Source organism: Lentzea sp. NPDC005914 (assembly GCF_040629405.1).
GTDB lineage: Bacteria > Actinomycetota > Actinomycetes > Mycobacteriales > Pseudonocardiaceae > Lentzea.
Genome location: NZ_JBEXVQ010000009.1, coordinates 1 through 57671 on the forward strand (window position 1 = coordinate 1; position 57671 = coordinate 57671).

Genomic DNA, 57671 nt, shown 5'->3' on the forward strand with positions numbered 1-57671 from the left:
CGACGTCATCTGGGCGCTGCTGCGTGATGGCCGGGAGTTTCATCGCTCACCACAGCTCACGGCCCAGGCGGCTTGACACGATCATTGAGACTCCTCGATGGCGATGAGCCTGCGGCGCAGGAAGTCCTGTTCGGGTTCGGTGCCCGCCAGCGCGATGGCGTCGCGGTAGGCCTGGGCGGCCTCGTCGCAACGGCCCAGGCGACGCAGCAGGTCGGCGCGAGCGGCCCGGTACGGGTGGTAGTCGCGGAGTTTGGGCTCGTCGGCGAGTGCGTCGAGCAGCGCGAGACCTGCTGACGGACCGTCGCACATGGCGATGGCGGCGGCGCGGTTCAGGGCGACCACCGGTGACGGGGTCAGGTGCGACAGCACGTCGTAGAGGGCGACGATCTGCGGCCAGTCGGTGCTCGCGAAGTCCGGAGCCTCGTCGTGCAACGCGTTGATGGCCGCCTGCACGCCGTACGGGCCGTAACCGCCGGTCAGAGCCGCCTCGGCCAGTGCGGAGCCCTCGGTGATCATGTCGCTGTCCCAGAGCGCGCGGTCCTGGTCCTCCAGCAGCTCATGACGTGCGTCACGGCGGGCGTGGACCAGCAGCATCAACGCCAGCAGGCCCGTGACCTCGCGGTCCGGCAACAGGCCGCGCAGGATCCTGGCCAGGCGGATCGCTTCCTCGGCGAGGTCGGCGCGCTGGGCCGCGTAGCCCTCGGTGAAGATCGAGTAGACGGCCTGCAGGACGCCGGGCAGGCGTTCCGGGAGCTCGTGCGGGTCGGGGACGCGGAACGGGATGCGCGCTTCTTTGATCTTCTTCTTCGCGCGCACGATCCGTTGCTGCATCGTCGCGACCGGCACCAGATACGCCCGCGCCACCTCCGGCGTGGTGAATCCCGCCAGGCAGCGCAGGGTCAGAGCGCCGCGGTCCTCGGAGGGCAACGCCGGGTGCGCGCACGTGAAGAACAGCTCCAGCCGCTCGTCCGGCAACGCCCCCGTCGAAGGCGGATCAGCGCGATCCACCTCCACCTGCAGCAACGCCAGCCGCGCCGCGTACGCCTGGTCACGGCGCAGCCGGTCGACGGCCTTGCGGCGCGCGGTCGTGAGCAACCACGCGCCGGGCCGGTCCGGCACCCCGTCCACCGGCCAGTGCCGCAGCGCCGCTTCGACCGCGTCGGAGGTGACCTCCTCGGCCAGGTCGAGGTCGCCGAAGCGCTTGACCAGGGTGGCGAGCAGCCTGCCGCGCTCCTCCCGGAACACCTGCTCGACGTTCATCTGCGAGCTCAGAAGTCGAACTCGGCGATGGGCCTCACGACGACAGCGCCGCCGTCACGCGATCCGGGACACTTCGCGGCCCACTCCAGCGCCGCGTCGAGGTCCGGCACGTCGATGATGTCGTAGCCGCCCAGCACCTCACGCGTCTCCGCGAACGGCCCGTCGGTGACCGTGCGCCTGCCGTCGGGTCCTACCTGGACGGTGGTCGCCGTGACGAGATCGGCGAGCGAGTGCCCGGACACGAGCACACCCGCGTCCTTCATCTCCTTCTCGTAGGAGATCCAGTCCGCGACGGTGCAGCTCGGCTGCTGGTCAGAGGCCGCGTAGATCAACAGCATGTACTTCACGATTGCCCTCCTCGGTCCGTTCTCACGGGATCACGACGAGCGGGCAGGTGCCAGATCGACACGGCCTCCGAAGATTTTTCGCGGGACCCCGCTCGACCCCCGTTTTGGGTCGCGGAACACCCGTCCGGTAAGGTTCTCGACGGAGGATTCGCATAGCGGCCTAGTGCGCACGACTGGAAATCGTGTTGGGTTCACCCCCTCACGGGTTCAAATCCCGTATCCTCCGCCAACGCGGAAGGCGTCGACTTGCAACAGTCGGCGCCTTTCTGGCGTTATGAGGCCATGCTGCCCGAAGATCTGATGCTGCTCTTCCTCGACGAGGAGACCGGCCGCGTGCTGATGGACTCGACGGCGATCCACAACGCGCTCGCCGGCGCCGTGCTGCTGGAGCTGGTCAACTCGGGCCGCGTCGGCTTCGAGGCGGACGGCAAGAGGCTCGCGGTGGTGGACCCGACGCCGCTGCCCAACGAGTTCCTGCAGGAGTCGTTGACCCGGCTCGCCAAGCCGATGAAGCCGCGGCAGGCCGTGGAGCGGTTGCGGACCCACGTGCGGGACAACGTGATGGCGCAGCTCGAAGGTCGCGGCGTGTTGTCGGTCGAGAAGACCAAGATGCTCGGGATCTTCCCCACGAAGAGCTACGTGATCCAGGACCGCGAGGCGATCGCTGAGGTCAGGGACGCGGTCGGCAACGTCGCGCTGGGGAACCGGGCGCCCGACGAGCGGACTGGGGCGTTGATCTCGTTGCTGTACGCGGTGAAGGCTGTGCACAAGGTGTTCGACGGCGACAAGCGCGAGATGAACGCGCGGGCCGAGCAGATCGCCGCCGGGAACTGGGCGGGTGACGCCGTGAAGAAGGCGATGGAAGCGGTGCAGGGCGCGCTCGTGGCGATGATGGTCGCTTCCACGGTGGCGGCGACTTCGGTAGGGGGTTCGAGCTGAGATGGTGCACGAAGATCTGATGCTGCTGCTCATCAACCAGCGGACCGGCCGATTGCTGGCCGATTCGTCGTCGGTGGAGAACGCGCTCGCCGGTGCCGTGCTCATCGAACTGGTGAACTCGGGGCGCGTCGCGTTCGAGCCGAACGGCAAGAAGCTCCAGATCGCCGACCCGACGCCGTTGAAGGACCCGTTTCTGCAGGAGTCGCTCGGCAGGTTCGACAAGCCGATGAAGCCGCAACGGGCGGTGGAACGGCTGCGGAAGAAGGTGCGCGACAACGTGATCGCGCAGCTGGAAGGCCACGGCGTGGTGCGGGTGGAGCCGAGGAAGGTGCTCGGGATCTTCCCGGCCAAGAACTACGTGATCACCGGTGATGCCAAGGTCATGGAACTCCGGCACGCGGTCGGCGAGGTCGTCGCCGGGTATCGGGGACCGGACGCGCACACCGGGGCGTTGGTCACGCTGCTGCACGCGGTGAAGGCCGTGCACAAGGTGTTCGACGGCGACAAGCGCGAGATGACCAAGCGGGCCAAGGAGATCGCGGCCGGTGACTGGGCCGGGGAGGCCGTGCGCAAGGCGGTCGAGGCCGTTCAGGCCGGCGTGGTCGCGGCGGCCGCTGCTGCCGCCGCCGCGTCATCAGGAGGATGACGCGGCGGCGATAGCGAGTTACTTCTTCAGGCAGTCGAGGATGTCCTCGAGAGCGAACACGATCTTGTCGACGTTCGCGTCACCCGTGGACGGGCGGGCGCGGACGATCTGCGGGTCGTGGTCGCTCGCCTGGTCGGCGAACTCGGCGTTGATGTGCACCACGTCGTAGCCGAACCGCGTGATGTTCTTGCTCATCACGAGGTGGTCCAGCGTCTGCGAGTTGCCCTCGAAGACGTAGCTGTACCGCTCGTTGACGGGCAGCGTGTCGATCAGCGCCTTGAGGTTGCCGTCGCCGGTCAGCGTCTTCACCGCGGGCGAGAACTGGTAGTCGTTCAGGTCGCCCGCGAGCACCACGTTGGCGCCCTTGTCGATCGCGCGGATCTGCTCCGTGAACGCCTTCAGCGCCGTGGCCTGCTTGGCGCGCTGCACCTCGGACGAGCGACTCGGCGGCTGGTTGCGGCCGTGGATGGCCTCGTCGCCGCCCTTGGAGTTGAAGTGGTTCGCGACCACGAAGACCGTGCGGCCGCGGAACTTGAACTCGCCGGCGAGCGGCTTGCGGCTGTTCGCCCACGCGTCGTTCAGCGGGTCGATCCGGCCCGGTGAAATGGAAAGCGCGGCACGGCCGTTCTTCTTGACCACCGAGACCGGGGTCTTGAAGTCGCCACCGGGACGGTCCACGAAGGACACTCGCTGCGGGTTGAAGAAGAAGCCGACGCGGATGTTGCCGCCGGGCTCGCCGCCGTCCTTCAGGTTCTCCGGGTCGATCTCGCGCCACTGGTAGCGCGGGCCACCCTTGGCGACGATCGCGTCGGAGAACTTCTGCAGCGTCTGGTCAGCCGCGACGGTGCCGTCGTTCACAGCGCCGTTGTTGTCCTGGATCTCTTCCAGCACAACGACATCCGGGCTGCGCAGGTTCGTCGTGACACCGTCGGCGAGCCGGTCGAACTTCTCCTGCGGGTCGGACGGGTCGAGGTTCTCGACGTTGTAGGTCGCGACCGACAGCTCGCTCTCCTTCTGCTGCGCGGTGATCTCGCGCTGCAGGTTGCCCGAGACGTGCTGGCCGAGCGACAGGGCGGCCAGCGTGTAGCCGCCGAAGTTCGTGTACTCGATGGCGCCGACGGTCGCGCCGGAGAACACGTCACCGACGTTGGAGGCTGGCAGCGCACCAGCGGTCTTGATCTTCAGGCGGCCGCTGTTGGCCTGGTCGTAGCCGGTGTAGGTGGTGCCGCCGCGCTGGTTGGGGTTCTGGTCCGGGTTCGTGGTGACCCAGACCTCGCCGAACGCGTTGCTCGGGCCGACCACGCGGGCGTCGTTGACCTGGACCAGCGTGCCCTCGAGCGACTCGAAGTAGTCGAGGCCGTACTTCTCCGGCTCCAGCGGGAGCTGCTCGATGCTGCCGCCCGGCGCGGGCAGGTAGCCGGCCGGGATGTTCTTCACGACGACCGGCGCCGGGACGGGGTTGCCCTTCGACACGGTGATCGTGGTGGCCTGGGCGATCTCGGTGAGGGTCTGGTTGGAGCCCGTCTCACCGCCCGGCCGGTACTCGGCGACGGTGCCGCTGACCAGCACGTTGTCGCCGACGGCGACGGTCGGCGCGGTGCCTGCCGTGTAGACGAAGATGCCCTCGCTGGTGCGCGGGTCGGCGTCGGGGCTGACCGTGTCCTGGATCCAGAAGCCGCGGTCACCCGTGGCGCGCGTGCCGGTGACGACGCCGGGGACGTTGGTGACCTTCTGGCCGAACAACGGCGAGTAGCGCGTGACGCCCTGGATGTCGTGGATGCGCTTGTCGCCGGGGGTGGGGTCCGGGTCGGGATCCGGGTTGCCGCCGCCTGGGGTCTCGCCCTTGGAGTTGGTCGGGTTCGGGTCGCCGACCTTGAAGTCGGTCGCGTTGTCGTCGGTGTCGCCGAGCTCGATGTTGCGGAACGCCGAGGTGGTGTTGCTCAGGGCGTTGGTCGCGGAGCCTTCGCGGACGACCGCGGTGCCATAGCCGACGAGGTCCTTGACGCGCGCGTCGGCGGCGCAGTCGGCGGCGGTCTTGCAGGTGAGCGCCGCGGTGCCGTTGACCAGCGCGATGGTGCCGCCGGTGGCGCTCATGGCGAGCGTGCCGGTGGCGTCCGGGGTGGGCAGGTTGACCGTGCCGCCGGTGCCCTTGGCCTCGGCGACGAGGAACGTCTTGCCCGGCGCGATCGAACCGGTCAGCGGGGTCACGCCCCACTGCGTGGTCGCGCCGGGAGTGGCCGAGATGTACTGGACGCTGTAGCCGTCCAGGCTGATCGCGGCCGCGCCCTTGTTGGCGAGCTCGACGAAGTCCTGGTTGAGGGTGGCGCCGGAGTTGCCGCCGCCTCCGTAGACCTCGGAGATCAGCGCGTCGGGGCTGGGTGCGGCAACGGCGGGGACGGCGGCGAACACGAGCGCCGCCACCGCTGTCCCGACGCCGGGCAGGGTGGGTCTCAAAACTCCTCCAGGGGATGCGGCGGACCGACGCATCCTTCCTCGATCAGGTGATGTTTGGTAGCCGTTGTTACTAACGGTTAACCGGTTGGCCCATCAATGATCACTCGAACAAGTGTTCGATCATGGTGTATGCTCGATTTCGGAACGCTGACCGGTGGGCCCCTCCCAGGCGCCGGTCAGCGTCCCTACTTTGGGACCATGGGGAAGTTGAGCTACGAGCGCCACTGCGCCGAGATCACCAATCAAGCCGCACTGCTGGTTTCCGCCCTGGACGGCGCTGACCTGGGTGTTCAAGTGCCGTCGTGCCCGGACTGGACGGTGAACCAGCTGGTTCGCCACGTGGGCTTCGCGCTGCGCTGGGCCGACGAGATGATCCGCGAGAAGCTGCCAGAGGTCGACATGAGCCGCAACCTGGCGGTCGACGTGTCCACCTACGTGAACGAGCAGGCCTCCGTGCTCGGTCCCTGGATCGAGGAGAGCGCGGCGTCCCTGGCGTCCGCGCTCGAGGCCGTAGACCCGGACGAGATGATCGCCACGCTGGCCGGTCACCCCGGCCCGCGCCTGTGGTCACGCCGCATGGCGCAGGAGACCGTGATCCACCGCTGGGACGCCGTCACCGCGCTGGGCGTGCCGTTCGAGGTCGACCCGGAGGTCGCGGCCGACAACCTCACGGAGTGGGCGGCCTTCGCGCTGCCGTTGTCGTTCTTCCGCTGGCCGGCCGAGACCGCCGGCCTGGTGGGCCCTGGCAACACGGTCCACCTGCACGCGACCGACGTCGACTGCGAGGTCGTGCTCGATCTGACCGCCCCGAGGCCGGCAATGCGCGAGGGCCACGAGAAGGCGGCCGTGGCGGTGCGCGGCCCGGTGACGGACCTGATGCTCGCGGTCTACCGAAGGCGGCCGGTGGACGGGCTCGAGGTGTTCGGTGATCGCGACCTGCTCGACCGGCTCCTCGCGAGCGTACGTTTTTGACCATGGGGATGCTGACCTACTCGCAACGGCTCGACACGGGCGTTGCGCAGACGGAGTTGCTCGTTTCCGGTGTCGCCGACGCCGACCTGAGCGTGCCGGTGCCCGCGACGCCGGACTGGACGTTGAACCAACTGCTGCGCCATCTCGGGTATGCGCACCGGTGGATCGAGCACCTGGTCCGGGAGCGGATCCCGACCGCCGACCGATCGCTGAGCAAGGCGCACTCGGTCGAGGAGTACGCCGGCGAGACCGCCGCGTTCCTCGGCCCGTGGCTGACCGAGGGGGCCGGGCTGCTCGCGGCGGCGATGCGCGAGGTGTCGCCGGAGGAGCCGATCGCGGTGCTGTTCCCCGACCAGCCGGGTCCGCGGTTCTGGGCGAGGCGGATGGCGCACGAGACGTGGGTGCACCGCCACGACGCGTTCGAGGCGCTGGGACTGCCGTTCGAAGTCGATCCGGTGGTGGCCGCGGACGGACTGTACGAGTGGATGACGGTGGGGCTGCAGATCGTGTTTCTGCGGCGGCCCGAGTTCGCCGAACTGCTCGGAGCGGGCACCCTGGCCTTCGAGGCGACCGACGTCGACGCTTCGTGGCACGTGGATCTGACCGGATCCGCGCCGATGGCCCGTGAGGGCAGCGGCTCGGGCGCGGTGACCGTGCGCGGACCGGCAGCGGATCTGGTGCTGACGCTGTACCGGCGCAAGGGGCCGGACGGCCTCGACGTGTCGGGCGACAGCGCGCTGCTGAAGGAGTTCCTGAGCCGGGCGAGGTTCTGAAGATGCGAAAAGGGCCCCGGATCGCTCCGGGGCCCTTTGTCAGCGGTGGCGGTGGGATTTGAACCCACGGAGGCTTTCACCTCACACGCTTTCGAGGCGTGCTCCTTCGGCCGCTCGGACACGCCACCGGTAAGAACAATACAGGTGCCGAGCCACCGGGTTAACGCTGGGTCCGGAAGAAGCGTTCGAGCAGCTCAGCGCACTCTTCCTCGAGCACACCGCCCTGAACCTCCGGCCGATGGTTGAGCCGGCGGTCGCGCACGACGTCCCAAAGGGACCCCACAGCCCCGGTTTTGGGCTCCCAGGCACCGAAGACGAGACGAGAAACACGCGCGAGCACCAGGGCGCCGGCGCACATCGTGCACGGTTCCAAGGTCACCGCGAGCGTGCAGCCGTCGAGCCGCCAGCCGTCGCCGAAGCGCGAGGCCGCCTCGCGCAGGGCCAGGATCTCGGCGTGCGCGGTGGGGTCGCCTTGAGCCTCACGGGCGTTGCAGGCCTCGGCCAGCACCGAGCCGTCGGGCGCGAAGACGACCGCGCCGATCGGGACGTCCGCGCCGGAGCCCGCGGCGGCCCGCAGTGCGGCTCGGATCATGGCTTCAGAGGAGGAGATCACGCCTGGATCGTGTCGAGCAGCTTCGTGAACTCGTCGATGAAGCCGATGCGCTGGGCGATCATCTGGAGCTGCTCGTCCGGGTAGAGGTCGACCTCGTCGACGATGATCTGGAGCTCGTGCGACGGCATGCCGAGGTCGGACAGCACGCCCAGGTCGCCTTCCGGCCAGAGTTCGGTGTCCTCCTCGTCCGGCGGTTCGACGCGCAGGAGGTCGAGGACGTCGGCGGCGATGTCGTAGTCGAGGGCGGCGGCCGCGTCGGAGAGCAGCAACGCCACACCGCCGGGCACGGGGCGCAGGATGATGAAGAACTCGTCGTCTACGGCCAGCAGGCCGAACGCCGCACCGGTCGACCGTAGTTGGCGCAGCTGAGTGATCGCCGCGTCCAGCTCCGACAGCGCGGAGCTGTCCATCCTGCTGCACCGCCAGCGGCCGTCCTCCCGGACGACCGCGACCGCGAAGCCGTTGACCGGCTCCTGCTGTGTCATGTGCACACCGTAGGGCCCAGACGACCTTCCCGGTAGCCGAGGTGGTGCGACTATGGGGGATGAGCACAAACACGCCGGACCCCCGTTTCGTCGGATTGCTCGAGGGGGCGCGCTCGCTTCAGCCCCGCACCGTGGCGCTGCGCAGGCAGATCCACCGTCACCCTGAACAGGGCCTTCAGCTCCCCAAGACGCAGGCGGCGATCCTGCACGCCTTGGAGGGGTTGCCGCTCAAGGTCACGAAGGGTGAGTCGACCACCTCGGTCGTGGCGGTGCTCGAGGGTGATCGTCCGGGGCCGACGGTGCTGTTGCGCGGCGACATGGACGGGCTCCCGCTGCAGGAGGACACCGGGCTGCCCTACGCGTCCGAAGTGGACGGCGCCATGCACGCCTGCGGGCACGACACGCACGTGGCGATGCTGGCGAGTTCCGCGCGGCTGCTCGTTGATCGGCGGGACGCGCTGCGGGGCAAGGTGCTGTTCATGTTCCAGCCGGGCGAGGAGGGCTACCACGGCGCCCGGTACATGATCGAGGAAGGCCTGCTCGACGACGGCGTGGAGAAGGCGTTCGCGCTCCACATCACCTCGAGCCTGAAGTCCGGCGTGGTGACTTGCCGGCCCGGGCCGATCATGGCGTCCGGGGACACGTTCCACGTCCACGTGAAGGGGCGCGGCGGGCACGGGGCGATGCCGCACAACGCCCTGGACCCGGTGCCCGCCGCCGCGGCGATGGTCGGGGCGCTGCAGACGATGCTCGGCCGGCGGATCAGCGTGCACGAGCCGGCCGTGGTGACGGTCGCGCAGATCAACGCCGGTACGACGACGAACATCATCCCGGAGACCGCGACGCTCGACGGGACGATCCGGACGTTGTCGGAGGCCACGCGCAAGCTGGTGCACAAGGAGCTCAAGCAGGTCATCAAGCACACGGCCGCCGCCTACGGGTGCCACGCCGAGGTCAGCATCGTGCCGGGTTACCCGGTCACGGTGAACGACGACGTGATCGGCCAGCACGTGGTGGACCTCGCGGCGAAGGCGATGGGGCCGACCTGGAGCGAGCCGATGCTGGACCCGCTGATGGGCGCCGAGGACTTCTCCTACGTGCTGCAACGGGTGCCGGGCGCGCTGGCGTTCCTCGGTGCGTGCCCGCGCGGGACAGACCTCGAGGAGGCACCGCCGAACCACTCCAACCGGGTGCTGTTCGACGAGGCCGCGATGGAACACGGGGTGGCGACGTACGCGGCGTTCGCGCTCGACGCCCTCCGGTAGTTACGAGCACCTGTCGCACGGAATGATGGACGGGTGCGAGACGTGTGCGTGATCGGACTGGGACTGATCGGCGGCTCCGTGCTGCGAGCCGCCAAGGCTGCCGGGCGCACGGTGTGGGGTGCGACGGCGAGCAAAGAGGACGCGGACAGGGCGCGGGCCGAGGGCTTCGACATCGTGAGCGTGGACGAGGCCCTCAGCCGTGACCCCGAGGCTCTCGTCGTGCTCGCCGTGCCGATGCCCGCGCTGCCGGACCTCCTCCGCAAGGTCCCCAGCGGCACCCGTCTCACGGACGTGACCAGCGTGAAGGGTCCCGTCCACGACGCCGTCCACCGGTACGCGCCACAGGTCAGATTCGTCGGCGGGCACCCCATGGCCGGCACGAGCCAGAGCGGCTGGGACGCCGGCAACGCCACCCTGTTCCAGGGGGCGGCCTGGGTCGTCACGCCGGAAGAGGCCGACGACCACCTCAACGACGTCATGCAGCTCGCGCTCGACCTCGGCGCCCACGTCGTGCCGACCACGCCGGAGGAGCACGACGAGGCCGTGGCGCGGATCAGCCACCTGCCGCACGTCATGGCCGCGATCCTGGCCGCAACCGGAGCCGATGGCGGGCCACTCGCGATGGCGCTCGCGGCGGGCAGCTTCGGTGACGGCACGCGCGTCGCGGGCAGCAGGCCGGAGCTCGTCCGCGCCATGTGCGAGGGCAACCGGGACGCACTCCTGACGGCCGTCGACGACGCCCTCGGCAGGCTCGGAGCGGCACGCGGATCGCTCGCGTCCACCGGTGGGCTCGCCAAGACGATCGAGGCGGGCCACGACGGCCGGAACATGCTGGTAAACCAGCCGCAACGCACCGGGATCACCATCGACCTGACCAAGCCGGGAGCACTCGCGGCACTGCGAAACCTCGGGTCACGTGGTGGACGTGTGGTTGGGCTGAAAGGCAGCACCGCCACAGCGGAAACATCGTAAGGTCTCCGGGTGGATCGACGGACGCTCGCCGGTGGGCTCGGTGGACTCGCGCTCGTCATCGCCGCCGTGGTGGCGCTCAGAACCGGAGACGCGCCGGACACGTTGAAGCGCGAGATCGACGACTCCGTTGAGGTCGTGCAGCAGCAGGAGCCCACGAAACCCGCGAACCCGAGGGCCCAGGCGCTCGACGCGGACGCGCTGCAGATCTCGTGGAACGGCTCGGCGTCGGCCTACGAGGTGCGCTGGAACGGCAACGAACAGCTCGTTCCAGGGCCCGAGGTCGAGATCCCCGGACTGAGCCCCGAGGCTCAGGTGGACGTCGAGATCAGGGCGGTCAGCGCGACCGGCAAGCGGTCCGAGCCCCTCAAGATCGCCGCGACGCCCAAAGACCTCTACGACGACAAGTGGGACGACCAGCTCGTCGGCCAGATCGACAAGTTCGACGGACCGGAGGCGCTCGACCCGCGCAGGTGGCGCGTCGAGGCCGAACCGGAGTGCCTGGGGCTGCGGCCGTTCGGCACGAGCAAGCGCATCGACGTCGACTGCTCGATGGCGGCGTTCCAGTCGAACACGCCCATCCGGTTCGGAGTTCCGGCCGGTGACGGCGCCATCGGGCGGGCGATCATCAGCGTCGCGGGAGCGGTCGAGTCGAGCCACGTCCGGCTCACACTGCTGCCGGACCCGTGGCAGTACCTCAAGGAGAACGACGTCCAGCCGCACGGCGCGGTCAGCCTGGACATCACCACCCAGGGGACGCGGATCGTCGCGGACCCTGACCTCCCCCGCACCGGCAAGCAGGTCCAGCTCGGCGACGCGCCGCTGACCGGGCTCGTCGCGGGCGTGCGGCACCGGTGGGAGATGCGGGTGCTGCCGGACGCGGTGCTGGCGCTCAGAGACGGAATAGTCGTCGCCTACGAACCGGTGGCTCTCAAGGAACCGCTGGTCCACCCCAGGATCCGGATCGACGGCGGCGGTTTCCTGGACGCGTTCGGCGTCGGTGGCGTGCCGGAACGGGTCGTGCCCACCGAGGTGATCTCGATCCTCCCGGACACCGAGGTGCCGGCGGACGCGGTGGCCGCCAAGATCGTCATGCCCGAGGCGGGCAACCAGGTCAGGGTCACCGACCTTCCCGTGACGGCGGGGAAGATCGTGGCCGCCGAGCCCGCCCAGCTCGTGGTCATCCGCAAGCCCGAGAGCCGCCCCGGCACCCTGCCGAAGCTCTCCGACCGGCCCGGCGGCATCAAGACCGGCGGGCCGCGGCTGCACGTCATGCACGAGGACGGCACCAAGCCCCCGCAACCGCTCCCGGCGAAGGGCCGCATCCTCGTCACGGCCGAGATCAACGCCATCGGCCACCGCGGGATCGAGCTCGAACTGGACGGCAAGCGGATCGTCGCGCTGCCGACCGACGAGCAGGGCGAGGCCGTGCCGGGAAGGCACGAATTCTGGCTCGACGCGAAGAACCTGGCGCCCGGGTCACGCGCTCGGCTCAAGCTGAGCGTCCTTCCGGCGGACCATGGCGAACCCGTTACCACCGAAACCGTGTTCGAGCTGGGCACAACGCCTTAGCGTGACTCGCATGAAGCGGGTCGCCTTCGCTGTCGCGGGCCTCGCGTTGGTGGTGGGCGTGATCGTCCTGCGCGACACCGACGGGGGTAACTCGGCGCTGCCCACGGCTCCCCCGCCGCCGACGAAGCTCAAGCCGTTCGTCGCGGAGCAGGTGCTGGTGCCGGGACCGCAGGGACGTCCGTCGATGCCGGCGAACGTCGTCGCCCGCGGCGGCCACCACAAGATCCAGCTCAACTGGTCCGGCGACGCTCCCGCGTACGAGGTGCGGTGGGGCGACAAGACCAAGCTCGTGATCAGGCCCGGCACCCAGCTCAACGGCCTGGAGAACGAGCGCGAGCAGCAGATCGAGATCCGCGCGGTCGACTCGTTCGGCCAACGCTCCCAGCCCGCGAAGACGAAGGCCACACCCCGCGCCGACAACGCCCCGTACACGTTCGTCGACCGCTTCGACAGCCCTGACGAGCCCGATCTCCAACGCTGGCGCCTCGCCAAGCGCACCGACTGCGCTCGTGCCACCTCGGGTGACGCCGAGGACCACGACCGGTTGGTCATCAGCAGCAGCTGCGGTACGCGCGCGGTGACGTTGAGGTCGCGCACGCCGTTCGTCCGCAGCGACGACGAGAGCCGGTTCGTGATCGAGACCGACGCTCCTGGCACGGGCGGCAAGCTGCTGCTGGACCTGGTGCCGGGACCGGTCAGCGTCCAGGGCGACCCGGTCCTGCCAGGTGCCATCCGCGCGACCATCTCGACCGACGTCTCCGGCAACTCGATGGTCGAGCTCGTCCCCGACGGCACGGCGAGGGCCGTCCCGCCCGCTGTGCCCGGCGTGACCGTGCGCTGGGAGATCGTGCTGACCAGGACCGGCACGCAGATCACCCGTGACGGCGAGGTCGTCGCCACGTCGCCGTTCGTACCGCAGTGGCGCGAGGCGACGGCGTTGATCGGCGTCGCGGCGCTCGCGGGCGACCGGATCCGCGCCGGCGTCGACCTCATCGGCTACCGGACCGCCATGTCCGACGCGCCTCCGGCCGTCCCGACGCCGCAGGTCCGCATCGACGGGCCGGTGAGCAGCACCTACCCGATCCCGGACGTCACCTCGGGCCAGCTGCGGATCGCCCTGATCCCGTCACGGGAGAGCGAGCCCGTGGCGGCCGTGAAGATCAACGGGGTCGAGGTGCCGCTGCGAGCAGCCGTGCCGGGGACGCCGTGGAAGCCCGGCGCCGAGTACCCGGCTATCGCCGACCTGCCCAAAGAGGCCTTCACCGACAACCTCAACGTCCAGCTGGTGACGCAGGAACGCATCCAGGTCACGCACACCGACGTCGAGCTGACCGGCCCGAAGAGTCCGCCGCAACGCCAGGCCGGAACGCCTCTGGTCGACGCTCACCCGGTGCTCGCCGATCCTGTTCCCGAGGTGCTGGACGCCAGTGGACAGCCGATCGAGAACGGGGCCGCGTTCAACCGGGGCCGCGTGGTGCTGGAGGTCCGCGTCACCGCCCTGGACGCCTCCGTGGCGGGCCTCGCCGGATTCGAGGTCCGGCTCGACGGCAACCACGTCGCGACCGTGCCCACCACGGCCGACGGACCGGCCGCCGCGGGCCGGTGGCGGATTTCACTGAACACCGCCTCGATGTCCGAAGGACCGCACGCCATCGAGGTCAAGGCCTTCAGCACCGATTCAGACGTGCACCCCGAAACGGGTTACGTCCCGTTCCTGCTGAAGGCCTGATTGGCGCAAGATGGACAGATGGCTCGCGCACTGATCCTCGACGCCGCCCGCACGCCGTTCGGCAGGTACCGGGGAGGTCTGTCCGGCATCCGGGTGGACGACCTCGCGGCGCTGCCCATCGTCGACCTGCTGCGCCGCTACCCGTCGCTGGACCTGGCACGCATCGACGACGTGCTGCTGGGCGACGCGAACGGCGCCGGCGAGGACAACCGCAACGTCGCCCGCATGGCCGCGTTGCTAGCAGGGCTGCCGGTCTCCGTGCCGGGCGTGACGCTCAACCGGCTGTGCGCCTCCGGTGGCGAGGCAGTGGTGCAGGCCGCTCGAGCGTTGGCCGCGGGTGACGCGGACCTGCTCGTCGCCGGCGGTGTGGAGGGGATGTCGCGGGCGCCGTTCGTGACGGCCCGTCCGGACAAGGCCTTCCCTGACCGGATGGAGACCGTGTCGACGGCGCTGGGCTGGCGGCTGGTCAACCCGCGGATGCCGAAGCACTACACCGTGCCGTTGGGGCTGGCCGCCGAGAACGTGGCTCACGAGCTGGGCATCACGCGCGCCGAGATGGACAACTTCGCGTTGCGCTCGCACCGGCGCGCTGCTGCTGCGTGGGACGCCGGTGTGCACGAGGGCTTCGCATTCGCCGTGCAGCTGCCGGACGGAACTGCCGTGCGGCGCGACGAGAACGTCCGCGCCGACACGAGCATCGAGAAGCTGGGCAAGTTGAAGCCCGCGTTCTCCGAGAACGGGTCGGTGACCGCCGGCAACGCTTCTCCGTTGAACGACGGCGCTCTGGCCGCGTTGATGGGCACCGAAGCCATGGCCTCCGAACTCGGCGTGGAGCCGTTGGGCGAGGTGTTGGGGAGCGCCGCGACCGGCGAGGAGCCGCACCGGTTCACGATCGCGCCGGTGTCTGCGATCCGGAAGTTGTTGAAGCGCCTGCATCTCGAGGCTTCTCAGGTCGACCTGTGGGAGATCAACGAGGCGTTCGCCGCCATGGCGCTGTCGGTGCTGCACCACCTGCCGGAGATCGACCGCGAGAAGGTCAACGTCCACGGCGGCGCGATCGCGTACGGACATCCTTTGGGTGCGTCGATGCCGCGCGTGATCATCGATGTGGCGCGGCACCTGCGCGCACGTGGTGGTGGCGTCGGCATTGCGGCTGCTTGCGTTGGTGTGGGCCAGGGCGTGGCCGTGGCGGTGCGCGTCTAGGTCTTCAGGACGTCGCGGGCCTGTTCCGCGGCACGGATGATGCTCTCGCTGACGAAGTCCATGAACCGTGCGATGTTCTCGAGCCTGACGGCCGCAGGGGTGCCCGCGCCTAGAACTGCGACGCCCTGGCGCGCGGTCTCGGCGAACTGCGCGTTGGACCGGGCCCCGGCGATCATCGACTGGTACCAGACGTCGTTGTCGACGATGTAGCGCTCGCGGCGGCGGTCGTCGCGTTCTCTTCTGATCAGGCCGAGGCCTTCGAGTGACGCCATGGCCTTGGAGACGGTCGCGGGGCTGACCTGGAGCCTTGCGACGAACTCCGCCGCCGTCGCGCTGCCCGTGTCCGATGTGTAGAGGACGGTCAGCATCCTCGACGTCATCTTCGGCAGTCCGGACTGCTCCAGGATCGCGACGAACGACTCCTCGTACTCGCGCATTGCCTCCGGGTCACGTCCGTCCGTGCGCGCGACCGGTTGTTTGTGCGTGGCCTTGCGCCGTTGGGCGCGATGTTCGGTGCCGACCTGGGCGAGATCCGCCTTGTAGCCGGTCGGGCCGCCGTTGCGCATGACCTCACGCGTGACGGTCGAGGTGGGCCGGTCGAGGCTTCTGGCGATCTCCGCGTAGGCGAGGCCGTCGGCCAGGCCGAGCGCGATCTGTCGTCGTTCCTGGTGGGTGAGTCGGCCTCCTGGCATAGCGTTCAGCTTAGTTCATTGCAACGGGCTGCGCATGATCGTTGCATTAGATTTCAAACCCATTGCAACACTTTGCAGGCTTTGAACTGCTGTTATGCGACTTTGATGCAACGAAGTTCGTTGCTGACTTGATGAACGCAACGTAGCTTTTCGCTCATCAGAAACACCGAGTCACAGGAGCAAGAGATGCAGAAGTTCGCCACCACCGCCCCGATCGCCGCCATCCTCGACATCCCCGCGGGCCTCGTCCAGTTCATCGCCGCCGACCGCGCCGACACCGCCGTCGAGGTCCGCCCCGCCGACGCGTCGAAGAGCCGCGACGTGAAGGCCGCCGAGGAGACCTCGGTCGAGTTCGCCGACGGTGTCCTGCGGATCAACGGCGCCAAGGGCGGCAAGATCCTCGGTTCGTCCGGCTCCGTCGAGATCACCGTCCAACTGCCCGCCGGTTCCCGCGTCGAGGCGAAGGCCGCGAGCGCCGAGTTCCGCGGCGTCGGCCGGCTCGGTGACATCGCCTTCGAGGCCGCGCAGAGCGACATCAAGGTCGACGAGGCCGCGAACGTCCTGGTGAAGACCCAGGCCGGTGACGTCACCGTCGGCAGCCTCAGCGGTTCCGCGGAGATCAGCACGCAGAAGGGCGACATCAAGGTCGGTGTGGCCGCCGGGCTCTCCGCCGCCCTGGACGCCGGCACCTCCTACGGCCGGATCAACAACTCCCTCAAGAACGCCGGTACGCCCGACCTGACCATCCGCGCCACCACGTCGTACGGCGACATCACCGCCAGCAGCCTCTGACCACTTTCTTGAGAACTGGGGAGAAACCATGAGCACCACCGAGAACTACCAGGCCGCAGAACTGCTCCTCCGCCGCGCGGCCACCCCGGGCGAACTGGTCGTCGGCGACAAGGTCCGTCCACAGTGGATCGACGGTGGTGCCCGCTTCTGGTACCAGGTCCGCGATGGCGCCGACCGAAGGTTCTACGTCGTCGATCCCTCCGCGGGCACCCGCACGCCGGACTTCGACCCGATGCCGTTCGTGGCGCCGCCAGGAAATCCATTGGAGGTCGCCTCTCCTGACGGCAAGTTCGCGGTCTCGCGCCGCGGCCAGGACCTGTGGGCACGCTCCGGCGGAGACTCGTGGGCCCTGACCACAGACGGTGCTCCGGACCACGGCTACGGCTACGGCCCCGCCGCGATGAGCTACTCGACGTTGATGCGGAAGTTCGGCCTGCCGCACATGCCGCCGGCGCTCGCCTGGTCACCGGATTCGGCGAAGGTTCTGGCGCACCGCACCGACGAGCGCAACGTCCGCCAGACCTACCTGCACGAGTCCCGCCCCGCCGATGGGAGCGCGCCTGTTCTTCATTCGCAGCGCTACGCCTACCCCGGCGACCCGGACATGCCACTCGCCGAGCTGGTCGTGTTCGACCTGGCCGAGGGCACGATGGTCCGCGCTTCGTGCGAACCACTGCTCATGCCGGAGTTCTCGCCGATCATGGCGGGCTGGGCGTGGTGGGCGCCGGACAGTTCGGCCGTCTACTTCCTCAGCCGTCCCCGCGACCAGCACTCGCTCACCCTGAACCGCCTCGACGCCGCGACCGGTGAAGTCACCGTCGTGGTGAGCGAGACCAGCACCAACCGGGTCGGCCCCACCCAGTTCATGTACGGCCTGCCGATCATCCGGGTGCTGGCCGACGAGGTGCTGTGGTTCTCGCAGCGCGACGGCTGGGGCCACCTCTACCGCTACGACCTGCACACCGGCGCGTTGCTCGGCCAAGTCACGTCCGGTTCGTGGCTGGTGCGCGAGATTCTGCACGTCGACGAGTCCGCGCGCGTCGTCTACTTCACCGCTTCCGGACTCGTGGCCGAAGATCCCTACCGCCGCACGGTTTGTTCGGCCGGCTTGGACGGCACCGGGTTCGCTCTGGTCACCGACGACACTCTGGACCACGTCGTCACGGTGTCGCCTTCCGGAAAGTACTTCGTCGACTCTGCGTCCACTGTGGACTCACCGCCGGTGACGTCGGTGCGCGACTGGTCCGGCCGCGTGCTGGTCTCGTTGGAGCGAGCCGACATCAGCCGGTTGCTCGACACCGGCTGGACCGCGCCGGAACGCTTCTGCGTCAAGGCAGCCGACGGTGTCACCGACATCTACGGCGTGCTGTACAAGCCGCGCGGCTTCGACCCGGCTGTTCGCTATCCGGTGGTCGACAACGTGTACCCCGGCCCGCAGGTCACGAGGGTCGACCCGTGCTTCGACCCCGGCGGCATGGGCATGGACGCGGAACCGTTGGCAGCACTCGGCTTCGTGGTCGTCGCCCTGGACGGACGCGGCACCCCGGGCCGCAGCAAGGCTTTCCTCGACGTCTCGTACGGCCACCTGGCCGACGCGGGAAGCCTCGACGACCATGTGGCGGCCTTGGCGCAGTTGGCTGCTTCGCGCCCGTGGATGGACCTTTCGCGCGTGGGCGTGATGGGCCACTCCGGCGGCGGGTTCGCGGCGGGGCGAGCGATGCTGGCGTTCCCCGAGACGTTCCACGCCGGTGTCGCGCTGTCCGGCTCGCACGATGCCCGGTACATCGGGCTGGGGTGGGCGGAGTCGTGCGACGGCGCTGCGAACCCCGAGGCTTGGGCCCGCGCGTCGAACGTCGAACTCGCGGACCGGTTGGCGGGCAAGCTGCTGCTGGTGCACGGCGAGCTCGACGACACGGTGCACCCAGACCACGCGCTGCGGCTGGCGGACGCTCTTATCGCTGCCGGCAAGGAGTTCGAGATGCTGATCGTGCCGGGCGCCGAGCACCTGTTCATCGACCGGCTGGCCTATGTGCGGACGCGCTGCTGGGACTTCCTGGTGCGCTCGCTGATGGGGGTCGAGCCGCCGGCCTACCGCCCGGCGCCGATCGCCATCGACCCCGAGGTTCTCGGCGAGATGGTCTGACGACCGCTCGGAAGGCCGACCACCCTTCGCCGACTCGGGCAGGGGTGGTCGGCTTCTTGGAAGCCTTCTAAATCCGCTTCGAGATCAGCGGGTACTCGACCACGAGCCCGTTCTGGTCGACCTTGATGTTCTGCTCGAACCCGCCGCTCTTGAACCGCACGACCGAGACGTCGTCCCCCACGGACACCGTGCGATAGGTCTGGGTCACGGCCTTCACCGACAGATCAGGCAGATTCACGCGCACGACGGGCAGCGCGTGCTCGCCCTCCTCGCGGTGCAGGCCCAGGCGCCGGATCGGGATGGCGTTGAACAGCACGGCGAACTGGACGTCGACGTCCAACGCGTCGTTGAACGTCTCGCGCTTGCTGCCCTGGCCGTGGTCCACGAGCCAGGCGCCGTCCTCGGTGCGGGACAAGGAGCACTGGCGCTCCTCCGAGACCGTGGCGGTGCGGAGCAACAGGCGGTTGACCTGGCCGCTCTCGCCCACGGAGACCTCGAAGGAGGCGTTGAACTGCTCGTCGGGGCCCGCGGCGACCAGGCGGCCGGTGGCGCGGAGGCGTTGGTCGCTGGAGAGAAGCAGGCGGACCTGCTCCAGCCGGGGCTCGTGGATGCCCTGCCAGGTGATCATCTCTGGCCTGCGGGCAGAAGGAGAGCGGGTCTCTCCGGTGGAGGTGACCCGCCCTGCGTCAGTGGCGTTGAAGGAGTTCACTCATCCACCTGGAAGGATGTCCTTGATCTTCTCGGCAACCGAGTCGACCTGGTCGTCGTGACCGAACTTGCCTGCGACGAAGTCCGCCGCGGCGTCCACGCCCTTGTCGACCTGCTCGTGGTGCTCCTCAGCGAGGTCCATGGCCTTGTTCTTGATCTCGTCGAAGTTCATGTGGTGCTCCTCCACTCCTGACGCAGGGTACCCGAGTGGGGCCCGCGTGGTGATAGCCGCGATCACGCTAACTCCGCCTGGACAAGTCGGCTCGGCGACACGGATGATGACCCCGCCGCCGCCTGGTCGGCCGCCGTCGCGGCCAGAACCAGGAGGACACGCCACATGACACGGCTCCTGCGTGGAGTTATGTCCGCTGTACTGCTGTTGCCGCTCGTCGTTGTCTCGTCGGCCCACGCCACAGCCGACACTCAGAGCTCCGACCTGGGCAAAGCCAAGTTCACGGTGACGAACACGGCCACGAGCGTCGCGGCCCGCAGTGACCGCCGGCCCGTCGCGGGCGGGGTCTACGACCGCAAGGCCGGAAAGACCTTCATCTCGTGGGCGGGTCAGTACGAGGACAGCTACGTCCAGACGTACGACCACCGCAAGTCCACCTGGTCCGCGCCCAACCGGGTCGCGGACGGGGACAAGGACTCGCACAACTACCCGACCATGGTGCAGGCCCGCGACGGGCACCTGCTGATCTTCCGCGGCATGCACAACGTCGAGCTGCGCATGTCCCGCTCGCCCCAGGCCAACTCGGCCGACGGCGTGTGGGAGGAGACGCTGATCTCCAAGAACGCGGCCACGTACCCGATGCCGTTCGTCACGCGCGACGGCACGATCTACGTCTTCTACCGCGAGACGACGCGCGACCTCGACCACGTGACGCCCACGGACACACGTCCGATGCTCTACGTGGCGTCCAAGGACAACGGCAAGACGTGGAAGACCTCCACGGAACTGACCGGCGACCGGTTCGCGATCGGGTCGACCTCCCGCGCGGACAACATGAACGAGATCTACATCGGTCAGCTGCGGCAGGAGGACAACGGCCGCGTGCGGATCGCGTACACGCTCGCTGGTGGTGGCACGGAAGGACATCTGCACGACCGCTACCACCGCAACATGTACTACGCGACGTTCGACCCGCGGAACCTGCACTTCTACTCGGCCGCCGGCAAGGATCTGGGCACCCAGATCGACGACGCCGACCAGGAGACGTACCTGAAGATCGCGGACACCCCGCTGACCCTGCCGAACGCCGTGAAGTCCCCCGACTACATCCAGCAGGTGGGCACGACGCTGGGCAGGCCGTTCGTCCTGTGGTTCATGGGCGATCAGGACAAGGGCCCACTGCACAACTTCATGTCCACTTGGAACGGTCGGAGCTGGGAGACCAAGGAGGTGGCACGGGGACTGCGCACCCGTGACATGGAGCAGATCGACCCGTTCACCTGGCGCGTGTACGCCACCGAGGACGGCAAGCCGAACGTGAACACCTACCTGGTGCGGTTCGGCTGCACGTGGACGCCGGAGACCGTCATCCCGACGGCCAAGCCGGTGCAGCGCGTCGAGATCGTGGAGAACTTCCGCGATCCCGCCCGCGCGATCTTCTCGGGTGCGTCGTCCGACCGGGACGTCGCGATCGCTGACGGAGACATCAGCGTGGCCGGCATCAGCCGCAGGTAAGAAGCTCGGAACGGCAAACGCCCCCAGGACCGGCGCGGACCCTGGGGGCGTTCGTCTAGGGGTGCTGATTACTCAGCAGCACCAGCCTTCTTGCGGCGCACGACGAACAGCGCACCGATACCGGCACCGACGAGCGCCAGGCCACCGACGAGCGGCCACAGGATCGACGCACCGGTCGACGCGAGGTCGTCCGTGCCGCCACCCGGAGCCGGGTTGTTCGTGGTCGTCGTGGTGGTGGTCGGAGTCGTGGTCTCCGGCGTGGTCGTGGTCGTGGTGCTCGGCGGCGTGGTCGGCTGCTCGCCGAGGACCCAGTCGGCCTTGGCGTCCTTGTCGACCTTGACCTTCGAGTCCTCCGCGATGACCAGCGACTGGGTCTTGTAGCTGTCGTCCATGGCGACGAACAAGCGGCCGGCGTGCAGCGTGGCCTCAGCGGAGACGTTCATCTTCGCCTCGCCCTTGGGGGCGTTCTCCGGCACGTTGACGTAGAACTCGGAGACCTTGTCGCCCTCGGGCTTGGTGGTCAGCTCGGCCTTGCCGGCCTTCTTCTCGACGTTGAGCGGCTTGCCGTCGGCGTCGGTGATGGTGACACCGTCCGGGAGCTCCGCGGTCAGCTTCAGCTCGGTCGCGGACGTGGTGACCGTGAACGGCCCGATCTTCTGGCCGGACTTGCCGGACTGCGAGGTCGGCTTGATGTCCAGCGTCGGCTTCGGCTGCACCTTGAGGTCCTGCGCCTGCTCGATCAGCTTCTTGTAGAGCTTGACGACGTCCGCGTCCGCTTCCTTCTTGCCGGAAGTCGCACCGGTGATCTCGATGCCGTCGCTGAAGTGCCAGATCGCGGCCTGCGTGGCAGCGATGGCTTCTTCCTCGTCGTAGTCGCCGTCGTACTTGTCGTCCAGCTTGTTCGTGTCGACGGTCGGGAACGAGTTGGTCAGGATCCAGAGGACCTTGCCGGCGTTCTCACCCTTGAACTTGGTGTTCGGGTTGGGGTGCTTGTCCCACTCGACTTCCTTGAGACCCTTGTTGTGGTCCAGGTTGGTCGGCAGCTCCACGCAGTACGCGAAAACCCTGCTGTTCTTGCCGTTCTCCTGCAGGTCGAGCGGGATGAGCCTGGTCCCGTACTCCTTCTCGTCCTTCGCGCCCGGCGGCAGGGTCGTCTTGTCGATGGTGACCGAGTAGCCGAACTTCTTGTCGGAGTCGGGCAGCTTGTCGTCCGGAACGGGCTTGACGATCACGTCAGCGGCCGCAGCCAGCGTCGACAGGGACAGAAGGGCGGTGGCGCCCAGCAGCGCAGCGCCGATCCTCAACCGGGAAGCCATGGGTCTCCTTGTTCGCTGAAGTTAGCCCGAACGCGTGGGAAGTCATTCGCCCGCCGGGACGGTCGGCACGCCGAGATCGACACTGAACCGACAGGAAGCGTCCGGGACACTAGCCGATCGAGTTACACCCGATGGAGTGAGGTATGAGGGCCGCTACAAACCGTACGTGACCAGCGGAAAGCTACCGAGGGTGTCCACAGTGGATAGGTCCGCGATGCATCAATTTTGTCAGGTGACGTTAGATTCGTTGCCCAACAGTTATCAATTGAGACGTTTCGCTACGGATGACCTGCGACAACGGTTCAGGCCTCACGCCACCAATTCGGTAACTTCCACCGGTCGAATGTCGCCGGGCCGCAGTGAAGTGCCGCGCAGGCACATCTCGCGGGGTTCCGGGCGGCGGCCGGTGAGAATCCACCGCGTGAGCCCGGCCAACTGGTAGGCGATCAGCGGCGGAACGGCGTCGCCTACGTGCCGGTAGGCGTTGCCGAGAATCGACACGTCGAACCTGAACTGGCGGGGAAAGCCCTGCAAGAGGGCCATCTCGCGGACCGTGCAGAGGCGATGCTGCTCTGGGTGGGCATAACGGCCGTTGCCGACGTGGCCGCATTCCCTCTTGATCGTCCGGGCCGGTTCGTCCCACCACATGCGGCCGTAGACGTCCGGGTGCGAACCCCAGTTCTGCTCTTCGACGATCCTGCGTTGTGCAGGATTCAACAACTCCGCGGTATCGGGTGACCTGAGCAGATCCGCCCACGAGCCACCGTTCGCGGGAATTGCACGCATTCGTTCGAGACTGCGGTCCTGGGAAAAGGTCGGCGACACGTGAATGGGGTCTTCCAGGTCGGCCACGCCGGCCTCGATCCGGGGCAGCTTGCCGATCGCGCGCCTGACCGTGATCGCGGACGGGCGGATCACCCGGCCGTCCCACAGGTCGTCGAGCGTGAGCAACGGCAGACCGGCGTCGACGGCCACCATCAGCGTCCGCTCGCGCAGTTGCGGCAACCCGAACTTGGACAGCATGTGCGTGCCACCGGCGACCGAGTAGCCGAGGCTGGTCAGGTCCTGCGCCAGGCTGTCGAAGTGGTGGCGTTGCTTGCCTTTGACGAGCTCGCGGGCGTTCTCGACGAGCACGACCTTCGGGCGCAGTTCCTGGGCGTAGACCGCGATCCGGCCGACCAGCGAGTTCCGCGGGTCGTCGACCAGGTGGTTCTGGGCGGTGATGCGGCTGAAGCCCGAGCACGGCGGGCACGCCAGCAGCACGTCGAGCTGGCCCCGCTGCAGGCCCCAGACCTCGCGCAACGCCGACGGCGACACCTTCGAGAGGTCGACCTCCAACGGGTCGACGCCGATGTTCGCGCGGTACGTGTCGTTGCAGCGCAACGAACCCAAGCGGGAAGACGGCTTGCCGATCTGCGCGTCAGCGGCACCGACGACCCGGAAGTCGCGGTGGGCGTGGAAGCCGAAGCTCATGCCGCCCGCACCCGAGAAGATGTCGGCCACCGAGAAGGACACCACGAGATCGTACGGGCGAGGCTCCGAGGACCCTTCCCTGACATCCCGTACCTTTCCGCCCTATGGAGCTGCCGCGTGCGTGGCAACGGCCTGACCCGTTGCGTGGCCTCGACAGGATTTCCTGGGTCGAGGTCTACGACGGCCGAGGTGGGGCCGGTCGCGTGCCTCGTCTGCTCCGCTCGCTCATGGACCCCAGCGCCGACGTGCGCCTCGACGCGCTCAGCTCGTTGGCGGACCGACTGCTGACCGACGACACGGTCTCCGAGGCCTCGTTCTGCGCCGTGCCGTACCTGGTGGAGCTGGGGGCGTCGTACAAGGTCGCCGGGGACGTGCGGGACCGGGTGATCTTCCTGCTGGCCGCCATGGCGTTGGCGGGCAAGGGGTTCACCGAGGACGGACGGCGCACGCACCGCCGGTGGAACGCTCTGGGCCGCGAACTCCCCCGCACGGCACCCGACTGGCTGACCCAGACCCGGCACGCCGTCGCCCAGGGCGCTCCGAAGATCTTCGAGGCGCTGGCGTCCGAACGGGTGGCGTGCCTGGTGGCGCTCGCATGCGCGGTGCCGGAGAAGCAGCCCGCGTTCGTCATGGGGCTGATGCAGGACATGGTCGAGCTGCCGGGCGAGGAGATGCTCGCCGACGCGGCCGAGATCGCCGTGGCGCTGCTGAAGCGCTCGCCCGAGTTGCTGGGTGTGGACCTGCCCCGGCCGAAGGTGCTCGGCGAGGGGCTGGTGCGTCCGGCGCACCAGCCACGCGAGGTCGCCGCGGCGTTGATGGGCTACCGGTTCGCCCTCATCTCCGCGTACGGCGACGAGGGCGCCTGGTAGACCGTCCTAAGCGGTCACAGCCTCTTCGATGATGCTCTGCTCGAGCTGGGCCTCGTCCTCGACGGCGATCGCGGGTTCCAGAGCACCGAGGCCCGTCCCCCACTCCTGGTCCGCCAGTGCGAACGCCGCGACCGTCAACGCCGCCACGGGCGCGCCGACCGGCATGTTCTCGCGGTGCAGGTCGAGGTCCAGGCGTCCACCGATCGGCGACGGGCTCAGCCGCAACGTCGCGTGCGCGGGCTCCTCGGGGTGCGCCAGCCGGCACGCCCAGCCCGTGAAGATCACGCGGCGCTCGTCGACCTGGGTCGGCTGCACGGCACGCACGTTGGCGCCCACCGCACCCGAACGCAGGTTGTCCGCCGCCTGCAGGACGAGCTCCTCGAACCGCATGGAGGAGATGCCGAGGTCCCAGCCCGCGACCAGGGCGACCTGCACGAGCGCGAGGGGCAGCGACGGGACGGCGTCCTCGAAGCAGACCATCGCGCCGCCGTAGCGGGTGTTGATCTCGGTCGGCAGGAAGCCGTCCTCGGTCGCGATGCCGTCCAGCGTGAACGTGCCGCGGTAGCCGACGGTCTCGCGCAGGTGCTCGCCGACGCGGCGGGCCAGGTTGCGCATCTCGTCGCGGATCCACACGGGCGGGTCGTAGTACGACGCGCAGCCCGCGTAGAGGAACTTGGCCTGGCCCTGGCGGCGCGGCACGACCATCTCGATCGGACGCAGCACCGCGGTGCCGTCGGGGAACACGATGCCGTGCACGCTCACCGGAATGCCTTCCAGGAACGGCATGACACGCACCTGCTCGCACTTGGGGGCGAGCACTTCGTAGGCGTCCTTAGCCTCCTCGTACGTCCGCACGCGACGCACGAAGTTGGCACCGCCGTTGATCGCGGGGCCGTCACCGGACCAGACGACGCCGGCGCCGCGGTCGAGGATCTCCGAGGCGCCCCAGAGGCGTTCGAAGTCGAGGTCGAACACCATCGCGGGCGCGCGGCGGGCCGACAGCTCGTCCCACAGCGCGTCGATGGTGGTCTTGTTCTCCAGCTCGGCCCACTTGTGCTCGCGCGCGTTGAGCACGGGACGGCCCTGGAAGGTGCCGATCTCGTTGTAGGGCGTGCTGATCACGAGGGCTTCGGCCTCGGGGTCGAAGTCCTCGAGGATCGCGCGGACCTCGGCACTCGGCTTGGTCAGCAGCTTGCCCAGGCGGCGCTGTTCGACGGCGACGAAGCCGCCCTTGATGCCCAGCGAGACCCACCTGGCGATCACCGAGTCATGCAGCGGGGCATGATCGTCGGTATCCAGCACGAGCGTATGGCGAGCACCGAGCGCATGAAGCTCATGCGCGCGCTTCGCCAAACGCGTACCGCCGGCCAGCACTACCAGCCGGTCACCAAACAATCCGCCCAGGCGCTCGTTGAGCGCTGCGAAGACATGATCCATCGCCGAGAACCCGCTTTGAGAGAAGCAGAGGATGCGCCGGCGATCGCCGGGTGACGCGTAGCGTAGAGCCACCCGGTATGCGTGTCGAAGCACGGTCCGGCAACGGCCGGATGAATCTTGCGGCAGGCCCGCGGGAGCGGGCCTCACGGCAAGTGGATCAGTGGATGATCTAGGTGCGCACTAGGCGCGTGCCGCGTCCCGAAGGACCTGGTCAACGCGGTTGAGGAAACTGCGCCTGGGGTTGATCGCCTGGAGCGGTGCGGTGAGCTCGGTCGACTGAGGTGCGGGTGCGGCTCCCACGATCTCGGCCACGTTGCGGAGGAACTCCTGCCGCTTGAACTCGTGCACGACCACGTCGTGCAGGAGTCCGGCGATGCTTGTGTGCACAGCGCGATGGGGGTAACTCACTCGTGTGTTATCGGCGCAACCTCCGTCGACCTTTAGGGTCAACTTGTGCGAGTTCTAGTGACCGGTGCCACTGGGTATGTAGGCCGTGCCGTGGTGCGTGAGCTGCAGGTTCACGGGCATGAACCTGTTTTGTCCCGTCAGCGGGTGTCCGAGCCGTTCGGGTCGATCGACGCCGACGCCGTCATCCACCTGGCCGGTGCCGCCCGCGTGCGGGAGTCGTTCGAAGATCCACTTTCGTACTACGCGACGAACGTGGGCGGGACGCTGAACCTGCTGAAAGCGTTGGAGGGGCAACGATTCCTGCTCGCATCGACTTCCGGGGTCTACCGGCCGTCCGCCGACCCGCTGACCGAGTCGTCAGTCCGGGACCCCTCCTCTCCGTACGCGGCGTCGAAGGCCGCCGCTGAAGATCTTGTGGCGTGGGCGGCGCGGTCCGGGCGGATCGGGGCGAGCACGCTGCGTTTGTTCAACGTCGCTGGAGGTGGTGACACCGACACCACTCGGGTGATCACCCGAGCAGTGGCTCTCGCCGCCGGGACCGTGGACGGGATGGACGTCTACGGCGACGGGACGGCCGTACGCGATTTTGTGCACGTGCGGGACGTTGCGCGCGCGTTCGTCGTCGCGCTGGAGGCCTGCACGGTGGGCTCGGCCGCGGTCTACAACGTCGGGGCCACGCCCGCGTCCGTCCGTGACGTTCTGGAGGCCGTCGCCGAGGTGTCGGGCCGGCCTGTGGACGTGACGTGGCGGCCCGCGCATCCCAGTGAGGTGCGGGTGCAGCGGGCGGACGTGTCGCGGTTGCGCGCGTTGGGCTGGGAACCCTCCTACTCGGCGCTCCTGGACATCGTCAAGGACCAGTGGAGCGCTTCGGCACCTGCACCCGGTCCAGGTCCTTCGCGATGACGATCTCGCCGCCGAACTCCTGCGCGGCTTCCGCGTGGAACTCGGCGGGGTCCTCGTAGCGCTGGGAGAAGTGGGTCAGGACCAGCTTGCGGACCTTGCAGTCCTGCGCGACGCGGGCGGCCTGCTGGGCGGTGAGGTGGCCGTGGTCGCCGGCGAGCTTGGTGTCGCGGGCGAGGTAGGTCGACTCGATCACCAGCATGTCGGCCTGGTCTGCGAGCTCGTAGACGTTGTCGCACAGGCGGGTGTCCATGACGAACGCGAACTTCTGGCCTTTGCGGGGTTCGCTGACGTCTTCGAGCCTGATGCCGTCGAGCTCGCCCTGCTGCTGGAGCGTGCGGACCCGCGGGCCCTGGATGCCGTGCTCCGCGAGCTTCTCCGGGAGCATCCGGTGGCCGTCGGGTTCGACCAGGCGATAACCGAAGCTGTCGATGCCGTGGTCGAGCCGGTACGCCTCCAGCCTGCCGAACTTGCCGGTCGCTATTTCGCCGTCGTCGTCGACCGGCTCTTCCTTGATGTCCGCGGCGTCGTAGAAGGCGCTGGCGTAGCGGAGACGTTCGAAGAAATGGGCGCCGCTCTTCGGGAAGTGGGCGTGGACGGTGTGCGGGACACGGTCCAGGGAGAGCCTCTGGACGATGCCCGGCACGCCCAGGCAGTGGTCGCCGTGGAAGTGCGTGATGCAGATTCTCGTGATGTCGCTCGCAGCGGCGCCGGAGCGGAGCAGCTGGCGCTGGGAGCCGTCGCCCGGGTCGAAGAGGAAGCCCTCGCCGTCCCACCTCAGCAGATAGCCGTTGTGGTTGCGCTGGCGCGTGGGAACCTGGCTGGCCGTTCCCAGGACGATCAGTTCCCGGACTGTCACACCATGACGTTAACGTCTGTCCCATGCAGAGCGTGGAAGTGGCGGCGTCGTGGCCTGTCCCGAACGTTGCGGTGGCGGTCGTGTCCGGCGGCGCGGTGGTGGGCTCGCTGGGTGATCAGCAGCGCGTGTTCCCGCTGGCGTCGGTGACGAAGCTGCTGACCTCCTACGGGGTGCTGGTGGCCGTTGAGGAGGGTGCCGTCGAGTGGGACCAGCCCGCCGGCCCGGAGGGCTCGACCGTCCGGCACCTGATCTCGCACACGGCCGGGTACGCGTTCGACAAGGCCGAGGTGCAGGCCGCGCCCGGCACGCGCCGGATCTACTCGAACGCGGGTTTCGACGTGCTGGCTTCTTTTGTCGGCACGGCTTGCGAGATGCCGTTCGCCACTTATCTGCACGAGGCCGTGTTCGCGCCTTTGGGGATGAGTTCGTCCGCTCTGGTCGGCTCTGCCGGAGCCGGCGCCGAGTCGTGTGCCGCGGATCTGGCTTTGTTCGCGGCCGAGCTGTTGTCGCCGAAGCTGGTTTCCGCCTCACTGGTCCACGAGGCGACTTCGGTGGTGTTCCCGGGGCTGAATGGCGTTCTGCCCGGATATGGGATGCAGAAGCCGAACGACTGGGGTCTCGGGTTCGAGATCCGTGACGGCAAGTCGCCGCACTGGACCGGACTGTCTTTCTCACCCAGGACTTTTGGCCACTTCGGGCAGTCCGGCACTTTCCTGTGGGTCGATCCCGAGATTTCCGCTGCCTGTGTCGCTTTGACGGATCTGCGTTTCGGGCCGTGGGCGGTCGAGGCCTGGACGCCGTTCTCCGACGGCGTCCGCGCAGAACTCAGTCAGCGAGCCTGAGGGCGAGCTGCCGCAGGACTTCTTTCACGTCGGCGTCCTCGCAGTCGTTCTCGTACGCCTGCGCGACGCCGTGGAAGGCGTAGAGCAGCCCAGCGGTGAACCAGCCGAACTGCCCGAGCACCTGGTCCATGGCCTGCTTGAGAGCCTGCGCGCCGGCCTCGTTCAGTTCGCCGTCGACCTTGACCTCGTAGCTGAACACGCCCTCCTGCAACGACTTGAGGGCCGTGCGCAGGTAGTCGCCCGACTCGTCGGCGCCGTAGGTGAGCGTCAGGACGCCGAGCGCCCGCTGCATGATCTCCCGCTGGTCCACGCGGCCACTCTGCCCGCTTCCCGCGTGTGCGTCACGTTCTGACGCCCCAACGCACCCACGCCGTGTCCTCGGGCTCGAGCCGTTCCTCGAAGGCCTCGGCGATGCTGTCGACGTCCCACACGTCGTTTTCCAGGACGGGTGCCTTCGGTGACGTCTGGGCCATGACGTGCAGCCGCCCGTGGGCGAACCGGATGAGCTGGCCGGTGATCTTGGCCGCGCGGTCGCTGAGCAGGTACGTGACCAGCGGCGCGATCGTCTCGGGCGGTCCGCCGGGGACGGCCTTGGAGTCGGCCGCCGACATCCGCGTCCAGGCGATCGGGCACACGGCGTTGACCCTGATGCCCAGGTCGTGAAGCTCGGCCGCCGCCCCCGCCGTGATGCTCGCAACGGCCCCCTTGGACGCCGAGTAGGTCAGCGCGGACGGCTGGCCCACCATCGCGACCGAGCCGAGGTTGACGATCGACCCGCGCCGCATGCTCTGGACGGCGGCGTTGGTGCAGTAGAGGGTGCCGAGGACGTTGACCTCGATGAGCTCGCGCATCTTCGCGGGGTCGTCCAGGCCGATGGCCGCCTGGTACCTGATGCCCGCGTTGTTGACGAGCCCGTCGATCCGCCCGAACGCGGCCGTGCACGTGTCGATCATGGCCTGGGCCTGGTCGGGATCCGTGACGCTGCCGGCGCTGACGACCGCCCTGCCGCCCTTGAGGGTGATGAGCTCGGCGACCTGCCTGGCGAGCGGCTCGTCGACGTCGTTGATCACCACGGCGGCACCGCTGCGGGCGGCGTGAGTGGCGAACGCCCGGCCCAAACCCTGCCCGGCACCGGTGATGACCACGGCCTTGCCCGCCAGAATCGCCATACTTCGAGTGTGGCCAAGACGCGTGTGCGCGCGGTCCGTCACGTCGCCGAAAGGCCTCTGTCCGCGCCGAACGGTGTACGCGGAACGACGACCGGTCGTCGCGGATCCCAAACCGGTTTCCGCAGATCAACCACTGTGGAATCGATTGCTTCCGATCTTTGTCGGCAGTAGAAAAATGAGCGGAACTCGTGGTGCCGGACTGGCATCGTGCTCGCTGTGGAGACGCTGCGGATGATCAAGGGGGACGCGACGAGCCCCCAGGCCAAGGGGCCGAAGATCGTCGCGCACGTCTGCAACGACCTCGGCGGGTGGGGCAAGGGTTTCGTGCTGGCGGTGTCGAAGCGGTGGCCCGAGCCGGAGCGCGCCTACCGCGAGTGGCATCGGGGCCGGGCGGGCAATGACTTCGGGCTCGGGGCCGTGCAGCTGGTCCAGGTGAGGGCGGACACCTGGGTGGCGAACATGGTGGGACAGCGGGGTACCCGCACGGGGAGCAAGGGACCGCCGGTGCGGTACGACGCGATCGAACGGTGCCTCGTCGCGTTGACCGAGCACGCCACGCGCCTCGGGGCGAGCGTGCACATGCCGCGCATCGGCTGCGGGCTGGCGGGCGGCCGGTGGGAGCGGGTCGAGCCGCTCATCGCGGAAACCCTGCTGGCGCACGACGTCGCCACCACGGTGTACGACTTCGACTAGGGCCGGTACTGCCACGGGCCCGAGGTGTTCCTGATCATCACGAATCCCCCTCGTGGTGCGTGCGCCGCCCGTTTGCGGCGCACGCACACCTCACCAGCGAGGATCTTGTTCAGGCCCGGGTCTGGACAGGGCTGGACAAAGCTGGACGGTCACAGCTCGGCGAGGGCCGCCCGCAGCCGTTCCGCCGCCGGCACGCCGATCGCCTCGTACCGCTCCAACGCCTGGCGCCAGTGCCGTTTCGCGCTCACCGCGGCACCGGTGGCCCTGGCGACGGTGCCGAGTCCTTCCAGCGCCCGCGCCTCCTCCAGCCGGTAGCCGTGTTCGGTGGCGAGGGCCAACGCCTCGTGGTGCGCCTCGCGGGCCCCGGGCTGGTCGCCGGACAGGGAGCGGGCGAAGCCGAGGTGGTTGAGCACCTCGGACTGCAGTGACGCGTCGCCCACCTCGCGGCACATCCGCAGCGCCTCCTCGTACCGCGGGATCGCGAAGCCGTGCTCGCCCTTCGCGACGTGCACCGAGCCGAGGAACTTGACCACGAACGCCTCGCCGACGCGGCTGCCCAGCGCCTGGTAGGCGGCCAGTGCCTCCTCGAACATCAGCAGCGCCTCGCCGTGCTCGCCCAGCTGGTTGAGCACGTTGCCGAGGTTGGTCAGCGCGTGGGCCTGGCCGAGCTGGTCGCCGAGCGTTTTGAACGTCTCCAGCGCCGCACGCTGGTTGGTCAGCGCGCGGCTGAGCTCGCCCCGTTCTTCCAGGGTGACACCGAGGTTCAGCAGTCCCATCGCGAGGTGCTGCGGCCGGCCGAGGTGCCTGAGCAGCTCGATGGACTCCTCGTGGGCTTCGATCGCCTCGTCGAACCGGCCGAGCGAGCTGAGCGTGATGCCGATGCTGCTCAACGTGCCGGCCTGGCGTTCGCGGTCGTCCAGCCGGCGCCAGACCTCCGCGCTCTGCCGCAGCCAGTCGAGCGACTCGAGCTGCCTGCCCGTCACCTCGGCGGCGATGCCGAGGTTGCGCAACGCCTCGCCTTCGCCCGCCAGATCCCCGTCCGCCCGCGCGGTGGAGAGCTCCAGGTGGTGCATGCGCATCGCCTGCGGGCCGCGGGAGGTGGTTTCGAGGTGCCGCTTGGCCGCGTGCGCCAGGCGCCGCGCCTTCTGCCCCAGCCCCGTGCCGGCGGCGAGCTCGACGACCTCGACCACGTTGTCCGCCTCGGCCGTCAGCCACGCCCGTGCGGTGTCGGCGTCGGTCAGCCAGGACACCTCCGGCCGTTCCGCCGAATCGGCATGGTTGGGGTAGACGAGCGCCAGCGCCGCGGTGTGCGCGTCGATGTAGTGGTCGATCAACCGTGCGGCGGCCTCCGGCTCGTCAGCGAGTTCCCTGCTGTAGGCGCGGAGGAGGTCGTGCATCTCGTAGCGACCGTTGCCCTGCACCAGGTTCGCGCTGATCAACAGCTCGACGCGCAACGCGGCGTCGGCCAGGCCGGTGCTCGTGAGGGCCGCCGCCAGTGGAATGTCGAAGTCGCGGCCGGGATGGTGCCCGAGCAGGCGGAAGAGTTCGGCTGCCTCGGGCCGGAGCTGCCGGTACGACCACAGGAACACCGCGCGCACCATGCTGCGCGGATCACCGCTGCTGTCGAGCAGGTCGAGACGTTCGGCCCGCAGATCACGGACGACCTGCGCCAACGGCTCGTGCCGCGCGAACTCGGCCGCGATCCGGATCGCGAGCGGCAGCCGGGCGCACAGCTCCGCGAGCTCGATCGCCGCCTGCCGCTCGTAGTAGACGCGTTGCCCCAGCAGGCTGGTGAGCAGCTGCAGGGCCTCTTCCAACGTCAGCACGTCGAGGTCGAGCCGATGCGCCCCGTCCACCACCGCCAGCCCGGTGAGCGCGTCCCGGCTGGTGACCACCGTGAAGCACGACTCCGTCCCGGGCAACAACGGCCGCACCTGTTCCGCACTGCTCGCGTTGTCGAGCACGAGCAGCACCCTCTTGCCGTTCAGCACCGACCGCAACAGCCCGGCCCGCTCGTCCAGCCCCTGCGGCACCTCGCTGATCCCCAAGGCCCGCAACAACGTCAGCGCCGCATCCGCCGCCGACACCGGCGCCCCGACGTCGTAGCCGCGGAGGTTCAGGTAGAGCTGCCCGTCGGGGAACTCCTCCGCGATGCGGTGCCCCCAGTGCACCGCGAGCGCCGTCTTCCCCACACCGGGCGTGCCCGCGATCGCCGACAGCAACACGGTCCTCGCCGGCCGCCGCACCAGCTCGTCGAGCTCCCGGATCTCGGCCTCGCGCCCGGTGAACGCGGTGACGTCCTGCGGCAACTGCCGGGGCTTGGACGTCTGCTGGGGTTGCTTGCTCGAATGCTCGTGCGCCGCGACCCGGTCCCACGCATCCGCCCACAGCCGTTGATCAGCGTTCGTGCCTCCCAGCGCGATGACGATCCGGTCCAGCACCTCGGCTGGCAACAGCGTCTGCCCAGTCAGGTACGTGTGGACCGTCGACCGGGGCACCTCGATCCGCTTGGCCAGATCAGCCAGCGACACCCTCGTGCGCCCGCTGCCCCGCGCCGCGTTGCCCCGCAGCACCTCGAGCTGACGAACCAGGTCAGCCCGCGTCTTCACCTGCTCAGGATCCCCGCCCACACGCCCTCCCCTGCGTGACGACTACATCCAGAACGTATACGCCGAGGCCAGCCGGCCCGTTGCCCGAGCATGCCGGACGGGGAACCTGGATGGCCGTATCGTGCTTCGCTTGGATCGCTGCCTGCTGGAGGTAGACCGTGTCCGGGTTGCGGTGGGAGGACTTCGAGGATTCAGCGTTCGAGCGAGTGGTCGAGGAACTCATCTCGCGGGAGCACGACGGGGCTACGTCCATCGACGGCGGAACCGACGTGCGGTGGGCCGGTCCGGACGGCTTGGTCATCTTCGAGTGCCGGAAGTTCACCCAGGTAGCGGGTCCGCAGCAGCGCCAGATCCAGGAGTCGCTGGCGCGGGCCGCCGAGCACCGTCCAAGCCGGTGGATCCTCGTCGTACCAACGGATCTCACGCCGGGCCTGCACGCGTGGTTCACCGAACTCGGCGCTGAGCACGACTTTCCGCTGGAGTGGCGAGGTCGCACCTGGCTCGACGAGCGGATGGCCGTCAACTCCGACCTCGCGGGAAGCACTCACAACGAACTGGTGGCAGGTTCCGCTGAAAACGTGGTCCAGGCAGGCGTAGTTCATGGAGGAGTGCACTTCTACGCGCGGCAAAGGTGGGCAGCACTCTTCGCAGTCGTCGCCACACTCGCGCTCGGCGTTGTAGTCGTAAAGCTGTTCACCCCGTCGTCCTCCGACACGCCGGCAACATGTGAGGACATCGGAAACAAAAGGCGAGGTGTACGCGACCCGGTCTGGTACGAGCCGTTCAAGAACGCGTACGAACGAGGTGGCTCGGCAGCGGCCTTGGGTTGCCCGATCACGGAGGACCCCTCGGGTTACGTCCACCCCTGGGCCAAGGGAATGAGCCAGGACCTGGCTGGTGGCAGAGCCGGCCAGGCGCGAATCATGACCCTCAAGGACCCTGACCGGGTGTTCATCATGCAGGGCGACTACTTCCAGGCATATACCTTCGGCAAGAACTTGGGCGACAAGGTCCTGGGCGTCAATGCCGCGCAACACATGGGCTACCCCGTTTCAGACCTCAAACCGTGCGGCAACGCCGAAGTCGCCTTGCTGGACGAAGCCGAGTTCACCGTCGCCGGCAGCGTCCAGACTCCGGGCGCCATGGTCACCAACGCCAAGACCGGCAAGCTCGTCTGGATTCCCAAGGACATCTGGCAGCGCTACAAGGCAATCGGCGGACCGCGAGGAAGGCTAGGACGACCAGTCGGCACCGCGACGGAACGGCCGACCGGCCTCCTGCAGTACTTCGAACACGGCTACCTGACCACGACCAGCGGCGTGGCCAGAACGGACGTCGAGGAGCGCGGGGAGCCCGAACCGGCACCGAACGTCACGGTGGACGACTGCATGAGCTGAGACGGCGGCCGAGAGGTCAACAGCGGTCACAATACGATCAGAGCCCCTGTGGAAACTTCTCCACAGGGGCTCTGAGCTTGCGCGCTCGACAGGATTCGAACCTGTAACCTTCTGATCCGTAGTCAGATGCTCTATCCGTTGAGCTACGAGCGCAGGTATTCAATTATAACCGATCCCCTAGAGGCTCGGCCTTGCGGAGGCTCCGGGATTTGAACCCGGGATGGGGGGTTACCCCAAACCGCATTAGCAGTGCGGCGCCATAGACCAGACTAGGCGAAGCCTCCCGGGACCATCCTTGGCCACGACGCATAGGTTACACAGGTCCTCAGCCGAGTTGCAAAACGCCCCCCTCGAACCGTGGAACGCGCTGGTCAGGGCACGTTCGGAAGGGTCGGGAGGGGCGTTAAACGCCTGTTCACCAGAGCGGGAGTGACCTAGATCATCCCGAGGCGAGTTCCAGGAACGGTTGGAGGGACTCGGGATTGCGCAGTGCGCCGCGGCTGACGGCTAGATCCGGGTCGGCGCCGGCGAGGATCTTCTTCACCGGGACCTCGCACTTCTTGCCGTTCAGGGTCCTGGGGATCTCGGCCACGGCCACGAAGCGGTTCGGGACGTGGCGTGGGGACAGGGATGAGCGCAATTCCTGGCGCAGCAACGGTTCCACGTCGGCCAAAGTCACGCCGTCGAGCACGACGAAGCAGAGCAGTTCGCCCTCGGAGACACCTGAGGTGTCGATGACGAGCGAGTCGACCACGCCCGGAATGGACTCGACGACCCGGTAGAACTCCGAGGTGCCCATGCGGACGCCGCCTCGGTTCAGGGTCGAGTCGGAGCGGCCGTAGATCACCGCCGAGCCTCGTGGGGTGATGCGGATCCAGTCGCCGTGGCGCCAGATTCCCGGGTAGGTGTCGAAGTAGGCGTCGCGCAGACGGGAGCCGTCGGCGTCGCCCCAGAAGAAGACCGGCATGGACGGCATCGGCGCCGTGATCACGAGTTCGCCGACGGCATCGTCCAGCGCCACACCGGCCTCGTCGTAGGCGTAGATGGCTGCACCGAGGGCGCGGCAGGAGAGTTCGCCCAGCCAGACCGGGCGGTCGGGCGAGGCGGCCACGAAGGCCGTGCAGAGGTCGGTGCCGCCCGAGACCGAGGCGATCTGGACGTCCTTGCCCACGGCGGAGGCGATCCAGCGGAAGCCTTCGGGCGTCAGAGGTGCGCCGGTCGAGCCGACCACGCGCAGGCCCGTCAGGTCGTAGCGGGTGGACGGCTCGAGGCCCTCTTTCAGGCAGGACTGGACGTACGGGGCCGAGGTGCCGAAGTAGGTGACGCGGTGCTGTTCGGCCAGGTGCCACAACGTGTTCAGCGAAGGGAACGCCGGGCTGCCGTCGTACAGGACGATCGTGGTGCCCACCAGCAACCCGCCGACCAGGTAGTTCCACATCATCCAGCCGGTGGTGGTGAACCAGAAGAAGCGGTCGCCGGGGCCGAGGTCGCTGTGCAGGGCCAGCATCTTCAGGTGCTCGACCACGATGCCGCCGTGGCCCTGGACGATGCCCTTGGGCAGGCCCGTCGTGCCGGACGAGTAGAGCACCCAGAGCGGATGGTCGAACGGCACCGGCGTGAACTCCAAAGCCGCGCCGTCGAACGAAGCCACCAGTTCGGAGAACGAGTGCGTGTCCGGCAGCGAGGCGCCGTTGTCCAGGTAGTCGATCAGGACGGTCGCGCGCAGCGACGGGATTTGCGAGCGGATCTCCTCGACCACCGGGCGGCAGTCGAAGGACCGTCCGTTGTAGACGTAACCGGCGACGGCGACGAACACCGTCGGGGAGATCTGGGTGAAGCGGTCGGCCACCGCTCGGGCACCGAAGTCCGGGGAGCAGGACGACCACGTGGCGCCCAGCGAGGCGGCCGCCAGGAAGGCGATGAGGGCTTCGGGGGCGTTCGGGACGAGTGCCACCACCCGGTCTCCCTCGGAGACGCCCAGGGAGGCCAGCGCGGCCCGGAAAGCTGCCACTCGCGAGCGCAGGGTGCCGAACGTCAGCGACGAGGTGAGGCCGTCCTCGCGGTGGAAGATCACGGCGAGGTCGTCGTCGGCTCCACGGCGCAGGGCGTGCTCGGCGTAGTTCAGGGTCGAACCCGGGAACCACTGGGCGCCCGGCATGTCCGAGGACCCCAGCACCCGCGTGGGAGGCGTGTGGAACTGGACGTCGAAGTACGAAGCTATGGCGCCCCAGAACCCCTCGAGGTCGGAGACGGACCACTCCCACAGCGACTCGTAGTCGGCAAACGAGTGGCCACGGTCAGCGAGCCACGACCGGAAGGCGGTCATCCCGTTGTCCCTCGTGGGGTCGGGGCGCCACAGCAGTTCGACGTCGGTGTCGGTCATGCCCCATGTCTAGTTGAGGCAGAACCGCACGTCCATGTGTGATTGGTGGACAGGACGTCCACCATCGGTGTGGAACTATCCCGCCGCGAGCAGCTCGTCGACGGCGCTGGTCAGCCGCGACGCGTCGGCCGGGGCCAGCACGAGCCAGCCGTCCTGCCTGCGCAGGAGGTAGCGGCCCTCGCGGGTGTCCAGCCAGGACACCGAACGGCCGGTCGGGCGGGGCACGCCGTCGCGGTTGCGGGCGGTGAGGCCCAGCTCGCCGCCGCCGATCCGGGACGTCACGATGCGCATCAGCGTGTGGGCCTCGGGCTCGCGGATGCCCGCGTCGCGCAGGACGTCCAGGAACGCCTGCTTGCCCTCCTGCTCGCCTGCTTTGCCCGCGCGCACGTAGTCGTCCCAGCGCACGTTCACGGAACGGCCGGTGCCGGGCGAGAGGCCTGGCAACGATGACACCGTGGCCGAAGCCAGCGCGTTGGGGCGGAACGGGTACAGGTGCACCTCGTTGTTCACGCGTGCGGCGAACGCACCGCTCCAGCCCGCGCAGGCGATGCCGCGGGCCAGTTCGGTTCCCTTGAAATAAGCGATTTCCAGAGCACGGTCGAACTCGCCGAGACCGCTCACCAGCGCCCGCAGGTCCGGGTCCGGGCGGTGCACGGTGCCCAGCCCGCGGGCGTAGAGCGCCTGCGAGCTCTCTTCGACGAGACGCTGCCGCGCCGCTCGGGTGGCGCCCACGTGGGGCGTCCCGAGCGGCACGACGCGGTCCTCGCCGTGCACGGCCTGCCACAGCAGGAAGAACTCCTGCGAGCTCACCGTGAACTGGCGTTCACTCACTGACCGATCACCGGCGGGGCCGCCTTGCGGTCCAGGCCGAAGACGTTGTCGTCCTCTTCCAGGTAGCTCGCGCTCTTGTGCTCGCGCTCGTCGTCACGGCCCTGGCCCGCCGCGGGAGCACCGGCCATCGGCGCGCCACCCATCGCGAGCGGGTTCTGGAACGCCCTGGTCTGGTTGCCGGGCGTGGACGCCGCGGCCGCGGCGGCAGCACCCGCGCCGGCACGCTCGTTCACGCCGGCCATGCCACCCGATGCGGCAGCGCCACCGGCACCGCCTCCACCACCGGCTGCGCCCTGGTTACCGGAGTTCTGCCCGAAACGGCCGGGCATCATGCCGCCGGTGAAACCACCGCCGCCTCCGCCACCACCACCGGTGCGGACACCGGCTCCACCGCCGTAGCTGCGCGACGAAGACGTGTTGGTGTTGCTGTGGTTGACGCCACTGGCCGTGGTCGTGACCGGGCCACCGGCGCCACCGGCCGACGTGTTGTCCGTCGGGGTGCGGCCGCTGAGGTCGCCGCCGCCGAGCGTCGGGGTGTTCGGGTTGACCGGGTTCACCGGAGGCGTGAACTGCGCGGGCACCGTCTGGTCGACCGCCGCCGAGTTGCGCTGGAACGCCGCCATCACGTCCGCCGCGAGACGGTGCGAGGCGTCGTTGGCCGCAAGGGTCTCGACCGGGCTGGCACCGACGGTCTCGAAGCCGCTGAACTCGCCGGGCAGCGTCCGCACCAGGCGCGGGTCGCGCTTCAGGCTCTCGACCCCGCCGAAAGCGGCAACCCCGTCGATCGTCGACAGCCTGTCCGCGGCGCGCAGCACCGGCCGCGGTGCGACCGGGTCCACCGGCACCGGCGGGACCGGCTCCTTGGGAGGCGGCGGCATCGCGGCACGGGCGGCCTCGACGTTGGTGGTCTCCGTCGTGATCGCCGCCGACACCTTGTGCGCGTAGTTCGACGTGTCGTCGACCCAGTTGGTGACCTCGGTCAGACCGTCACGGGCCAGGCGCGCCGACTCGCTGTTCCAGCCGACGGACGAGTCCTCGACGGCCTTGAGCAGGTTCGCCCGCACGCCCGCGATGTCCTCGCCGATCTTCTGCCAGTTCGTCGCGGCGGCCTGGGCACCGGCGAGGTTCACGCCGTTGTGCACCATGTTGTAGAGGGCCTCGTGCGAGTACGTCATCCAGTCGATCGGGTCGTGGATGCGCTCGCGGCCGTAGTTGTCGTCGTGGTGGTCGGACGACTTGTCGTCCTTGCCACCGTTGCCCTTGTTGTCGTGCGAACCCTGACTCACCAGGACCCCCCGGTGCTCTTGAAGCTCTTCTCGGCATCGTCCTCGGCGCCGCGGATCGTGTCGCGGTTCTTGCTCAGCGCGTTGCTGATGTCGTCGAGGACCTTGAAGAGGTCGAGCAACGCCTTCGCGGCGCCCGACTCCTCACCGACGGCGAGATCGGAGAACCGCGCGCTGATCGCCTTGGCGACCGGGTTCTCGCCCAGCTGCAACGGTGTCGCCAGCTGGTCACTCGTGCGCTTCCAGAGGTCCATCACCTGGTCGCGCGCGGTGTCGACCGCCTTGATCAACGCGTCGGCGGCGTCGACGTCGAGCGTCAGCTTGCCGCTGTCCGCCGCCTGGTCGAGCTTGGCCGCGGCGTGGCTCGCCTCCGCCTTGTCCACCAGCATCTGCTGCTGGAGAACAGGTTTCACCGCCGCCAGCTGCTCCGCCGTGATCGGCGTCGTGGTAGCCGTCGATACCGCCGGTGTCACCGCCGGTGTGCCGGTCCCAGTGCCTGTCCCAGTGCCTTCAGCCATCCCTACACAACCCCCTGCAATGCCTTCTCGTCACCGCAGCACTGAGCGTTACTCACAGCTACACCCAGTCAGCCGTCCGAAGCATCCCTTAGATGTACCTGGAGGACGGTTCGGTTCCAATCCGCCGTAAAGACTCTTACCTCATGTGTGCGTCGAACCAGTTCAACGCACGAGCCCACGCTTCGTCACTGGAAACGTCGAAACGCACCACATCAGACGCAGTTTCCGAGCTGATCACAGCATCCCGAAGCTTGCTCACTTCTTCCGAGTCGTCGTCTCGGTAGATGCCGAGCCACGGGCACGTCAGGTCGCTCGCGACGTCCACCAGCGCGGGCAACCCGTCCGACAGCGGCTCGAGGATCCCGGGCCCCGCGACGGTGACGGCTGCCCCGATCGTGCGACTCGCGGCGACCACCATCGCGACCGTACCGCCGATGTCGAACCCCACAACGCCCATGCGGTCCGCGCTCACGCCCTGCTGACCCAGCCAGACGAACGCGACGTCGGTGTCCTCCAGCAGGCGGTCTCCCGACAGCTTGCTGACCTGGTCCTTGATGTCGTCGCCGTGCACGCGGTCCGCGTCGTAGAGGTGCGGCGCGATGGCGAGCCAGCCCTCCGCGGCCAGGCTGCTGACGAGCGAACGGACCTTCGCGGTGATGCCGCGAGCCTCGTGCAGCACCACTAGCCCGCCCCGTACTGCGGAGTCGGGTTCGGCGATCGTCACCCGCAGCTCACGGCCGTCGGTGAGGGAAAGCGTCTCGATGCGGGTACTGGTCATGTTCTTACCCTTCCACGCCGGGGTGAACTCCAGTCAACGTGACCAATCGGACGGAGCAATGCGAGGATCGTGCGCATGACCGTGCGAACCCGTGCTGACCTGGCGTCCCTGCCGTCCTACGTGCCCGGCAGGACCATCCCGGGCGCCATCAAGCTCGCGAGCAACGAGGTGTCCGCCGGACCGCTCCCGAGCGTCGTCAAAGCCATCGCCGAGGCGGCGACCGGTATCAACAGGTACCCCGACACGGGCTGCACCGAACTCACCGGCCGTCTCTCCGACAAGCTCGGCGTCCCCGCGGACCACCTGGCGATCGGCTGCGGCTCGGTGACCCTGTGCCAGCAGCTCGTCCAGGCGACCTGCACCGAGAACGACGAGGTGCTGTTCGCGTGGAGGTCGTTCGAGGCCTACCCGATCGTCGTCCACGTGGCGGGCGCGAAGCAGGTCCGCGTGCCGCTCTCGGCCGAGCACGTGCACGACCTGGACGCGATGGCCGCCGCGATCACACCGCAGACGCGCATGGTGTTCGTCTGCAACCCGAACAACCCGACCGGCACCGCGCTGCGCACCGAGGAGATCGAGGCGTTCATCGCCCGCGTGCCGTCCGACGTGCTCGTGGTGATCGACGAGGCCTACAAGGAGTTCGTGGACGACGCGCACATCCCGGACGGCGTCGAGCTCGCGAAGCAGCAGTGGGCCGCTGGTCGCGACAACGTGGCGGTGCTGCGGACGTTCTCCAAGGCGTACGGCCTCGCGGGCCTGCGGATCGGCTACGCGGTCGCCCAGCCCGCCGTGGCCGAGGCGCTGCGCAAGGTCTACGTGCCGTTCTCCGTGAACGCGCTCGCGCAGGTGGCCGCGATGGCCTCGCTGGACGCCGAGGACGAGCTGATGATCCGCTGCCGCGCGATCGTCGCCGAACGCACCCGCGTGCGCGGCGAGTTGCTCGCGATGGGCTACGAGGTGCCGCCGAGCCAGGCGAACTTCGTGTGGCTGCCGCTGGGTGAGCGCACGGCCGCGTTCAACGAGCACTGCCTGGCGCACAAGGTCGTGGTGCGCGCGTTCGTGGGTGACGGCACCCGCGTGACGATCGGTGAGCCGGAGGAGAACGACGCGTTCCTGGCCGCCGCTCGGGCGTTCGCCGTGTGAGCTTCTACTTGGTCAGCAGCTGAACGATCGCCGCGACTCCCACCACCACGATGACGCCGCGCAACACGGCGGGTGGGAGTTTGCGGCCGATCTTGGCCCCGATCTGACCGCCGACGACGGACCCGACGGCCAGCAGCAGCACTGCCGTCCACGCCACGTCGGCGATGAAGATGAACAGGACGCCCGCGACCAGGTTCACGAACGCGGTCAGCAGGTTCTTCAGCGCGTTCATCCGCTGCAGGTGCTCGTTGACGAGCACGCCCATGATCCCCATGACCAGCACGCCCTGCGCGGCCCCGAAGTAGCCGCCGTAGATGCCCGCCGCGAACACGCCGATCCACAGCAGCACGCCGCCGTCACCGTTGCTGCGCCTGTGCGAGAGCTTGCGGTTGAGCCACGGCTGGATCACCACGAGGACCAGCGCGATCACGATCAGCACCGGCACGATCGCCTTGAACGCGCCTTCCGGCAGCGTCACCAGCAGGATCGCGCCGACGATGCCGCCGAGGATCGACGCGGGCAGCAGCTTCGCGATGCGCGACTTCTGCCCCTTGAGCTCCTCGCGGTACCCCCACGCGCCGGACAGCGAACCGGGCACGAGGCCGAGGCTGTTGGACACGTTGGCGACCACGGGCGGGTACCCGACGGCGAGCAGCACGGGGAACGTCACGAGCGTGCCGCTGCCGACGACGGTGTTGATGCCGCCTGCGAACACACCCGCGATGACCACGGCGATTGCTTCCCAGACCGTCATGTCACCCCCAGGTACCCAATGGTTAGCGACGCTAACACTCCACTCGGGACAGCGAAGTGTGGCGCTGATGACAACAGGGCCCGCACTCGGCGTGAGTGCGGGCCCTGTTGGTGGGAAGTTATGCCGTGCGACGGCGGCCGATCACCGACGCGCCGAACCCGAAGGCCACGAGCAGCGCGCCGACCAGGCCGAGACCGAGCACGCTGGCACCGGTCTTGGCGAGCGCGTCACCGGTCTTGGCGCCCGCCGCGGGCGGCGGGGTGTTGCCACCGCCACCACCGGTCGCGGGCCGCGTGTCGGGCACGACGATGAAGTCGTTGCCCCACTCGCTGCCGGCGAAGACCCGGACGTGACCGCCGTACTCGCCCTCGAACCTCCACGGCCCGTCGACCTGCGCCCACCAGTCACCGGCGGGAACGCGGTCGAAACGCACGTTGCCCTCAGCGTCCGAGGCCGTCTCGGCGACGTCGGCGTTCTGCTCGCGGTCGCGCAGCACGATCCGGGTGTTGCCGATGGCCTCGCCCGCGTCGATCATCCAGTTGCCGTTGCGGTCGTAGTAGAGCTTGCCGACCAGCGCACCGAACCCTCCGGGAACACGAGCGCTGTCGGATGCCTCGGCGGCGTCGGTGTTCCAGCCGGCATGCGGCGCGAAGCCGCAGGACGCGACAACCGTGCCGTAGGTGAACGCGGCCTGCGGCACCTTCTCAGTGGCGATGAACGTCCTGGTCTCGCCGGCACCGACCGTCACACCCTTGCCGGGCGGGATCAGCTCGCCCCAGCCGGTGGCGGGGCCGTTCGGCGAGCCGCCGAGCTGGTTGCCGTCGCCGATCCGGTTGCACCAGGCCTGGATGTTGGCGAGCGGCCGATCACCCGAGTTCGTCAGCGTGATCGTGATCTTGGCCTCCTCGCCGACCTGGTAGGTCTCCTTGTCGAGCGTCAGCGTCGCGCTGAGCGACTCGGTGTACGGACGCTCCCCGCGTGCGGTCAGCGAGACCGGAGCACCCGGCTGCACGCGGATCTTCGAGTCGCCGCCGTCCGAGTGGACCACCCAGCCGTCCGCGAAGGTGTAGCCGACGTAGTAGTCACCCGACGGCAGGTCCTTGAACGAGTAACGGCCGTCCGCGTCCGTGGTGGTCTTGAAGTAGCCGTACGGCACGCCGCCGTTGGCCTCGACCACGACACCCGCGGCGGCCTCGCCCGCGTCCTGCTGTCCGTTGCGGTTCTTGTCCGCGTAGGCGAGACCGGAGATCTCACCCTTGGTCTGCACGACGGTGACCTCGCCGGAGAGCCCGCACTGGCACGGGTTCGGCCGGCCGTCCCAGTCGATGATGGTCGACGGCCGCACCTTGCCGTTCATGATGTTGCGGATCGGACCGGAGACCTGGAACGAGCGCGACTCCCCTGAGGCCAGCTCGATGCCGGCACCACGCCAGCCGAATTCGCCCCACTGCTCTTCAGGGGTCTCCACGTCGTACAGCGACCACATCAGCTTGGCGTGGTGTGCTGCCTGACCACCGATGTTGGTGACGGTCGCCGTCATGCGCACCGTCTCGTGCGACTCGTAGCTCGACTTCTCGGCCGTCAGCGAGCCGCGCAGTTCGGCGGCGGACGTTCCCGGCTCCATGAAGTAGACGGCGCCGCCACCGGTGTCGGACTCCGGGACGTACACCGGCATGCCGCCCTGGGCACCCCGCAGCTTCCAGCCGGCACCGAACACACCCCAGTACTGCCCGGCCGGAATCCCGGTGAACACGATCTTGCCGTCCGGTCCGCTCACGAAGTCGGCGGCCTTGGCACCGGTGGTCTGGTTCAGCACGGCCACCTTGAGACCGGCGATCTCCTCACCGGCGTCGTCCCAGTTGTTGCCGTTCTTGTCGTGGACGAACTTGACCGTGAACTTGCCGGTCGAGGACTTCACCGTCGCGGAATCGCCGATCTGCGGGCCGTCGGCGTTGTAGCCGACGTTGGGCGCGAAGTCGCAGTAGAGCTGCACGGTGCCACTGGTCAGCGCCGCTTGAGGGATGTCCTCGACGATCTCGAACGACCTGCTCTCGCCCGGCGCGAGCGTGACGCCCTGGGCGAAGTCGGCCCAGCCGGAGCCGCTGCCGAGGTGGTTGGCGTCGCCGACCCGGTTGCACCCGGCCTGGATGCCGCTGACCGGGTAGGCGCTGATGTTCTTGAGCGTCAGGGAGATCTTCGCCTTGGCCGGGTAGGTGTAGCTCTCGCGGTCGAGCGACCCCGAGGCCGTCAGCACCTCGGAGAACGGGCGCTCGGCACGTGCCTTCAGGTCGGTCGTCTGGTCAGGGGCGACCGTGAAGGTCTCCTGGCCGGCCTCGGCGTGCACGAGCCAGCCGTCGGGCAGCTCGTAGTAGGGGTAGTACTTACCGGTCGGAACGTTGGCGAGGCTGAAGAAGCCGTTCGCGTCGGTGACCGTGCGGTACTCGGCGGCCGGGCTGCCTCCGTAGACGGCGACCTTGCCGCCGGCGACCTGCTCACCGGCGTCCACCTGGCCGTTGCGGTTGGCGTCGGCGAAGACGACCCCGCTCACGCTGCCGAACGTCTTGGTCACGTTGGCGTACGCGGAGAAGAAGTTGTCGGACGTGTTGGCGTCGCCCGCACCGGACTCGACCGTGCCGCGCACGAGCACCCGGCCGTCCGCCTCCAGCTGCTGGATCGTGCCCGCCACGGTGATCGTGCGAGTCTCACCGGGCGCGAGGCGGCCGCCTCCGGTGCGCCAGGAGAAGTCGCCCCACTGGTCGTCGTCGACCGCGATGCCCCAGGCGCTGCCCCGCACTCGTTCCGCGGCGACCGAGCTCTGGTTGGTGATGGTCAGGGTGGCGCGCACCGGCTCGTGCGACTGGTAGCCGGACTTGTCCAGCGTCGCGGTCACCTTGAGGTCCGGCAGTGCGGGATTGCCGGGTGGAGGCGTGCTGCTCGACGTCGTCACGGGTGGCTGGGTCGCCGACGAGCTGCTCGGCGGCGTGCCCGGCTGTGACGGCGAAGTCGACGTGGGCGGTGCCGGGTCCGTGGTCGACGGCGGAGCTGGATCCTCCGAAGTGGACGGTGGCGTGCTCGGCTCGGTCGGCGGTGTGGAACTCGGCGGTGCGGAGCTCGGCGTCGGCTCGGCGCTCGAGCTCGGCGTCTCCGGCTCCTGCGCGAGCGCACCGGTGGTGGCCGCGCCGAGCGTCAGGACGACAGCGGTGGTCAGGGCCCCGATGCTGAGCAGGGCACGTCTGACCGATCTCTCGGACAATGGATCCCCCAGGTCTGGTGGAACGGCCGGCACTCGAGGTGAGTGCCGGCCGGGAACTCGTTCGTCATGCGTTCTTGCGGCGGCCGATCACGCTGGCACCGAGCCCGAAGGCGACGAGCAGCGCACCCAGCACGCCCAGACCGAGCACGCTGGCACCGGTCTTGGCGAGCACCTCGGCGCTACCGCCCGCGGAGGCCTTGACGGGCGGGACGTTCGTGCCCGGCGTCTGGTCCTCCGGCAGCGGGTCGCCCGGATCGGTGACTTCGGGACCCGGCACGACCCAGAGCCTCTGCTCGGTCGTCTCGCCGCCGACCTTCACGTGGAAGTACGGGTTGATGCGGCGGTACTCGACCTGCCACGGACCGGGGACGAGCACGTCGTACCGGCCCACCGGCAGGGTGAAGAACTTGAACTTGCCCTGCTCGTCGGTGATGGTGCGGGCGACGACCTTCTTCGAGACGGTGTCCGTCAGCACGACGGTCGCCTTGGCCACCGGGAAGTCGTCCACGCCGCCGGCCGGGTCGTCCTTCAGCAGCACGCCGATGGCGTCGGCACGCTGACCGGGCACCCGCAGCTCGTCGTGCGCCAGCGGTGCACCGCTCTCGGACGTGTCGGGTCCGACGACGCAGCCGATCGTGGCGTAGCCGATGCGCGGTGCGTCCTCCGGCTGCTCGCCCCCGACGCGGAACGTCCTGGTCTGACCGTTCGCCACGGGCACACCCGCGCCGTCCGAGGACAGCGGACCCCATGCGCCGTCCCAGTTGTAGATCTCGCCCGGCTCACCGGCGCCACTGCAGAACGCCTTCACCGCGGGCAGGTCCGCGCCCGTGTTGTTGGTGATCGTGAGGTCGGCCTCGTAGCGCTCGCCCGGCGCGTACACGCGCTTGGTGAACCTGATCGAGGCGGAGAGCTTGTCGGACAACGGCCGCACCGCGCCGACCTCGAGCACCGACTCGGCGTTCGCGCTGACGGTCAGCTCGGCGCGGTCGTGCCGGACCCAGCCGTCGTTGTAGTAGGCGAAGACGCTGAACACCCCGACCGGCAGATCGCGGAACCGCGCGCGGCCGGAAGAGTCGGTCTTGCCGTCCTTCCACATGCTCGAAGTGGTGCCACCGGACACCGACAGCTTGGTGTCGGCGAGCTCCTCGCCCGCGTCCATCCGGCCGTTGCCGTTGCGGTCGCCGTACAGCACGACCACCGCGTCACCCTTGAGGAACGTGACGGCAGTAGTCGCCGTCGACGAGTCGTTCGCCGCGTTCTTGTCCTCGTAGGAACTGGTCTTGAGCTTCAGCGTGACCTTGTTGCCGTCACGCAGGAAGAACGGCGCACGGCCGACCAGGGTCAGCTCGCGGCTCTCGCCCGGCCACAACCGCACGGACTTCATGTCGGCGAACTCGCCGAACTGCGACCTGTCGAACTCGAACTCGCTGGTGCCGCTCATCCACTCGGTGGAGAGGCTCACGCCGGACTGGTAGCCCGTGCCTACGTTCTTCACCGTGACGTGCACGCGCATCGGCTCGGCGATGTCGTAGGAGTCCTTGTCGAACTTCGCCGTGACGGTGAAGTCCGGCTGGTGCTTGGCCGGCGCCGGTACGTCGACGTCGCTCGGCACGACCTGGAGGTCCGCCCTGGCCGTCGTGTCCGCGGCGATGTCCGCGGTGAACTCCTCGCCGTCCTTGGGCGCCCACTTGCCGGCGACCACGAAGACGACCTTGCCGACCGGCACGTCCCAGATGGACAGGGTGCCGTCGTCCCAGGTGCTCGCGTCCTTCAGCGGGCGCCGCGTGACGGCGTCCAGCACGCTCACCGGCGTGTTGCGGACCGGCTCACCGGTCGTGGAGTTCACGACCTTGCCCGAAACGCGGCCGAAGACGCCGTGCACCCGAGCGGACACGAAGGCCGCGCGCGTGTAGCCGGTCTCGTTGGCACCCGCGTTGCCGAACGCGCAGTCCGCGTAGAACGTGGTGTAGCTCAGGTTCTTCGGCACGCTGTCGGCGATGCGGAGCTTCGTCTGGCCACCCGCCGGCACCGTGACGCCGGCACCGTCCGGGGCCAGCGCACCCCAGCGGGCGCTGGTGAGGTACCCGTCGTAGTTGCGGCACACCGCGACCACACCGGTGAGCGGCTGGGTGCCGCTGTTGCTCAGCGTGATGTTCAGCCCGACCTCGTCGGAGGGCCCGTACGAGTCCTTGTCGAACGTCACCGACGCGCTCAGCGTGGAGCTGACCGGCGCCACGACCGGCACCATGATCTTGGTTTCCTGGCCGTCGCGCACCACGAAGTCCGCGAAGCCCGGCTGCACGACGTACTTGGAGTCGAAGCCGATGCTCCAGACCTTGTGCTGCCCGGCCGGCACGCTGTAGATCTTGAACGCGCCGCCTGCATCGGTGATGCCGGTGTTCGAACCGCTGGGCACTCCGCCCCGCGTGCTGATCCAGCTGCTCGCCAGGCCTTCGCCCTCGTCGAAGCCGCCGTTGCCGTTCTTGTCGAAGTACACGACGCCGGACACCGTGCCGCGGAGCTGCTGCACCTTGATGTCGGCGGTCGTGCCGTTGTCACCCGGCGTCGGGTCGGCGACGCCGTCCACGGTCGCGCGGAACACGAACGGAATCGACGGCGAGGACGTGCTGGTCGGCCGCAGAACCACGCGGAAGACCTTCTTCTGGCCGGGCGCGAGCGAAGGGCGCGAGCTCAGCTCGTCGGCACCGGCGGCCAGCCAGGCCTGGACGCTCTCGTAGCCGAACCTGATGTTGACGGCCGGAGCGTCGCCCTTGTTGGTCACGGTCAGCGTGAGACCGAGGTCCTCGCCGGGCTGGAACTCGGCCTTGTCCGGGGTCACCTGCACGGAGAGGTCCGCGCGCTTCTCGCTCGTGTTCGCGGGAAGCGGCTGCGGGGTCTTCTCGTGCTCCGTCTTCACGTCCGGCTTCGCGTCCGGAGTGGACGGAGCCGGTTCCGTCGAGGACGGTGGTACCGGTTCGGTGGACGTCGGCGGCGCCGGCTGTTCCGAAGTGGACGGAGGTGTGCCGGTCTCACTCGTCGGTGCCGGAGTGGAAGTCGGCGTCGGCTCGGCGCTGGAGCTCGGCGTCTCCGGCTCCTGCGCGAGCGCACCGGTCGTGGCGCCGCCGAACGCGAGCACGGCAGCGGTGGTCAAGGCCCCGATTCTGAGCAGGGCACGGCTGACCGATTTCTCGGACAAAGGAATCCCCCAAAGACCCCAGTAGGTGTGGTCCGCTGACGTCGAACCCCCGCACGCGTCTACCGGACGAGGGCAAGCTACCGCAGCGAACCTGTTGCTGGAAAGCCGTTTCCAACATCAACTGTCCAGTGTGGACGGCAGGTGTGACGTTGGACGCAGCTGTAACGCGGTGGGGTGACACTCGTGGCGAGCACCGCCCCACCGGCGTCGGTGCGTGGTGCTACCTGACCGCGGGCCTGCGTCGCATCGCCGCCCCGGCCAGCACGAGCAGGCCGCCGAAGAGGACGAGCCCGAGGACGCTCACGCCCGTGTTCGCGAGCGCGCTGGTGTTCCTGATCGTCTTCAGCGTCTTCATCTTCTTCGCGGGCAGCAGGCCGGTGTGCTTACCACCCTTGCCCGGTCCGCCACCGGAGGTGACGACCTCCGGGTCGGCGACGACGGGGCCCGGATCGACCCAGAGCGGGTTCGGCTCGTTCCTGCCGCGGACGTTGATGAAACCCTCACCCTCCTGCCAGAGCTCGTCCTTGACCCGCCACGGGCCGACCACGACCGGCTTGTACGCGCCGACCGCCAGGTCCGGGAAGATCCACTTGCCGTCCGCATCGGCGGTGGTGCTCGCGACCGGCTGGTTGGTGTCCGGGTCGAGCAGCACCAGTTTCACGTTCGGCACCGGCTGCGGGTTCTCCCAGGCGCCGGTGACGACCATGCCGCGGAACGTCTGCGTCACGCCCGGCACCCTGGTCTCCGCACTGACCCAGGGGTTGCCGGAGTTGCCCTCCAGCCCGATCCCGCAGCTGATGCCGACGTAGCCGTAGTCCGGCGAGTCCGCCGGCATCGCGGAGCTGACACGGTGGGTGTACGTCGCACCGACCGCGACCTCCACGCCGGGGCCGTTCTTCTTCAGCACGCCCCACTCGTCGGTTTCGTTGCCCAGATGCGAGCCCCACGCACTGCCGCAGTCCGCCTTGATCTGGACCGGCTTGTCGGTGTTGTTCGTGATCGTCGCGGTGATGCCGACCCTGGCACCCGCCGGGTAGGACGGCTGGTCGAACTTCAGCGTCGCCTTCAGCTTGTCCGACAGCGGCCGGACCAGCCTGATCGACAGGGTGTCCTCGTCGCCGGGGTTGACCACCGCGTCCGGGCTGGGTCCGGAGTCCACCCAGCCGCCCTGGGACTCGATGCTGTCCCAGGCGCCGTAGCTGCCCGCGGGCAGTCCGGTGAACCGGACCTTGCCGGACGCGTCGGTCTTGCCGTTCACGTTGACGTAGGGCCGTCCGCCGCCGATCCGCATGTTCCGGTTCGCGAGCTCCTCGCCCGCGTCCGGCTGTCCGTTCAGGTTGCGGTCGCCGTAGAAGAAGACCGTCAGCGAGCCGGAGCCCCAGCCGACCGCCGCCCGGGCCTCGGCCTTGTTGTTGCCGGGGTTCGGATCAGCGGACTGCGTGCCGACCTCGGCGGCGTAGCGCAGCGTGCGGAGCTTCTCCGGGTCCGAGCCGCCGTCCCGCGCCTTGCCGGTCAGGATGATCTGCTTGCTCTCACCCGGCCACAGCTCGATCGGTGCTTCCACGAACTTGCGGATCTGCTGGTAGTCGAAGTACGGCTGTTCCTCGACGTAGGGGTTGCGCCAGTCACCCCGCGCGGGGTTCTTGCCGGTGCCGATGTTCTCGACCTTGAGCGTCATCCGCACCGGGTCGGAGATGTCGTAGGTCTCCTTGTCGAAGGTGACCGACACCTTGAGGTCGGGGGCGAAGAACGTCGGGTCCTTCACCTCGGGACCGTCCACGACCTCCAGGTCGACACTGACGTCCTGGTCGCCCACGGCGTTGACGAGCCGCTGAGCGCTGCCGTCGGCGAGTTTCCACCGGCCGACGACCTGCAGCGCGACCTTGCCCTGCGGCACGTTCGACATCGACCACCTGGCGGTCATGTCGTAGGTCTGGGCGTCACCCACGATCCGGTTCGCCGCGTTGAACGCGACGACCTTGACCTGCTGGTTGCTGACCGGCGTGCCGTTGCGCAGCACGCGGCCGGACACCGTGCCGATGGTGCCGGCGACCGCCGCACCAGCGGTGAGGCCGGGGTCGGAGTAACCGGGCGAGCCGTACTTGCCCTCGATGTTGCGGCCGTCGACGCTGAAGGCGCACGCGAAGTAGACCTTGCCGGTCGGGAAGTCGGCGTCGGGCACGGTGTCGGTGACGGTGACGGACTTGGTCTCGCCCACACCGATCGTGATGCCGCCGCGGTCCGGCCGCAGCTCACCCCAGCCGGGCCCGGTGCCGTCCAGCGTCGCCGGGTCGTTCTCCGGGTCGCACACCGCGACCAGGTTGGTGATCGGCTTCGTGCCGGTGTTCCTCAGGTTGACCGTCACCGAGATCGGGTCGCCCTTGAGGTACTTCGCCTTGTCGAACGAGTACCCGGACACCTGCAGCGTGCGGGCGAGCGTCGGCCCGAGCCGGAGCGCGACCTCGGTGCTCTCGCCGTTCTTCACGACGATGAACTGGCCGGGGCTCACCGCGATGCCGTCGGGGTTGTACGCGGCGGCCACGCGTGCCTGGTAGGTGCCGGCGGGCATGTCCCAGAACGAGAACTTGCCGTCGTAGACGTAGAACGTCGAGCCGGGGAAGTCGGGGCCGCCGGTCAGCTTCAGCTGCAGGTAGTTGGGCGCGTTCTCGCCGGGGTCGGCGACACCGTTGCCGTTCTTGTCCTCGTACACCACACCGGACAGGCGGCCCGTCTTCTTGACGAACTTCGCCTCGGCCCGCACCTGGTTGTCGTTCGGCGTCTTGTCGGTCGCGCCCTCGACGTAGGCCCGCAGGGTGAGCGCGATCCTGTCGCCGAGCTGCCCCTCGGTGGTGGCGCCGAGCTTGATCGTCTTCGACTCGCCGGGCGCCAGGCTCGGGCGGGAGACCAGCTCGTCGACGCCGGTGGTCAGGTAGATCGCGTAGAGGTCGCTGGCGAACCGGATCTGGTTCGCGGGCGCGTCACCGGCGTTGCGGACGTTGACCGTGAGGCTGATCGGGTCGCCCTGGGTGAACTCGGGGCGGTCGAACTTCACGGAGAGCTGGAGGTCCGGCGCGGCCTGCCTGGCCTCGACCTTCTGCTCCTGCGGCTTCGCGGGCTCGACCGTCGCGGCAGGTGGGGCGACGGGCGGGGCCGGGTCGGACGGCGGGGCGGGCTCGGTCGACGACGGTGCAGTGGGCTCGGTCGAGGCGGGAGGCGTGGGCTCCGGGGTCGAGGACGACGGCGGTGGCGTCACCGTTTCCGTCGGGGTCGGCGCGCTGCTCGTCGGGTCTTCCTGCGCGAGTGCGGTGGACGCTCCGCCGAGCGCCAGCACCGCCGCGGTGGCTAGAGCCGTGAATCTGAGCAGGCCTCTGGCCGATCTCTCTGACATCTGGTTTCCCCAGGAGTTAGTGCCGGTGAATCAAGAATTTTTGCGGCGACCCGCGACGCGCGCGCCGAAGCCGAACGCGATGAGGAGCGCGGCGACCACACCGAGTCCGAGCACGCTGGCGCCGGTCTTGGCGAGCGCACCGCCCGTGTCCGCGAAGTACTCGCCGGTGTCGTCGCCGGTGTCCTGGCCGGGCTCTTCGCCGTCCGGCTTCGGTGCCGGGCCCGGGACCACCGGGAAGTTGTAGTCGGCCACGACGTCACCGAAGACCTGCACGTGGCCGCCCCACTCGCCGTCGAACTTCCACGGCCCGTCGACCCACAACCAGAACTCACCCGGCGGGATCTTCTCGAAGCGCACGTTGCCCAGTGCGTCCGACGTCGTCTCGGCGACGGTCAGGCCGTCCTCCTTGTCGGTGAGCAGCAGGATCCTGGTGTTCGCGATGGCCTCGCCGGGGTCGACCCTGTGGTTGTTGTCGCGGTCGTAGTAGAGCGGTCCCGTGATCCCGCCGGACCCACCGGGAACGCTGGCCCAGTCGAAGCCGTACGGACCGTCGGTGTTGTAGCCGGGGTTCGGCTCGAAGTCGCAGGAGATGACCACCCGGCGCTTGTTGCGCGACGCCTTGGGCACTTTCTCCGTGACCACCAGCGTCTTGGTCTCACCGGGGGTGACGGTCACGCCCTTGCCCCAGAAGCTCAGATCGCCCCAGCCGGTCATCGGGTCCTCGTCGCTGCCGCCGAGGTGGTTGGCGTCGCCGACCCGGTTGCACCCGGCCTGGATGCCGCTGATCTCGCGGTTGCCGGTGTTCGTCAGCTTGATCGTGATCTTGGCGATGTCCCCGACCGCGTAGGTGGACTTGTCGAGCACCACGCTCGACTTGAGCGTCTCGCGGTACGGCCGCTCCGCCCGTGCGACGAGCTTGACGGCTGCTCCTGGCTCCACGCGGCTCGGCGGGTCGTCGCCCTCGACGTGGACGATCCACCCGTCGGCCAGCGTGTACCTGATCAGGTAGTCGCCGGAGGGCACGTCCTTGAACGAGAAGCGTCCGAAGACGTCCGTGGTCGTCTTCAGGTACCCGTACGGCGCACCGCCGTTGGCCTCGACCACGACGAACGGCGCGGTCTCGCCGGGGTCCTGCTGCCCGTTGCCGTTGGCGTCGGCGTAGACGACACCGGTGAGGTCGCCGCGGGTCTGCACGACCTCGACGTCGCCGCTGAAGTAGCTGTTGTGCGGGTTCGGCCGGCCGAGGTAGTCGAGCCACCTCGACACCGTCAGCCTGCCGTCGCGGAAGTCGTGGATCTTGCCCGTGACCTCGAACGTGCGGGACTCGCCGGCGGGGATCCGGGTGCCGGGACCGTAGGGCCTGAAGTCGCCCCACTGCTCGTCCGGGACGTCCAGCGACTGCAACCGGTGCTCCAGGCGGGCCCGCTCGGCCGTCTGGCCGCCGACGTTCGTGACGGTCAGCCACATGCGCACGATCTCGTGCGACTCGTAGCGGTCCTTCTCGAACTTCACCGTGCCGCGCAGGTCCGCGGGCCTCGCGTACTTCAGGATCCGGTAGCCGGACGTGTCCTTGTCGGTGATGGTCACCTGGTCCTGACCGGCGTCGCGGAACCCCCACCCGCCGAGGACCACCGCCCGGTAGTCCCCGACCGCGAGACCCGTGAACTGGATCTTGCCGGTCTGGTCGCTGCGGCCCTCGGCGACCTCGGCGCCGGTCTGCGGGTGCAGCAGCACGACCTGGGCGCCGTCGACGACCTCGCCGGGGTCGATGCGGTTGTCGGCGTTCCAGTCGTAGCCGACGATCATCGTGTAGCTGCCGGAGCCGCCGGTCACCGCCGCCTCGTCGTGCACCGAGGGGCCGTCGGTGTTCCAGTCGGCGAACGGCGCGAAGTCGCAGTCGAGCTTGACGGAGCCCTTCTCGCGGGCGGCGTCCGGGATCTCCTCGACGATGAAGATCGTGCGCTGCTCACCGGGCTCGAGCCGCAGACCGTTGCCCTTCAGCAGGTTCCAGCCGTCGACGCGGCCGAGTGCGTTCGCGGTCTCCTCGCGGTCGCAGACGGCCTGGATGCCGTTGATCGGGCGGTCGGTGGTGTTGGTCAGGCTGAGCCTGATCGTCGCGTTCGCCGGGTGCTTGTAGCTCTCGCGGTCGAGCGTCGCGGTCGCCTTGATCTGCTCGTCGTAGCGCCGCTCCGCGCGTGCCTCGACCTCGGTCACCGTGTCCGCGGCGACCGTGATCAGGTCGCCGTTGATCTGGGTGTGGTGCACGGCCCAGCCACCGGCCAGGTCGTAGGTCGGCTCGTAGGTGCCGGGCACGAGGCCCGTGAACGTGAACTTGCCGTTCGCGTCGCTGGTCGTGCGGTGCCTGGAACCGTCTCCGCCGCCGAAGATCTCGACCTTGCCGCCGGAGATGGCTTCCTGGGGATCTTGCCGGCCGTTGCGGTTCTTGTCGGCGTACAGGACGCCGGTGACGTTGCCGGTGGTCTTGTCCGGCTCGGGCTCAGGCTCGACGACCGGGGGTGGCTCCGGGTCGTTGCTCGGCGTGGGCTGCGAGGTCGACGGCGGAGGTGTGCTCGTGCTCGTCGGGTCGTCCTGCGCGAACGCGGCGGCGGACGCCGAGCCGAACACAAGCACCGTCGTGGCGACGAGGGCCGTGACCCTGAGCAGGCCTCGTCGGCAGCGATCGTCAAACACATCGCCGCTCAACAGTGCGCGGCCGACCGACCCCTCGGACAATGGATCCCCCAAGAACCCCCGTGACAAATACTGTCTGCCGACGTCAGAACCCCCGCACGCGTCCGCAAGACGCCCGAAAAGTACCGCACGCACAGTGCTCGCGGAAGTGTCAAGGTGGTCACGAAAATCCATTGAAGATTTTCTCGCTCGCGGGGCAACCAAAGGCCTTCCTAAAGCGTGAGCACAGCGCGCACAGCTGTGCCTGGCCCCTGCTGGCATGCTGGGTTCGTGACACCTTCGGACCTCGCGCACCTGCGCCGGGCGCGCGACCTGATGGACCGCGAGTACGCCAGGCCGCTGGACGTGCCGGCGATGGCCCGCGCCGCCCTGATGTCACCCTCGCACTTCGCCCGCCAGTTCCGCGCGGCCTACGGCGAAACCCCGTACGGCTACCTGATGACCAGGCGCATCGAGCGCGCGAAGGCGTTGCTGCGGTTGGGAACCCTGTCCGTGACCGAGGTCTGCGTCGAGGTCGGCTGCACGTCGCTCGGCTCGTTCTCCGCCCGCTTCACCGAACTGGTCGGCGAGACCCCGTCCGCCTACCGGGCGCGCTCCCATTCCGCGCTGGCCGCCGTGCCGGGATGCCATCTGAAGGGCCTGACGCGACCGAGCAGGTTTCGAGAAGCGTCGCGCACGGGCCGTGGCTAGGTTTTCGTGACATGAAGCTCTCGCACACGTTCCTCTTCGTCCACGACCAGGACGCGGCGCTGAAGTTCTACCGCGACGTCGTGGGTCTCGAAGTCCGCACCGACGAGTCCGTCGAGGACTACCGCTGGCTCACCGTCGGTCCCGCCGGCCAGCCGGACATCGAGATCGGCCTGTCCTTGGTAGGTCCACCCGTCCCGCCCACCGACCACGAGACGCTGAACGCGTTGCTGGCCAAGGGATCCCTGCACGGCGTCATCTTCGAGATCGACGACGTGGACGCGAAGTTCGAACAGGTCCGCGCGACCGGCGCCGAGGTGCTGCAGGAGCCGATGGACCAGTTCTACGGCGTCCGCGACTGCGCCTTCCGCGACCCGTCGGGCAACATGATCCGCTTCTCCACGCCCCGGTCCGTCCAGCCGTAAAACCAGTTCTGGTTCCGGTCCGGACGTGGTTCAGTGGAGCCCAACCTCTCTCGAGACAAGGTTGATGCCATGGGCAGCCCCGGACACACCGGGCGCCTCTTCAGTGCCCGGTGACACGTTTCCTCACTTCGTGCTCACCAGGAGTTCCTACCTTGACTTGGTACACCTCGTTCTTCACCGATCTCGCCAACGGTTTCTGGCGCGGTGCCGTCCAGCCCTCGCAGACCCGGTCGGAGGTCGACTTCATCGTCGGCCTGGGAGCCGGCCCGCGCGTGCTGGACGCCCCGTGCGGGAGCGGCCGGCACAGCATCGAACTGGCGCGGCGCGGCTACTCGGTGGTCGGTCTCGACATTTCCGCCGAGGCCATCGCTTTCGCCCGCGCGTCGGCACCTTCACTGGACTGGCGCCAGGGAGACCTTTCCTCCCTGGCGTCTCACGGCATTGATGCCGACCTGGCGCTGTGCCTGGGAAACAGCTTCGGCTATTTGGACCACGCGGGTTCTCTGCGCCTGCTGTCCGATTTCGCCGCCGCCGCACCAGTTCTCGTGATCGACTACAACTGCGCGGCGGAGTCGTTGCTGCCGTCCTTGCCGGGCTCGATCTCGCTGTCCGCCGGCGGCGTCGACATGGTCGCCGTGAATTCCTACGACGTGGCCTCAGGCCGACTGCTGATCGACTTCACGTTCACCGACGGTGAGCGGACCCAGCAGTCGACCTGCGTACAACACGTCTACACGGCCGGCGAGCTGACCCGGATGCTGCAGGGCGCCGGGTTCGGTTCGGTCGAGCTGTTCGGCGACACCGACGGAAGTGCGTTCCAGGTCGGCAGCCACCGGTTGCTGGCCGTAGCGCGCCGCTGATCCAGTCGAAGGGCCGGGCTCCGGCCCTTCGACCACATTTGCGCCTCGACCGTATCGGCGCCCCCTGGCCCCGGCCTATGTTCCATCGCCCGAGGTGGACGAGGGAGTTCCCCGATGCGAAGACTCTTGACCGCGCTCATCGCTCTGACCCTGACCACGCCCGTGACGGCCCACGCTTCCGCCAACGATCACGTCCGCACCGACAAGGGCGTGGTCCGCGGCACCGCCACCAGCACCTACCGGCTGTTCCAGGGCATCCC

49 protein-coding genes and 4 tRNA genes (1 of these 53 running past the window's edge) are annotated in these 57671 nt (G+C 68.7%); 24 read left to right on the plus strand and 29 right to left on the minus strand.

What is annotated here, in order from left to right:
• Positions 1-81: 81 nt before the first annotated feature.
• Both ABZ345_RS14670 and ABZ345_RS14675 read right to left on the minus strand, forming a co-directional pair.
• A complete protein-coding gene (locus ABZ345_RS14670) occupies positions 82-1260 on the minus strand; it encodes a DUF6596 domain-containing protein (RefSeq protein ID WP_359847540.1) in 1179 nt (392 codons plus the stop codon).
• An 8-nt stretch (positions 1261-1268) separates the two neighbouring features.
• A complete protein-coding gene (locus tag ABZ345_RS14675) occupies positions 1269-1607 on the minus strand; it encodes a YciI family protein (protein ID WP_359847542.1) in 339 nt (112 codons plus the stop codon).
• 141 nt (positions 1608-1748) lie between these two features.
• Here ABZ345_RS14675 and ABZ345_RS14680 point away from each other — a divergent pair.
• From ABZ345_RS14680 to ABZ345_RS14690, 3 genes are all read left to right on the plus strand, one after another.
• Positions 1749-1836 (plus strand) — tRNA-Ser (locus ABZ345_RS14680).
• Between the two features lie 53 nt (positions 1837-1889).
• The gene (locus tag ABZ345_RS14685) at positions 1890-2546 is read left to right on the plus strand and encodes a GPP34 family phosphoprotein (RefSeq protein ID WP_359847545.1); all 657 of its coding nucleotides are present in this window, start codon (positions 1890-1892) and stop codon (positions 2544-2546) included.
• 1 nt (position 2547) lies between these two features.
• Positions 2548-3192, plus strand: a complete 645-nt coding sequence (locus ABZ345_RS14690) for a GPP34 family phosphoprotein (protein WP_359847548.1) — start codon at positions 2548-2550, stop codon at positions 3190-3192.
• 18 nt (positions 3193-3210) lie between these two features.
• Here the strand turns inward: ABZ345_RS14690 and ABZ345_RS14695 are convergent, their stop codons facing one another.
• Entirely contained in the window at positions 3211-5646 is a 2436-nt protein-coding gene (locus ABZ345_RS14695; protein ID WP_359847551.1) for an endonuclease/exonuclease/phosphatase family protein, read from the minus strand.
• 198 nt (positions 5647-5844) lie between these two features.
• On the opposite strand from ABZ345_RS14695, the gene ABZ345_RS14700 reads away from it, so the two are divergent.
• On the plus strand, positions 5845-6618 hold the full coding sequence (locus ABZ345_RS14700; protein ID WP_359847554.1) for a maleylpyruvate isomerase family mycothiol-dependent enzyme: 774 nt from the start codon (positions 5845-5847) through the stop codon (positions 6616-6618).
• A 2-nt stretch (positions 6619-6620) separates the two neighbouring features.
• Positions 6621-7391, plus strand: coding sequence for a maleylpyruvate isomerase family mycothiol-dependent enzyme (locus ABZ345_RS14705; protein WP_359847557.1), 771 nt, complete (start codon positions 6621-6623; stop codon positions 7389-7391).
• 43 nt (positions 7392-7434) lie between these two features.
• Here ABZ345_RS14705 and ABZ345_RS14710 read toward each other — a convergent pair.
• The 3 genes from ABZ345_RS14710 to ABZ345_RS14720 form a co-directional block, all read right to left on the minus strand.
• Positions 7435-7519: transfer RNA gene (locus ABZ345_RS14710), tRNA-Ser, on the minus strand.
• A gap of 32 nt (positions 7520-7551) precedes the next feature.
• Positions 7552-7983 (minus strand): nucleoside deaminase, encoded by a 432-nt coding sequence (locus tag ABZ345_RS14715; protein WP_359848308.1) that lies wholly within the window; start codon positions 7981-7983, stop codon positions 7552-7554.
• Between the two features lie 17 nt (positions 7984-8000).
• Positions 8001-8489: a tRNA adenosine deaminase-associated protein gene (locus ABZ345_RS14720; RefSeq protein WP_359847560.1), complete on the minus strand. Its 489-nt coding sequence runs from the start codon at positions 8487-8489 to the stop codon at positions 8001-8003.
• A gap of 59 nt (positions 8490-8548) precedes the next feature.
• Here ABZ345_RS14720 and ABZ345_RS14725 point away from each other — a divergent pair, with 59 nt between their 5' ends.
• From ABZ345_RS14725 to ABZ345_RS14745, 5 genes are read left to right on the plus strand one after another with little or no spacing between them, the layout of a single operon-like run.
• Positions 8549-9754: a M20 family metallopeptidase gene (locus ABZ345_RS14725; RefSeq protein ID WP_359847563.1), complete on the plus strand. Its 1206-nt coding sequence runs from the start codon at positions 8549-8551 to the stop codon at positions 9752-9754.
• 33 nt (positions 9755-9787) lie between these two features.
• Entirely contained in the window at positions 9788-10726 is a 939-nt protein-coding gene (locus tag ABZ345_RS14730; RefSeq protein WP_359847565.1) for a prephenate dehydrogenase, read from the plus strand.
• 9 nt (positions 10727-10735) lie between these two features.
• On the plus strand, positions 10736-12295 hold the full coding sequence (locus ABZ345_RS14735; protein ID WP_359847567.1) for a hypothetical protein: 1560 nt from the start codon (positions 10736-10738) through the stop codon (positions 12293-12295).
• A gap of 10 nt (positions 12296-12305) precedes the next feature.
• Complete coding sequence (locus ABZ345_RS14740) at positions 12306-14024, plus strand: hypothetical protein (protein ID WP_359847570.1); 1719 nt, start codon at positions 12306-12308, stop codon at positions 14022-14024.
• Between the two features lie 18 nt (positions 14025-14042).
• Entirely contained in the window at positions 14043-15227 is a 1185-nt protein-coding gene (locus ABZ345_RS14745; RefSeq protein WP_359847572.1) for an acetyl-CoA C-acyltransferase, read from the plus strand.
• Here ABZ345_RS14745 and ABZ345_RS14750 read toward each other — a convergent pair.
• Positions 15224-15919 carry a helix-turn-helix domain-containing protein gene (locus ABZ345_RS14750; RefSeq protein ID WP_359847575.1) on the minus strand — a complete coding sequence of 232 codons (696 nt, stop codon included), beginning with the start codon at positions 15917-15919 and terminating at the stop codon, positions 15224-15226. The genes ABZ345_RS14745 and ABZ345_RS14750 overlap by 4 nt on opposite strands.
• Before the next feature lie 186 nt (positions 15920-16105).
• On the opposite strand from ABZ345_RS14750, the gene ABZ345_RS14755 reads away from it, so the two are divergent.
• On the plus strand, positions 16106-16711 hold the full coding sequence (locus ABZ345_RS14755) for a DUF4097 family beta strand repeat-containing protein (RefSeq protein ID WP_359847578.1): 606 nt from the start codon (positions 16106-16108) through the stop codon (positions 16709-16711).
• A gap of 28 nt (positions 16712-16739) precedes the next feature.
• Positions 16740-18854, plus strand: a complete 2115-nt coding sequence (locus ABZ345_RS14760) for a DPP IV N-terminal domain-containing protein (protein WP_359847581.1) — start codon at positions 16740-16742, stop codon at positions 18852-18854.
• Positions 18855-18921: 67 nt separating this feature from the next.
• Here the strand turns inward: ABZ345_RS14760 and ABZ345_RS14765 are convergent, their stop codons facing one another.
• Positions 18922-19563 carry a putative glycolipid-binding domain-containing protein gene (locus tag ABZ345_RS14765; protein WP_359847584.1) on the minus strand — a complete coding sequence of 214 codons (642 nt, stop codon included), beginning with the start codon at positions 19561-19563 and terminating at the stop codon, positions 18922-18924.
• On the minus strand, positions 19564-19734 hold the full coding sequence (locus ABZ345_RS14770) for an antitoxin (protein WP_359847586.1): 171 nt from the start codon (positions 19732-19734) through the stop codon (positions 19564-19566).
• Positions 19735-19923: 189 nt separating this feature from the next.
• Here ABZ345_RS14770 and ABZ345_RS14775 point away from each other — a divergent pair, with 189 nt between their 5' ends.
• Complete coding sequence (locus ABZ345_RS14775; protein ID WP_359847589.1) at positions 19924-21249, plus strand: BNR-4 repeat-containing protein; 1326 nt, start codon at positions 19924-19926, stop codon at positions 21247-21249.
• 68 nt (positions 21250-21317) lie between these two features.
• On the opposite strand, the gene ABZ345_RS14780 is transcribed toward ABZ345_RS14775, so the two are convergent.
• Positions 21318-22565, minus strand: a complete 1248-nt coding sequence (locus ABZ345_RS14780) for a thioester domain-containing protein (RefSeq protein ID WP_359847592.1) — start codon at positions 22563-22565, stop codon at positions 21318-21320.
• A gap of 309 nt (positions 22566-22874) precedes the next feature.
• Entirely contained in the window at positions 22875-24080 is a 1206-nt protein-coding gene (locus ABZ345_RS14785) for a DNA cytosine methyltransferase (protein ID WP_359847595.1), read from the minus strand.
• Between the two features lie 62 nt (positions 24081-24142).
• Between ABZ345_RS14785 and ABZ345_RS14790 the strand changes: the two genes are divergently transcribed.
• On the plus strand, positions 24143-24907 hold the full coding sequence (locus ABZ345_RS14790) for a hypothetical protein (RefSeq protein ID WP_359847598.1): 765 nt from the start codon (positions 24143-24145) through the stop codon (positions 24905-24907).
• Positions 24908-24913: 6 nt separating this feature from the next.
• Here ABZ345_RS14790 and ABZ345_RS14795 read toward each other — a convergent pair whose 3' ends face one another.
• Positions 24914-26170 (minus strand): hypothetical protein, encoded by a 1257-nt coding sequence (locus ABZ345_RS14795; protein ID WP_359847600.1) that lies wholly within the window; start codon positions 26168-26170, stop codon positions 24914-24916.
• Between the two features lie 18 nt (positions 26171-26188).
• Here ABZ345_RS14795 and ABZ345_RS14800 point away from each other — a divergent pair, with 18 nt between their 5' ends.
• Entirely contained in the window at positions 26189-26398 is a 210-nt protein-coding gene (locus ABZ345_RS14800; RefSeq protein ID WP_359847603.1) for a hypothetical protein, read from the plus strand.
• Positions 26399-26524: 126 nt separating this feature from the next.
• Here the strand turns inward: ABZ345_RS14800 and ABZ345_RS14805 are convergent, their stop codons facing one another.
• Positions 26525-26731: a hypothetical protein gene (locus tag ABZ345_RS14805; protein WP_359847606.1), complete on the minus strand. Its 207-nt coding sequence runs from the start codon at positions 26729-26731 to the stop codon at positions 26525-26527.
• A 78-nt stretch (positions 26732-26809) separates the two neighbouring features.
• Here ABZ345_RS14805 and ABZ345_RS14810 point away from each other — a divergent pair, with 78 nt between their 5' ends.
• Entirely contained in the window at positions 26810-27655 is an 846-nt protein-coding gene (locus tag ABZ345_RS14810; protein ID WP_359848311.1) for an NAD-dependent epimerase/dehydratase family protein, read from the plus strand.
• Here ABZ345_RS14810 and ABZ345_RS14815 read toward each other — a convergent pair.
• Positions 27600-28511: a ribonuclease Z gene (locus ABZ345_RS14815; protein WP_359847609.1), complete on the minus strand. Its 912-nt coding sequence runs from the start codon at positions 28509-28511 to the stop codon at positions 27600-27602. The genes ABZ345_RS14810 and ABZ345_RS14815 overlap by 56 nt on opposite strands.
• 23 nt (positions 28512-28534) lie before the next feature.
• On the opposite strand from ABZ345_RS14815, the gene ABZ345_RS14820 reads away from it, so the two are divergent.
• Positions 28535-29353 carry a serine hydrolase domain-containing protein gene (locus ABZ345_RS14820; RefSeq protein ID WP_359847612.1) on the plus strand — a complete coding sequence of 273 codons (819 nt, stop codon included), beginning with the start codon at positions 28535-28537 and terminating at the stop codon, positions 29351-29353.
• Here ABZ345_RS14820 and ABZ345_RS14825 read toward each other — a convergent pair.
• Positions 29337-29663: a hypothetical protein gene (locus tag ABZ345_RS14825; protein WP_359847615.1), complete on the minus strand. Its 327-nt coding sequence runs from the start codon at positions 29661-29663 to the stop codon at positions 29337-29339. The two genes, ABZ345_RS14820 and ABZ345_RS14825, sit on opposite strands and share 17 nt — an antisense overlap.
• A gap of 31 nt (positions 29664-29694) precedes the next feature.
• Positions 29695-30522 carry an SDR family oxidoreductase gene (locus ABZ345_RS14830; RefSeq protein ID WP_359847618.1) on the minus strand — a complete coding sequence of 276 codons (828 nt, stop codon included), beginning with the start codon at positions 30520-30522 and terminating at the stop codon, positions 29695-29697.
• Positions 30523-30738: 216 nt separating this feature from the next.
• Between ABZ345_RS14830 and ABZ345_RS14835 the strand changes: the two genes are divergently transcribed.
• Entirely contained in the window at positions 30739-31215 is a 477-nt protein-coding gene (locus ABZ345_RS14835; protein ID WP_359847621.1) for a macro domain-containing protein, read from the plus strand.
• 149 nt (positions 31216-31364) lie between these two features.
• On the opposite strand, the gene ABZ345_RS14840 is transcribed toward ABZ345_RS14835, so the two are convergent.
• Positions 31365-33824 (minus strand): tetratricopeptide repeat protein, encoded by a 2460-nt coding sequence (locus ABZ345_RS14840; protein WP_359847624.1) that lies wholly within the window; start codon positions 33822-33824, stop codon positions 31365-31367.
• A 158-nt stretch (positions 33825-33982) separates the two neighbouring features.
• Between ABZ345_RS14840 and ABZ345_RS14845 the strand changes: the two genes are divergently transcribed.
• Positions 33983-35221: a hypothetical protein gene (locus ABZ345_RS14845; protein WP_359847627.1), complete on the plus strand. Its 1239-nt coding sequence runs from the start codon at positions 33983-33985 to the stop codon at positions 35219-35221.
• Positions 35222-35301: 80 nt separating this feature from the next.
• On the opposite strand, the gene ABZ345_RS14850 is transcribed toward ABZ345_RS14845, so the two are convergent.
• The 7 genes from ABZ345_RS14850 to ABZ345_RS14880 form a co-directional block, all read right to left on the minus strand.
• Positions 35302-35374: transfer RNA gene (locus ABZ345_RS14850), tRNA-Arg, on the minus strand.
• A 41-nt stretch (positions 35375-35415) separates the two neighbouring features.
• A tRNA-Ser gene (locus ABZ345_RS14855) sits at positions 35416-35505 on the minus strand.
• Positions 35506-35660: 155 nt separating this feature from the next.
• On the minus strand, positions 35661-37604 hold the full coding sequence (locus ABZ345_RS14860; protein ID WP_359847630.1) for an acetoacetate--CoA ligase: 1944 nt from the start codon (positions 37602-37604) through the stop codon (positions 35661-35663).
• 75 nt (positions 37605-37679) lie between these two features.
• Positions 37680-38435 (minus strand): ESX secretion-associated protein EspG, encoded by a 756-nt coding sequence (locus ABZ345_RS14865; RefSeq protein ID WP_359847633.1) that lies wholly within the window; start codon positions 38433-38435, stop codon positions 37680-37682.
• The gene (locus ABZ345_RS14870) at positions 38432-39721 is read right to left on the minus strand and encodes a PPE domain-containing protein (RefSeq protein WP_359847636.1); all 1290 of its coding nucleotides are present in this window, start codon (positions 39719-39721) and stop codon (positions 38432-38434) included. Before ABZ345_RS14870 ends, ABZ345_RS14865 begins: the two co-directional genes overlap by 4 nt.
• Entirely contained in the window at positions 39718-40236 is a 519-nt protein-coding gene (locus ABZ345_RS14875; RefSeq protein ID WP_359847639.1) for a hypothetical protein, read from the minus strand. The genes ABZ345_RS14870 and ABZ345_RS14875 overlap by 4 nt, the downstream gene beginning before the upstream one ends.
• 136 nt (positions 40237-40372) lie before the next feature.
• Complete coding sequence (locus tag ABZ345_RS14880; protein WP_359847642.1) at positions 40373-41014, minus strand: dienelactone hydrolase family protein; 642 nt, start codon at positions 41012-41014, stop codon at positions 40373-40375.
• Positions 41015-41089: 75 nt separating this feature from the next.
• On the opposite strand from ABZ345_RS14880, the gene hisC reads away from it, so the two are divergent.
• On the plus strand, positions 41090-42157 hold the full coding sequence (hisC, locus tag ABZ345_RS14885; RefSeq protein ID WP_359847645.1) for a histidinol-phosphate transaminase: 1068 nt from the start codon (positions 41090-41092) through the stop codon (positions 42155-42157).
• A 4-nt stretch (positions 42158-42161) separates the two neighbouring features.
• Here the strand turns inward: hisC and ABZ345_RS14890 are convergent, their stop codons facing one another.
• The 5 genes from ABZ345_RS14890 to ABZ345_RS14910 all read right to left on the minus strand — a co-directional run bounded on the left by ABZ345_RS14890 (position 42162) and on the right by ABZ345_RS14910 (position 55439).
• Positions 42162-42911, minus strand: a complete 750-nt coding sequence (locus ABZ345_RS14890) for a sulfite exporter TauE/SafE family protein (RefSeq protein WP_359847647.1) — start codon at positions 42909-42911, stop codon at positions 42162-42164.
• Positions 42912-43029: 118 nt separating this feature from the next.
• The gene (locus ABZ345_RS14895; RefSeq protein WP_359847650.1) at positions 43030-46164 is read right to left on the minus strand and encodes an SdrD B-like domain-containing protein; all 3135 of its coding nucleotides are present in this window, start codon (positions 46162-46164) and stop codon (positions 43030-43032) included.
• Positions 46165-46228: 64 nt separating this feature from the next.
• On the minus strand, positions 46229-49315 hold the full coding sequence (locus tag ABZ345_RS14900; protein ID WP_359847653.1) for a hypothetical protein: 3087 nt from the start codon (positions 49313-49315) through the stop codon (positions 46229-46231).
• A 265-nt stretch (positions 49316-49580) separates the two neighbouring features.
• Positions 49581-52748 carry a carboxypeptidase-like regulatory domain-containing protein gene (locus ABZ345_RS14905; RefSeq protein ID WP_359847655.1) on the minus strand — a complete coding sequence of 1056 codons (3168 nt, stop codon included), beginning with the start codon at positions 52746-52748 and terminating at the stop codon, positions 49581-49583.
• A gap of 30 nt (positions 52749-52778) precedes the next feature.
• Complete coding sequence (locus tag ABZ345_RS14910) at positions 52779-55439, minus strand: SdrD B-like domain-containing protein (RefSeq protein WP_359847658.1); 2661 nt, start codon at positions 55437-55439, stop codon at positions 52779-52781.
• A 270-nt stretch (positions 55440-55709) separates the two neighbouring features.
• On the opposite strand from ABZ345_RS14910, the gene ABZ345_RS14915 reads away from it, so the two are divergent.
• The 4 genes from ABZ345_RS14915 to ABZ345_RS14930 form a co-directional block, all read left to right on the plus strand.
• Positions 55710-56129: a helix-turn-helix transcriptional regulator gene (locus ABZ345_RS14915; RefSeq protein WP_359847660.1), complete on the plus strand. Its 420-nt coding sequence runs from the start codon at positions 55710-55712 to the stop codon at positions 56127-56129.
• An 11-nt stretch (positions 56130-56140) separates the two neighbouring features.
• Positions 56141-56551, plus strand: a complete 411-nt coding sequence (locus ABZ345_RS14920) for a VOC family protein (protein ID WP_359847663.1) — start codon at positions 56141-56143, stop codon at positions 56549-56551.
• Positions 56552-56703: 152 nt separating this feature from the next.
• Complete coding sequence (locus tag ABZ345_RS14925; protein ID WP_359847666.1) at positions 56704-57411, plus strand: class I SAM-dependent methyltransferase; 708 nt, start codon at positions 56704-56706, stop codon at positions 57409-57411.
• A 114-nt stretch (positions 57412-57525) separates the two neighbouring features.
• A protein-coding gene (locus ABZ345_RS14930) for a carboxylesterase family protein (protein WP_359847669.1) crosses the window boundary here: on the plus strand, positions 57526-57671 show its start. 1297 nt of this gene lie beyond the right edge of the window; only the first 146 of its 1443 coding nucleotides appear in the window; the start codon lies at positions 57526-57528; its stop codon lies off the right edge, out of view.

Coding starts and splice junctions, on each gene's coding strand:
- ABZ345_RS14670 (WP_359847540.1), bottom strand. CDS start 1,260: ATGAACGTCGAGCAGGTGTTCCGGGAGGAGCGCGGCAGGCTGCTCGCC.
- ABZ345_RS14685 (WP_359847545.1), top strand. CDS start 1,890: ATGCTGCCCGAAGATCTGATGCTGCTCTTCCTCGACGAGGAGACCGGC.
- ABZ345_RS14690 (WP_359847548.1), top strand. CDS start 2,548: ATGGTGCACGAAGATCTGATGCTGCTGCTCATCAACCAGCGGACCGGC.
- ABZ345_RS14700 (WP_359847554.1), top strand. CDS start 5,845: ATGGGGAAGTTGAGCTACGAGCGCCACTGCGCCGAGATCACCAATCAA.
- ABZ345_RS14705 (WP_359847557.1), top strand. CDS start 6,621: ATGGGGATGCTGACCTACTCGCAACGGCTCGACACGGGCGTTGCGCAG.
- ABZ345_RS14715 (WP_359848308.1), bottom strand. CDS start 7,983: ATGATCCGAGCCGCACTGCGGGCCGCCGCGGGCTCCGGCGCGGACGTC.
- ABZ345_RS14720 (WP_359847560.1), bottom strand. CDS start 8,489: ATGACACAGCAGGAGCCGGTCAACGGCTTCGCGGTCGCGGTCGTCCGG.
- ABZ345_RS14725 (WP_359847563.1), top strand. CDS start 8,549: ATGAGCACAAACACGCCGGACCCCCGTTTCGTCGGATTGCTCGAGGGG.
- ABZ345_RS14740 (WP_359847570.1), top strand. CDS start 12,306: ATGAAGCGGGTCGCCTTCGCTGTCGCGGGCCTCGCGTTGGTGGTGGGC.
- ABZ345_RS14745 (WP_359847572.1), top strand. CDS start 14,043: ATGGCTCGCGCACTGATCCTCGACGCCGCCCGCACGCCGTTCGGCAGG.
- ABZ345_RS14750 (WP_359847575.1), bottom strand. CDS start 15,919: ATGCCAGGAGGCCGACTCACCCACCAGGAACGACGACAGATCGCGCTC.
- ABZ345_RS14755 (WP_359847578.1), top strand. CDS start 16,106: ATGCAGAAGTTCGCCACCACCGCCCCGATCGCCGCCATCCTCGACATC.
- ABZ345_RS14760 (WP_359847581.1), top strand. CDS start 16,740: ATGAGCACCACCGAGAACTACCAGGCCGCAGAACTGCTCCTCCGCCGC.
- ABZ345_RS14770 (WP_359847586.1), bottom strand. CDS start 19,734: ATGAACTTCGACGAGATCAAGAACAAGGCCATGGACCTCGCTGAGGAG.
- ABZ345_RS14775 (WP_359847589.1), top strand. CDS start 19,924: ATGTCCGCTGTACTGCTGTTGCCGCTCGTCGTTGTCTCGTCGGCCCAC.
- ABZ345_RS14780 (WP_359847592.1), bottom strand. CDS start 22,565: ATGGCTTCCCGGTTGAGGATCGGCGCTGCGCTGCTGGGCGCCACCGCC.
- ABZ345_RS14790 (WP_359847598.1), top strand. CDS start 24,143: ATGGAGCTGCCGCGTGCGTGGCAACGGCCTGACCCGTTGCGTGGCCTC.
- ABZ345_RS14800 (WP_359847603.1), top strand. CDS start 26,189: ATGATCGTCGGTATCCAGCACGAGCGTATGGCGAGCACCGAGCGCATG.
- ABZ345_RS14820 (WP_359847612.1), top strand. CDS start 28,535: ATGCAGAGCGTGGAAGTGGCGGCGTCGTGGCCTGTCCCGAACGTTGCG.
- ABZ345_RS14830 (WP_359847618.1), bottom strand. CDS start 30,522: ATGGCGATTCTGGCGGGCAAGGCCGTGGTCATCACCGGTGCCGGGCAG.
- ABZ345_RS14860 (WP_359847630.1), bottom strand. CDS start 37,604: ATGACCGACACCGACGTCGAACTGCTGTGGCGCCCCGACCCCACGAGG.
- ABZ345_RS14875 (WP_359847639.1), bottom strand. CDS start 40,236: ATGGCTGAAGGCACTGGGACAGGCACTGGGACCGGCACACCGGCGGTG.
- ABZ345_RS14880 (WP_359847642.1), bottom strand. CDS start 41,014: ATGACCAGTACCCGCATCGAGACGCTTTCCCTCACCGACGGCCGTGAG.
- hisC (WP_359847645.1), top strand. CDS start 41,090: ATGACCGTGCGAACCCGTGCTGACCTGGCGTCCCTGCCGTCCTACGTG.
- ABZ345_RS14890 (WP_359847647.1), bottom strand. CDS start 42,911: ATGACGGTCTGGGAAGCAATCGCCGTGGTCATCGCGGGTGTGTTCGCA.
- ABZ345_RS14905 (WP_359847655.1), bottom strand. CDS start 52,748: ATGTCAGAGAGATCGGCCAGAGGCCTGCTCAGATTCACGGCTCTAGCC.
- ABZ345_RS14920 (WP_359847663.1), top strand. CDS start 56,141: ATGAAGCTCTCGCACACGTTCCTCTTCGTCCACGACCAGGACGCGGCG.